Source organism: Mucilaginibacter sp. P5_A4 (assembly GCF_056400605.1).
In genome coordinates this window covers 1-57,671 of the sequence record NZ_JBFUKX010000039.1, presented here as the reverse complement: position 1 = coordinate 57,671, position 57,671 = coordinate 1, and the positions used below count along the sequence as shown (strand labels likewise).

Below are 57,671 nucleotides of genomic sequence, written 5' to 3'. Positions count from 1 at the left end.
AAGGATCTATTCGCAGACTTTACAGGGCGGAGAAGCATAGCGAATAATAGATCCTTCACTGCGTTCAGGATGACAAAGATTTTTTTTAAAAAAATGTTATTGATAAGTACATGTTAAAGAAGCCCTGGGGTGAGTCTATTTAACCTGCTCTAACAACTCCTCCACCAGCCCTGCCTGCGCGGCGTTAATCTTAACCTTAGCTTCCCCCACACTAAACCACTCGCCCCTATCAATTTCTGCAAATGCCTGGGTTTTACCCGACTTTGGCGGCCATTCCATTTCAAAAAGGTTGCTTTTGATGCTGTGCTGATCGATATCGCCCGCAACTGCCCATGCGTGTACTATTTTGCCGCTTCTTAGTTTGATGGAATTTAGGGCGATGAAATCACCATCTATGTGCTGGCCTGTTTCCTCAAAAAATTCGCGCCTGGCGGCTTCCAGCGGATCTTCTCCATCTTCATACTCTCCCTTGGGGATAGACCAGGCGCCATCATCCTTATTTTTCCAGAACGGGCCACCGGGATGTACCAGGAAAACCTGCAGCACATCGTTCAGTTTACGGTAAAGCAGCACCCCGGCACTTTGTTTGGGCATATTTTTTTTTATATTTTTCAATAATTAGCTTTCGGCTTTTTGCCTTAAGCTTTACGCTTTTTTATTATACAAGCGTAACGTAATATTGTTATTTTTATATCGAACCAAATCCTTTAAAATAATTCAAAACATGGCAGACGAGAGATGGAGTAAATTTATAGTTACTGCGGACTTTGATACAGATGTACGCAGTATTTACGAGGCCTGGGCCACTCCTGCCGGCCTGGAAAGCTGGTTTTTACGCAGGGCTGATTTTTACGCTATTGCCGGCCGCCAGCGCGATCCCGAAGAGTTTATAAAAAAGGAAGATACCTACTCCTGGTATTGGCATGGCTTTGATGATACAACGGTTGAGAATGGCCAGGTGCTGGAGAATAATGGTTCGGACCTGCTTAAATTTACCTTTACGGGTGGTAGTATAGTTACCGTTGATATTCAAAATAAATATGGGCTTACCATTGTTGAGTTAACCCAGGAAAACATCCCCGAAGAAAACGACCTGTCAAAAAGCCTGTACGTGCAGTGCCAGATAGGCTGGACATTTTACCTGGCCAACCTTAAATCGATAATCGAGAACGGCAAAGACCTCCGCAACAAACGCAAGGATGTGGCCAGCAATTTCAAATAAATTCATTTTAGGCTGACATATTAAACCCACAATATTTTTAGCTTTGAAGCCAATCAAAAAGTACCCCCTTTAGGGGGCGGAGGGGCTTATGTTTACAGGTATTATAGAAACATTAGGAAAAATAACCGATTTGCAACAGGACCAGGGTAATTTACATATCACGGTTGAATCGGTAATTGCGCACGAGCTGAAGATCGATCAGTCGGTTGCTCATAACGGGGTATGCTTAACGGTAATTGCTGTTTCTGATGGCCTGCACGTGGTTACAGCAATTGATGAAACTTTGACCAAAACCAACCTCGCCCACCTTAAAGTTGGCGAACCGGTGAACCTGGAACGCTGCATGCAAATGAATGCCCGGCTTGATGGTCATATTGTACAAGGCCATGTGGATCAAACCGCTGTATGCACCGCTTTTAAAGAGCACGATGGCAGCTGGGAATACACATTTGAATACGATGCAGCCAGCGGTAATGTCACTGTCGAAAAGGGATCTATTTGCGTAAACGGTATCAGTTTAACAGTGGTAAACTCCAGGGCCAACGGTTTTTCGGTGGCCATTATACCTTATACTTTTGAGCATACCAACCTGCACAATGTGCGTGAAGGATCGGTAGTTAATCTTGAATTTGATATTATTGGCAAATACGTTGCCCGGTTAATGAACCGCTAACGCGAAAGCTCAGTAGCCCTTGCCTGTGCATAAACTACGTACTTTTGCTGCTTTGCCGGTACCTTGCAGCCCATGAATTTTTTATAATACTTTACAGCAAGCTTCTTGTTTTTAAGCGACCCATCATACATGGTTGCCAGCAGGTAGTAAATAATAGGTTTTTCTTCAAACTGCAGGGCTTTCTGGTAAGCTGCTATCGCGGCTTTGTATTTTTTCTTTATATCATAACTATCGGCCATCTCGGCATAATAATCACTGATATTGGGTGAAATGCCCGCCTCAATGGCTTTACCCAGGTTTTCAATGGCCAATGGCTGGTCCTTCAACGCTTTGTAGGCCAGCGCGGCTATGTAATAGCTTGTTTCTGATTGGTTGGCCTCCGGAATCCCGGCAAAGGTTTCTACACTACAGGCATACTCCTTTAAATTATAATAGGCAGATTCCAGTTTGGTTAACACATAACCCGATTGCGCGCCTAACGCAATCAGTTTTAAACAGGTGGCCTTTTCTTCGGCGTATTTATTTTCTGCCGAAGTAAGTTTAAGCAGGCTTTGCAATAAAACAATATTATCAGGATCCTGGGCAATAGCAGCGTTCAGCACCTTATCGGCCAACTCTATCTTTTTTAGGCTTATGTACATATCGCTCAGGTCTGATGCCACATCCGCTTCCGCGGGGTTTATCCTGTTTGCCTTTTGCAGGTAAGTCACCATCGCTATAAAGTCGCCTTTATCCATGGCTATTTTGCCTAATTGCTTAAATACTAAAAAATTGGTGGTATCCTTTTCACTCAATATCTTATAATACATTTCGGCCTTTACATTATTCCCCCTGCGCAGGTTGATTGAGCCCAGGTTATATAAAACCGCATTGTTTGTTGAATCAATATTATACATCCGTTGGTAATAGCCTTCCGCATCGGGCAGCTTACCTGCCATTTGCGATGTATAGGCCAGCTTGCTCAATACCTTTATATTGGTTACCGGTTCGGGATATGTTTTTTTGAGCAGATCAGCAGCCTCGGCAAAGCGCTGGTTCTGGTAGTAATCAAGCAGCAAAGCATCGTTTGCGGGGCCTGCTTGCTGGGCAACAGCAGTTTTTACCAGGCATATCAAAAAGGAGACAATTAATATATTTCTCATACCAACTAATGTATTAGTTATTTAAAACTAAATTATTAGTTATAAATGAAATATCCAAACGCTAAACAATTTTTATTATTTGGAGTTAACTAAATATAATTAAAATTAAAAAACACAACACTATGGATAAGTTAAAGAAATTCGGACTGATGGAGAAAATTGTCCATGAATTAGAGGATTTGAAGAACAGTCAACAGGCCATTATCACCAAGCTTGCCAAGATTGAGGTTGACAATATAGAGTTAGGCGATAAGCGGCTGGAAAAAGACCTTCCCGACATGCACCAGCGCGTAGCCGATAACCTGGATACTATTGCCAGCATCCTGCAGGATTTTGCTACCCAGACAGACACCTTTAGCGACGCGAACAATATTGCCGCATTAAAGGAACAGGAAGCAATGGGTAAATTGTAAAACAACTTCTTTAAATTCAAAACCGTCATTGCGAGGTACGAAGCAATCCCCGACTTACAGAGCCGAACTGCATAGTTTGGGATTGCTTCGTACCTCGCAATGACGTGTTTGTAAGTCTCTGATTTTCAGTGCTATTTTTTTTAATACAATCTATGTCATTGCGAGGTACGAAGCAATCGCATGCTATACAGGGTGGACCTACACAGTTCGCGATTGCCGCGCTGCGCTCGCAATGATATGGGTGTTGTGAGGACCTAAACCCAACACGTCATCCCTATTTTTTCCAAGCTTACCCTGGTGGATACTCGCAATAACGCGGTTGTTGTTGGGTTCTAAAACCAAAACGTCATTACTGTTTTTCCAGAATTTTTCTGATGGTTACTCGACGATTGCAAGAGTTTTATCTTGTCTTGGATTCTTAACGCTAACTTCCTGACTCCCCCTACTGATACTGTATATAAATCGGGCTCGGCTTTAGGGCTAACACTTCCGTCGGAGTAAGCATCCTATGCGGTACATTTTTGATATCGTTTTTATAAAACAACTTAAATCCTGTAAACTGTACCGGTTCGCCCGCTACATAGTATTTGTAGGTACCTTTTTTTAACTCGGGGCCACCCCAACCGTCCATATCCATTACAAACTGTACATCGTTGCGTAATTTTATATCCTTGTAATTGGTAACCATGCGTTTGGTAAAGCGGTGTACCACAAATATTTTAGGAGGAAGGTTATATTTTTTAACAAGCGAACTTAAGTATCCCGATACATAATTGATATCATCAGCATCAAAAGTACCAATACGTTTGCCGGGAACGCTCCCCTCTTTCATCGAAAATTCAGGGTCGATGCCGAAATGGACATTGGGCATTTTAAGATATTTTTCTAACAGCGGCAACTCGGTTTGTACGGTGCTAAACCCAACCTGGATATCTAAAAACACTAAAGCATTCATGCTTTTTGCCATATCTATCACTTTGTCTATCTGGCTAAAAGGCATCCTTAGGTTATGCAGGCCATTCCTGCCGGCATCGGCCTGTGCGGTTACACAAATGTAGTGCAAGGCTGGTATTACAGGGGTAAGAGTATCGGCTTTTTCCCAGTTTTTACATTCGGCTTTTAATTTAGCCATCATCACCTTTGGCTCAAACTCGCCCAACACACCCATATTTTTAGAATACATATTGCCGTAAAATGCCACAATACGGTTGAAAGGCAAAATAGCACCCGGCAGCGGCACAGGCACCTTTTTTACCGGCCATTTACCGGTTTTATCGCCATTGGCCAAATACTTCATCAGCGAATCGTACCGCATGGTATCAATTGTAGCAACGGTTTTCACCGTAGTGTCCTTTTTGCCTTTGCCGGTAATATTTGCAGCGTAAACTTTATTGAATGATCCTGATAACGCAGCCGTAACTGCTAAAAATGTAAATACTGCTTTAATGCTTCTCATTTATAAAGTTAAGTGCTGTATATTATTCAATACTCTTGCCACGCATTGCAGTGCTGATAGCCTGGTCCATCAGTCGCTCGGCAAACGGGCGGGTGTATTCGTTTATTTCGTCTATATTTTTCAGGATGAGGTCCTTATCACCGGTGGCAATAGCAGCTTTTAATGCCGCTAAGTGCTTGTTGGTTTGTTCAGTCTCATCTGCCGATACATAGCTGCCGTTCTTTTGCAAAAACCGCTCCACAGTGTAAACCATTTGCTCGCCTTCGGTGCGGGCTTCTATCAGCATGCGCTCACTTACATCCTCTTTAGCGTGGGTAATGCTATCCATCAGCATTTGCTCAACCTGTTCATCGGTAATGCCGTAGGTTGGCTTTACTTCCACCTCCTGCTTTACGCCCGAGCGCAGTTCAATAGCTTGTATTGTCAAGATCCCATCAGCATTCAGCAAAAAGTTGATGTCCACCTTTGGGAAACCTGCCGGCATGCTGGGGATACCCTTCAGGTTAAACTCCGCCAGTTTACGATTTTCCCTGATCAGGTCGCGTTCACCCTGGTAAACGGCTATCTTCATGTTTACCTGCCCATCTATAGAGGTGGTATACTGCCTGCCGCCTTTGGTTGGCACTTTGCTGTTACGCGGGATAATTACATCCATCAAACCGCCCATGGTTTCTATACCAAGGGAAAGTGGGGTAACATCCAGCAATAAAATATCTTTACGGTTCCCGGCCAAAATATCGGCCTGGATGGCAGCACCTAATGCAACCACTTCATCGGGGTTCAGCTCATCATGTACCGGGCGACCAAAAAACTCCGCCACCATCTTTTTAACCAAAGCCGTGCGGGTTGATCCGCCAACCATTACCACTTCATCAATATCGCCGATAGTTAACTTAGCATCCTTCAGCGCGTTTTGGCAGCTGGTAATGGTTTGCTGCACCTTAGGCATAATCAGTTGCTCAAATGTGTTCCTGTCCAGCGTGCACCAGATCTCTCCTATTTTTTCGTTGAACAGGCTTTGATGAGCAAATGCTTTCTTGGCTTCTTCGGCTTTAAGGCGCAGTTGCTGGGCAAGTTCACTATTGGCTATTACCTCGGCTTTGTTGAGGTTATTTTTTTCTATCCAGTAATCAACAATGATCCTGTCGAAATCGTCGCCTCCTAAAAAGGTATCGCCATTGGTTGCCAATACTTCAAAAATACCGCTCTGGATCTGCAGGACAGATACATCAAAGGTACCTCCGCCCAGGTCATAAACAGCTATGGTTTTTGTTTCTTCGGGATCAAGACCTATCCCGTAGGCCAAACTTGCAGCTGTTGGCTCGTTTACAATGCGTAAAACGTCAAGTCCGGCCAGTTTGCCTGCATCGCGGGTTGCCTGGCGTTGCGAATCGTTAAAATAAGCCGGCACAGTGATTACCGCCCGGTTTACAGGCGTTTTAAGGGCGTGCTCGGCGCGGGTTTTCAGTTCTTTTAATATCAGGGCCGAAAGCTCTATCGGTGTATAAAACTTGTCGCCAACCTTTATCTTAACCAGGCTTTCGGTATCATCATCAATAACCTTGTACGAGAAAAAATCTTTATAATTCGCAATATCATGATAGCTACGACCCAGCAATCGCTTTACCGAAAAAACAGTATTCTGCGGATCGGTAATTAAGTATTCCTTAGCCTCGTTACCTACCAGCACATCACCGGTTGGGCCAAAATGCACAACCGAGGGCACCAAAACGCCTTTACCTGTATCGTTTATTACATGCGGTTGCTTATCCGGGTTGATGAACGCTACCAACGAATTGGTTGTGCCCAAATCAATCCCTACAATAATATCTTCCTTTTGTACAGAACCCGTTGCCAGGTTGATAGAAACTTTAGCCATTACTTTTACTTAACAAACCGCAAATGTACTTAGTTTTGGCCGATGCAGTGTCTTTTCAATCTCTAATTATTAAAATCAGGAAAACAGGCTTATTGTCTGAATCAGAATTTACAGAATTTTTAAATTAACAGAATCCTTTCTGTTGAAATAAATTCTGGAAATTCTCTAATTCTGACAATTACGCCAGCACCTCTGCGACTTTCGCTTTACGTTCAAAAATCCATAACATGACCAGTAAAATAAAACCGATAGCAAAGAAACCATCAAGCACCAGGGCCGAATCGCGCATTTCGCCTGTCCATCCTTCTACAAAACCAAAAGTGAATAAGCCCACTACTATAGACAGCTTTTCGGTAACATCATAAAAGCTAAAATACGAAGCCGTATCCGGAATGTTTTGTGGGATGTATTTAGAGAAGGTTGAACGTGACAATGACTGTACGCCCCCCATAACCAGGCCAACAAAAACGGCCGCAACATAAAACTGGTTTGCGTTGGCAACAAAGTAAACACATGCGCATATCACACACCACAGGGCAACTATAACCGATAAGGCTTTAACGTTTCCATATTTTTCTGATGCTTTGGCGGTTATGGCGGCTCCAATTATAGCAACTACCTGGATAACCAGGATTATACCTATCAATGCGTCATCGGGCATTTTAAGCTCTTTGGCAGCAAAGTTGGCTGCCACCAACAAAATGGTTTGCACACCTACCGAATAAAAGAAGAATGCCGGTAAAAAACGTTTTAATAAGGGAAGTTGTTTAACCTTTTTGAAAACCTTAGCCAGTTCTTTAAAGCCGCCGGTAAACACATTATACTCATGCGAGCCGGCGTTTGGCACACCTTTGGGCAGCAGGTAAAACGGGATAAGCGAAAAGCCTATCCACCATAATGCCACTATGAGGAATGATAACCGGGCCGAGAAATCTTCGGTAATACCTAACCATTTGTGCCCCAATACAAATACAAAACAAAGTATTTGCACTACAATACTCCCGACAAAACCATATATGAAACCCTTGGCGCTTACGGCATCCTGCTTATCAACCGTGGCTATCTGGGGCAGGTAGGAATTATAAAACACAAAACCACCGCAATACCCAACCGACGCCAGCCCGAAACAGATCATACCGAACTCAAAGGTTTCCATCTTAAAAAAAAACAAACCGAAACAGGCAAGCGTACCCAGCCAGGTAAAAAGCTGCATGTACAATTTTTTATGGCCCTTGTAGTCGGCAATGGAGGTTAATATAGGCAATAACACTACAATAATAAGGTAAGATAGGCCAAGTATGTAAGTTGACAGTACAGTATTTACATACCGGTGGCCAAAAAAAGTAACCATCCCTCCCGGATTTTTATCCTGCGTAATACCCACATAATAGGCCGGGAATATGGTAGATATAATCACCATGTTATACGATTGATTGGCCCAATCGAACATAGCCCATGCCCAGATAGTTTTTTTATCGTTTTTTTCTTTCATTGTTAAGGTGAGTGGTTGGATGAATGGCTGATAATTTTCCTGAACCGGAATTTTTGAAATTAAAGAATTAACAGAATTTAGAAAAGAGACGATAGCTTTTAATTAACATCTTCAAATTTTCAATTCAGCTAATTTTCAAATTAACACAACCATTCACCACAAAAATTACTTAATCCCGTAATGATCGTTCATTAGCTTCACGAATATAGGACCTGGTAAAATGGCTTTAAGCGTAGGCACTATAGTTTGCCCAATTGCACCAACCAAATAACTATGAGCGGGTTTTGATTTGGCCACTATCTTACAGATCTGCGCGGCCAGTTTAGCCGGACTTGCGCCTATGCTTTCGTCCTTTTCCATAGCAGCAACAGCGGCATCGAATTCTTTCTTAAGCTGATCGTTTTTCAGGGTGAAAGGCAGCTTTTCGCGGTTGCCGGTAAAATCGGTCTTGAAATCGCCGGGATTTACTACAGATACCTTAACACCTGTATTTTGCAATTCCATGCGCAAACTTTCAGAATATCCTTCAATAGCGAATTTAGATGCGCTGTATAAACCCTGGTATGGCAAACCAAACAGGCCGGCCAACGAACCGATGTTGATCACCAATCCTTGTTTCTTTTCTATCATTCCCGGTAACACGGCACTGCTTACCCGCACCACACCAAAAAAGTTAACCTCGAATTGTTTTTTTGCAGCATCAACAGGCATGGCATAAAGCGGACCCGTGATGCCATTACCTGCATTGTTTACCAGTACATCTATCTTGCCTTCGGCTTTAATAATAGTTGCAATAGCCGTGTTTACAGATGCATCATCGGTAACATCCATTTGCAGCGGGTTAAATGATACGCCGGATATGCGTTTAATATCGCGCGTTGTACCATAAACCCTGTGTCCTTCGGCTGCCAGCGCTGTGGCTGTGGCCAAACCTAAACCAGATGATGCCCCTGTTACAAGAATTACTTTTTTCATTTTTTAAATTGTGATTGAATACCTTAAGTTTTGAATTATTTATGCAGGGAATAATTTTTATAAAACTATAAAATAAAAATTATTACGGGCTAATGAATGTGATTATATAGGCGGCAAGCGCAAATTAACGCTTTTTTTTGACCTGGGATTGAAGATTGTTACAAGAGATTAGCGGCAGATACAGATTATGGGGTTATTGTGTATCCGTTATTGCCATACCGGCCAGAAAATAAACTCCTGGAAACAAAAAGAGGCAAATCTCCCGATCCGCCTCTTCAACATAAAAACTTTTTATCATTTACGGCCAGATACCCAGATTCTGGTACGATACTGCGATCTTGTTAATAGCGCCAATCATGGCCGCGCTACGTAAAGTATCTATTTTAGGATTACTTATATAGGTCTCCCTGATTTCATGGTACGAACGGATCATGGTATCTTCTAACCCGGAGTTTACCAGTTCCAGCTCGGATGCACCTTTGATAATGGTTGACCTTTGCATTGCGGTTAATGAAGTACCTGTAATGCCCTCAACCATGTTCACCAGGTTAAGGTTTGAATTTTCTTCAAACCTGCGGTTCATACGGCCAAATGCCACGTGACTAAGGTTTTTTAACCACTCAAAATAGGATACCGTTACCCCGCCTGCGTTGGCATACATATCCGGGATCACGATACCGCCATTGGCATAAAAAATAGATTCGGCCTCTGGCGAGGTTGGTCCGTTTGCACCTTCGGCAATTATTTTAGCCTGTATATTGCGGATGTTGTATTCGGTTATCTGGTTCTCTAAAGCTGCAGGCACCAGGATATCGCACGGCTGCTCCAGGCCTTCCATGGTGTTGGTAAATTCCTGTGCCGCACCCGCGTAACCTAAAATGGACCCGGTTGCTTTACGGTGCTGAAATACAGCCTCCACATCAAGCCCGTCTTCGTTGTAAATAGCACCTTCAAACTCGCACAGCCCAACTATAATTCCGCCAAACTCGGCCAAAAACTTAGCCGAATAGTAACCTACGTTACCCAAGCCCTGTACTATAATCCTTTTACCCGAGATACCCGGCAACAAACCTAACTTACGCATATCCTCGCCAAAACTCACACACTCGCGAATGGCAATGGCCACACCACGCCCGGTTGCTTCCCGCCTGCCCGCAATACCATGCAGCGCAATCGGTTTACCCGTAACGGCACCCATAGCATCCAGTTGACCGGGGTTCATGGTGGCGTAGGTATCGGCAATCCAGCTCATTTCGCGCTCGCCCGATCCATAATCAGGGGCAGGTACGTCAATACTGGGACCAATAAAGTTTTTCTTGATCAATTCTACTGTATAGCGGCGCGTAATGTTTTCCAGCTCGCTTACCGTATAATTTTTAGGGTTTATTTTGATACCGCCTTTGGCGCCGCCAAACGGCACGTTTACAATGGCGCATTTGTAGGTCATGAGCGCGGCAAGGGCCATTACCTCATCCTCGTTCACCATTTCGCTGTAACGAATACCGCCTTTTGTTGGCGATTGATGATGCGAGTGCTCCACACGCCATGCGTCAATTACCTCGAAACCATTGCCCCTGCGGATAGGGAAACGGAAACGGTAAACACTGTTACATGATTTTATCTGATCCAGCAAACCAGCATCATGTTTTGTAAATTGCGCCGCGTAATCAAAGTTTTTACATACGTCGCCAAAAAAGTGGGTTTCCTGGTTGGCAACTAAAATATTGGTATCCATAATTAATTGTATAATATTAAACTCTTAAAAAAGTGAGCAAATTTGGTACAATTTTTATCAATATTGCAAATATATTATAGTTAGTGTGTCAGATACACCTTAAAAAGTATTACAAAAACCATGTTTAAACCCAATAGACAAATTTTTTAGACTAATTGTCTTTTTCGATTTTTTTTAATCTTCTATCGATCGAGAACAAGTAAATCGCCAATCCAATAAAAACTATTACAATTGTAGCCACAACGACGTATATTTTCCCCGAACTGCGTAAAACATCGGCCATTTCAACCGGTTGGTTTTGTTGAGCAAATACACTTACAAAACTAAATACCAGCATTAACAATAGTGTTAACTTCTTCATTAATTTATTTGGTTCTTTTTATATTCAATTAAACGGATCCGGTAACGTATAGATGCTATCCATATCCCTATAAAACTCCAGGCAATAAAGGCCGGATATAATACAACGCGCATGCGGTTGTCCATATCCAGTTTACCAAAGGCTGGGTTACCGCCATTACCAGGGTGTAAAGAATCTGTCATTCGCGGCAGTACCATAATCAAAACAATCATGATAGGGAAAGCGAAGATGTTATAGATAGCCGAGATCTTAGCCCGTTTTTGCTCTTCATCAATAGAATTACGTAATACCGTGTAGGCACAATATAACAGGAAAGCTATGGCTGCGCTGTTTTGTTTAGGATCGTTGCTCCAAAAATCGCCCCAGGTGTATTTGGCCCAAAGCATACCGGTAAGCAAGCCTATGGCAAAAAAGAACAGGCCGGTATTGGCGCTTTCTACAGCTATCAGATCGTACTCTTCTTTACCCGTTTGCAGGTATTTAATACTGTAATAAACCGATATGGTAAACACCGAGAACATGGCCATCCACATAGGCACATGAAAATAAGTATTCCGGATAGTTTCGTGCAGGATAGGCATTGTTGGTACCCCAAGTAATAAGCCTGCAATGAGGGTATAAATAACCACAATTACGGCTGATACCTTCCACCATGTTTGATAAATAAACTTCATATTATTTAGATGGGCAAAGGTAATTAATTTTGGTCATTAGTCATTAGTCATTAGTCATTAGTCATTAGTCATTAGTCATTAGTCATTAGTCATTAGTCATTAGTCATTAGTGGAAATTGACAATCGAACGCTTTGTTTTAATTAGCTATAACTATTTTCCAGCCAGAAAGGCCCAATGACCAATGACAAGCGCAGCGTAATGACCAATGACTAATTAATCCCCCGGCTCATAGTCAACCGGCAGCAGGTCGGCCAGTTTGGCTTTTGACCATGTGCCTTCATACAGCGGGCTTGGGTTTGATATCACGATACCATTCATATCAAACAGCGCGTAGCTGGTGTACAGGGTAACGATGCTGGTTTCAAAGTTTTCCATATCCAGCGGGCGGTACACGTCCTTAAACTCGGTAAGCTCGTGCTTTTTGGTATATACTACGTATAAAAAATGCGGGAACGTAATGGCATAAATACCGGCCTGCGGTGTTTTGCGCAGGATCTCGATAGATTGATAGGGGATTTTTACCACGTTCTCATCGTTCCACTTGGTGTAGTTGCTTAGTTTGTACCAGTACATGAGCGAATCGCGGTTCAGCTCCCTGAATCTTTTTATTTTTTGCTGGATGAGCGCCTCTGGGGGGCGTTCCCTGTTAAGGGCCCGGGTAAAATCATGCGCCTCAAATCCTTCTTCCTTTAACCTGTCCTTATATAACGACCGGTAAAAATGCTGTGCCGAACCGTAATAAGCCGCCTCGCGCTTTAACTTCCACAGACGCTTTTGTTCGGCCGATCCGGGCAACTCTTCAAAAAGGGCTTTACCTGCGTACTGAATGGTGTGTTCAATGCCATCACTCACGAAGTTCTTCAGCAAAAATTTAGTACGATAGCCCAATGCGCGGTTCTCTACCACCAAAAACTCGTCTCCCTCGGCCTCCAACTGCTGCTTATTGCGATGGTATATCAGGTTTAAAATGTGGGGGTTAAGCACCTTACACAGTTTCGAGTTCTCGGTAGTACCTATAAATTCCCGTTTAAACTGCTCATAGTTTTTCTTCCAGTCGGCATTGCTGCTTATCACTACTTCGCGCAGCATCAATACCTTTTGGGTGAGCGAAATATCAAGCTTCATGGGCTCATGCCCTACCTGTATGGTTTGCGAATAATCTTCATAACCAACCACGGTAACCACCAGTTCGTACTGCCCCGGTTTAACACCAGAGAGCGTAAACGTGCCATCCTCGGCGCTGGAAGTGCCGTAAGTGGCATTGCTCAAAAACACGCTGGCATTTGCCACCGGTGCTTTACTTTCGCCATGCACCACCCTGCCGGTAATAGTTGCATTTTGCGCCAAACCCAAAAACGGGCTTAATAAAATAAAGACTATAAAGACTATCCGGATTGGCCGCATCAATTAAAAATACTGAAATTTAATTTTCAAGCTACTAAAAAACACATTTTTTATGAACGCAACATGAATTGCCGAAGTATTTATTTGTTGATATAAGATTTTTCGCTGCGCTCAAGAGATAGTTTCTCTTTCGCGATCTTCCTACCGCGAATCGAACTGACATTTTTCCTTTTTATTAATTAATAAAGATGTGTACACATGATACCCCGCCGCAGAACATATCACCACCATGCATGTTACCTACCGGGGATGTGGACTTTCGAAATAAATCATTTTTGTTTGAGTTAAAATAAAAAAAAATTAAAAAGCTACCTGCCTTACCTAAAAAAAGAATTTACCGTATTCTTCATGGTAAGCTTTCAGGATTATTTATATGCATATATTAAAATTCTTATTTCGGCCTTTGAATAATCGTTACTTATTTATTAATAGATTTTTATAATTAAAATACACTTATTTTTCTTCTTTTACCGTATTTTATTATAACTATCCAATTCCCCGTCAGCTTGACATATATACTCTTTTCAGCCTTTAACATTAAATTATTTGAAAAAAAATTAATTAAAAAAACTGCAAATAGAATATTTTTAATTAAATTTAAGCAGCCGATATAATATATTATTTCAAAAAGTTAATTGCATCGATTTAGCAATAACCTGAAATCGATTGCAGTAAATGTGTTGAGTGATGGCATAAAACATTAGTCTAAATTGTGTCGGCGACGAATTTTGCAGGGGTGCAACGCATAATAATACCTTTTATTGCTTCATGACACTAAAATGACAATTATATCCTACTAATTAAAAACAAATTAACCCTCAAGTAACGTATAAGAGATAACACTTTAAAACCTGCTATTATGGAAACCACAGAAAAAACTAAAACTGAAGCTACTAAAGAAATGCACGACCCTAAAACAACTAAAAAGGGCCAGAGTCCGAAAGTTATTAATAAATGGAAGAGGAAACCTCTTCTATAAGGAATAACTCGTCGCAAAAAGTTCGTTAATAAATTTCGCGGGCTTTTTGCTTTAGCTCCGCAAATGTTCTGCGGAGGGAAGGTTTCAATTGCAGGGGCTTTAAAGTTCGGCTGTAGGCTAACTTGTGCACACATCTTCTTTCTTTGAGAATAAAGATTGGTGCATAGGTTAGATTTATTGTGAAGTAGTATCCAACCTTACCCGCATCTCTACCATATGCTTCTGAAAGCCGGTTTTTTCATAAGCTTTTACGGCAGCCCCGTTATCACTATACACCTGTAACCTCAATTCGGTTAATCCCTGTTTACGCGCCCATTGCTTTAGTTCCCCAATAATCACTTGATTAATGCCCTTACCCCTGTGCTGTGGCGATACATACATAAAACCCAGGTAGGCATAATCCGAATAATTAAAATAAGGTTTCTCACTTTTTTTGATCCTGGCATAGCCGCTGCCAACCAATTCGCCATCCAGCTCGGCCACTAAAAGTTCAACATCAGGAGAGTTAATAAACATCTCCAGGTCGTAGTATTTAATTGCTCCCTCAACAAGGGTGCTGTCAAAGGGGCGTTCGGCGGTTATCACACCCTGTTCAAATTGCAGCAGCGTGGGTATATCGTTTAATGTGGCTTGTCGTATCAGCATAAGCAGTATTATATTAAATGCGAAAATGTTCGCAGCTTTTCAAAAATTCATTATCAGCATCAGCACCTATACCGGGAGTATCGTCAATGTTTAGCTTATACCCATCATAGGTAACGCCACCAATGCAGGGATCCTGCAGATGGCCCAGCATACAGGTATCCATATCATAAAACCGGATATTAGGACTTGCATATACAAAATGCAGCTTGGCACTCAAAGCAATACGGCTTTCCAGCATCCCTCCCATCATGCATGCAATCCCCTTTGAGGCCGCTTCGTCATGAATTTGCTTAGCCTCAAACAAACCACCCGATTTTGACATTTTGATATTGATGAAATGGCAACTTAAGCTATCGATCTGCCTGCGGGCATCATGATGATTGTATACACTTTCATCAGCCATAATTTTCACCGGCGATAACTGCATCAGTTCGGGCAGCAAATCGTCGTACCAGGTACGCATAGGCTGTTCGCAAAATTCAATATCATATTGCCCTAATGCCTGCAGGGCAAAAACAGCATCGCCAAAACTCCAGCCCTGGTTGGCATCAATGCGGATCGTCATCCCGGGACCAACTGCCTCACGGATCTGCCTGATGCGCTCCACATCCTCTACTGCATTTTTACCAAGTTTTACCTTCAGGATATTCGCCCCCGACGCCTTAAAATCCAAAGCCTTCAAAGCCATGGCCGCCGGTCCGGCAATACCTATGGTTATATCTGATTCAATTACCCGCCGCTCTCCACCTAATAACCGGTACAAGGGTAAACCTGCATTTTTGGCGGCTATATCAAATAAAGCCATATCAAAAGCGCTTTTAATGGTGGTATTACCAGCGGTAAAACTGTGCAGTTGCTGCAGGCGCGCAGGAATATCCAGTGCATCCTGCCCTATCCATAGCTTTGCGAATTCGCGGGCCATTACCAGGCAGGTATCCTGCGTTTCGCCCACTATCATCGGGAAAGCCGAGCATTCGCCAACGCCGTAAAAACCGGCACCGGTATGTACCCGGATAAACACATTTTGCGCATGATCCATTGTGCCGGTTGCAATAGTGAACGGCTCCATAGGAATACTGAAACGGTAGATATCTATATRGGTGATGGTTGTTTTGTTTTGCATGGCATAAATAGCCTCACCTAAATGGCGCAGCTTCATGAGTACAATAATATAAAATACATTGCGAATAATCCTCTCCAACAATGAGGACTTAACAAACAAGGCGGATTAAACTGAATATGCAATCTCCTTATTAAACTTTCTTTTAAAGCCCTCCTCAGTTAGAGAGGATTGGGTGAAGCCATAAATTTTATTTGCACTTTAATACTATTACGTTATATTTGCGTTACTACAATACAGTTACAATTCAATTTTAGCCTCCTGGGCCCTCAATTATGCAGGGAAAAGACGCATGGCTAATTTAAAACTTTCTTAATACAGCAATTACATGGCACAAGAAAACACGCCTGCAACATTTGATTATAACTCAACCAGGAATAAACTTATCCTGTCGGAATATGGCCGCAACGTACAAAATATGGTAAAATATATTGTAGCGCTGCCCACTAAAGAAGAACGCAACCGCTACGCCCAGGTTGTGATAGACCTGATGGGTTTTTTAAACCCTCACCTGCGCGATGTGGCCGATTTTAAGCACAAACTTTGGGATCACCTGCATATTATATCTGATTACCAGATAGATGTAGATGCGCCCTACCCAAAACCAACACCCGAGGCTATCCACCTTAAGCCACAGCCTTTAAGGTACCCGCACCAGCGTATTAAATATAAGCACTATGGCAAAACCATTGAGCTGATGATTGAAAAAGCAAAAAGCATTGAAGAGCCCGAGCGCAAACGCCACATGGTGCAGGCCGTAGCCAACTTCATGAAAATGGCCTACGTTCAATGGAATAAGGATTCTGTAAGCGACGAAAGCATTCTTGCCGATTTGTATGCCTTATCAGGCGGTACTTTAAAACTGGAAGAGAATATCAACCTTAACCGTGTTGAGTTTCGCCCCAACAACCATCCTCAAAACAACAACCAAAACAACCGCGGGCGTACCAACAACCAAAGCAACCAAAATAATCGCGGGCGTAGCAATAGCAACCAGAACAGCGGTCCGCGTAATAACCAAAACAATCGTAACCGTAACCCGGGAGCGAAGAAATATTAAGGTTCAGGAATCTTTATTTAATTGATCAGATAAAATCAAAATATAAAAAAGCCCGGTTTTTCACGACGAAAAACCGGGTTTTTTTTACAGGCTTTTTCAGCACTTTTTAAACAAAAATAATTCTTGATTTTTCTAAATTAATTGTACTTTTTTCTACAATAATTATACTTTTTTTATTGCTTTATAAGCATTTAAGAAGTGATTTCTACTCAAAACCGGCATTTTAAAAAGTTTTCGGCGGTAATTATCCAATCTTACAACTTCAACCAGCAACACCAATCAATAAGTAAACTAATGGACTGGTGAACAGTCAGGAAATTTTATAATCTTTGCCGGGAATCAACGCTCATTTAAAAATTGAGTATTAACGGCATTGAATTATTGATCTATCAATTATAACCACCTATGACTAACGCATTTGTGATAAACGGCGGGAAACCGCTAAAGGGCGAGATTACTCCACAGGGAGCAAAAAACGAAGCATTACAGGTAATTTCGGCGGTATTACTTACCGAAGAGAAAGTAACCATCAGCAATATACCCGATATTAAGGATGTTAATAAACTCATTGAGCTACTGGGCGATATGGGGGTTCTCACCGAGAAAACAGCTCCAGATACCTGTACCTTTATAGCCAAAGATATCGACCAGGACTTTTTCCAGTCAGAAGCCTTTAAATCCAAAGGTGGCGGTCTGCGTGGGTCTATCATGATCGTTGGCCCGCTGCTGGCCCGGTTCGGCAAGGCATCTATCCCTAAGCCCGGCGGCGATAAAATAGGCCGCAGGAGGCTGGATACCCACTTTTTAGGATTCGAGAAGCTGGGAGCCCGGTTCGATTATAACCCCGAGGATGGCTTTTTTAATGTAGATGCATCCAATCTGCAGGGAACTTACATCCTGTTAGACGAAGCTTCGGTAACCGGTACGGCCAACATTGTGATGACCGCTGTGCTATCAAAAGGCATAACTACTATTTACAATGCTGCCTGCGAACCCTACCTGCAACAGCTGTGCAAAATGCTTAACCGCATGGGAGCGAAAATTAGCGGTATAGGCTCAAACCTGTTAACCATTGAGGGTGTTAGCAAACTGGGCGGTACCGATCATCGCTTACTGCCCGATATGATCGAGATAGGATCATTCATCGGCCTGGCTGCCATGACAGGGTCTGAGATCACAATAAAAGATGTTCATTATAAAGAGCTGGGCATGATCCCCGACGTATTTAAACGACTGGGAATCAAGCTTGAACTACGTGGCGATGATATTTATATCCCAGCACAGGATCATTACGAAATAGAGACCTTTATTGATGGTTCTATCATGACCATTGCCGATGCCCCATGGCCTGGGTTCACCCCCGACCTGCTGAGCATCGTTCTGGTAGTAGCCATACAAGCTAAGGGCTCGGTACTCATCCACCAAAAAATGTTCGAGAGCCGTTTGTTCTTTGTGGATAAACTGCTGGATATGGGCGCCCAGATCATCCTTTGCGACCCGCACCGTGCAACTGTTATCGGGCTCGACAAACAGGTACAGCTTCGCGGTATCTCCATGACCTCGCCCGATATCCGCGCCGGGGTATCCTTGTTAATAGCTGCCCTATCGGCACAGGGCAAATCAACCATCTACAATATTGAACAAATTGAACGTGGTTATCAGCATATTGATACGCGTTTGAAAGCTTTGGGCGCAGATATAACACGAATTTGAGCTGAATTTGAGGTAAAAGGTTAAAGGCGAAAGGTTGCCATTGGCAGCGAAAAAACCTTCGCCTTTAACCTTTCTTTTCACCTCTTCTTAAAAACTTTGGTCTTTAACCAAAATCATTACCTTTAGCTTCTGTTAAACCACATTATAACCAATGACCTACAAAAACCGGAAGTCGACATACGTTTATTTCATATTGATTTTTGTATTTATTAAGGTTATTTTAAACCTGTTTGCCATAAGTCATTTCGGTTTTCACCGGGATGAGTTTTTGCACTTGGTGCTTGCCGATCACCTGGATTGGGGTTATAAGGAGGTACCACCATTGATAGCCCTGCTGGCCAGGCTGTCTATTACGTTGTTTGGTGATTCGGTTTTTGCAGCCAGGCTCTTCCCTACTATTTTTGGTGGTTTAATTATCTGGTTCACCGGACTTATCGTAGTTGAGTTTGGAGGGCGCAGGTTTGCCATTACTTTGGCCTGTTTAGCCATGATATTTTCGCCTGCATTTGCAGCCAGCGACTATCTTTTTCAGCCTGTTGTATTTGATCAGTTTTGGTGGGTTTTAACAGTTTGGCTGTTCATTAAATACCTCAACACAACCGATGTAAGATACCTGTACTGGCTGGGCGCAACCGTTGGCCTGGGGATGCTTACCAAGTATACCATGCTATTTTTTACCATAGCCCTTATTGTTGGGATACTTATCAGCAAACAGCGTAAACTACTGTTTAACCGGCACATATTGGGAGCGATGGCCATGGCAATACTGATATTTTTACCCAATTTTATCTGGCAGGTGACTCACCATTTCCCGGTGATCACCCACATGAATACACTGCGTAAAGAGCAACTGGATTACATTACCCCCGGCGAGTTCATTAAGCAACAACTTACTGTTCATGGCATTGCGTTATTTGTTTGGCTCACCGGTTTAGCATTTTTAATCTTCTCGTTCAGGCTGCGTAACTTCCAGTTCCTGGCTATTGCTTATGCGCTCATCTTCATTTTTCTGTTACAGATGGATGGCAAAAATTATTACCTGTTTGGGGCCTACCCAATGCTTTTTGCGGCCGGTGGCTTTGGTTTCGAACGCTGGTTAAAAACAAGCGGTTATGTTCTTCGTACATTAACTATAGCCCTTTTTACCATACCCAACATGATCTTATTCCCGTTGGTATTACCTGTTTTGCCGCTACAACAAACATTGGCATTTTTTAGGTTCACCAGCAAAAACATACCGGCATTAAAATTTGCCGTAACCTGGGAAGATCAAAAAGTACACGCTACCACACAGGATTATGCCGACATGTTCGGCTGGGATGAGATGGCCAAAAAAGTGAACGATGCCTACCATAGCCTTACACCCGAACAGCAAAAACAAACCCTTATTTATGCCGATAATTACGGCGAGGCGGGTGCATTGCACCATTATCGCAAGCAATATAATTACCCCGATGTGGTATCGTTAAACAGCAGTTTTACGCTGTGGGCACCCGACTCCCTTAATTGTAAATACATGATTTATGTGGACGACAGCAGCGGCGAAAACATCAGCGAATTTGTAGCCGGGGGCATGATAGGCAGCTATAAAAAACTCGATGAAATTGAGGCCCCCTACGCAGTGGAAAAAGGGACTGGCATTTACCTTATTACAGATCCTAAATCTGGATTGCAAGAAAGGTACCGGAAAGAGTTGGCCGTAAAAAGACTGGAGTAGTTGTTATTAGATGAAAGCAGAGGTGTTCCGCCCGAACAGGTGACTGCGTGCACAAAAAATCAGCGAACCTAAGAAATATCGCCACAAATAACTAACTATCAATTGCTTGCGCAATATATTTTATGTTTTGTCTACGACAAGCTTTGTCGTAGTAGTTTTTGATTTTTTGTTTAAGTGGAACAGTAACAACTTAAATTAGTAGCAAAAACCTGTGTAATATTTAAAGGTAAAAAGTGTCATACTTCCGCACAACACCTTTTACCTTTCGCCTTTAACCTTTAACCAAAAAACCTAAGCTGATATCGCGTTTATAATATCGTACTGCGTAATAATCTCAATTTTACCGTCTTCGCTCTCCACAAGTACGGCGATGTTATCCTTGTTTATCATGGTCGAAATCTTATCGATCGATGTATTCAGGTCAACAAAGGGGAATGGCGCTGTGGTAATATTTTTGATCGGCTGAGATTTGATGGATGGGTTTTCAATCAGCGACGCAAGGATATCACTCTCGGTGATCTTACCTATCACCATACCCTTTTGGGTAACCGGGATCTGCGAGATGTTGAGTGATTTGATGGTATTTATAGCTTCCAGTACCGATTTTTCGCAATCAATGGTAATAATCTCCTGTACCTCTTTTTTATTGATAATATCGAGGGCAGTCAGTTTTTCATCTTTCAGGAAACCGCGGTCACGCAACCAATCGTCGTTATACATTTTGCCAAGGTAACGTGTACCATGGTCCGGGAAGATGATCACCACCACATCGCCTTCTTTAAACCTGTCTTTCATCTGGATGGTACCAGCCACAGCCGAGCCTGTAGAGTTACCTGCAAAAATACCTTCCTTGCGGGCTATCTCGCGGGTCATGAGGGCAGCATCCTTATCGGTCACTTTTTCAAAGTGGTCAATCAGGCTAAAATCAACATTCTCGGGCAAAAAATCTTCACCAATACCCTCGGTAATGTAAGGGTAGATCTCGTTCTTATCCATAATGCCCGTCTCTTTGTATTTTTTAAATACCGAACCATAGGTATCAATCCCCAAAACCTGGATGTTTGGATTTTTCTCTTTTAAATATCGTGCCGTACCAGATATGGTACCGCCGGTGCCCACCCCTACTACCAGGTGCGTGATCTTGCCTTCGGTTTGCTCCCATATTTCGGGGCCGGTTTGCTCATAATGCGCCTCGGAGTTGCTCAGGTTATCGTACTGGTTAGGCTTCCATGAATTTGGCACCTCGCGTTCCAAACGCGATGAAACCGAGTAATAAGAGCGTGGATCTTCCGGCTCTACATTGGTTGGGCAAACAATTACCTCGGCGCCAAAGGCACGCAACGCATCAAACTTTTCTTTTGATTGTTTATCGGTACTGGTAAAGATACATTTGTAGCCTTTTATCACAGCCGCAATAGCCAGGCCCATACCGGTATTGCCCGATGTACCTTCAATAATGGTTCCGCCAGGTTTAAGCTTTCCGCTTTTTTCGGCATCCTCAATCATTTTAAGGGCCATACGGTCTTTTATGGAGTTGCCGGGATTGGTTGTTTCAATCTTGGCCAAAACTGTTGCAGGTATGTCTTTAGTTACCTTATTTAATTTCACCAGCGGCGTATTGCCAATGGTTTCTAATATGTTATTATACCACATAAATTTAAAATCTACTAACCCGGTGTACTAAGCGGGATTACAGCTCAAAAATAGTTTTTATAAAGCGATATTTCTTTATGGAAAAGTAAATAGATGTGCATCTTATAAAAGTACAGGCACAAACATTATATTTAAACCAGGAGCTGTGCTCTTAAGTCAACCTATAACATGTTATCATATTATAAAAACGTATCCACCCTTTTATTGTTGTTAACCTTTTGCTTAAGCACTGCTTTTGCTCAAAAACCCTTAACACCCAGCCGAAAAAGCAGTTGAAATGATGTATTTCCCGGTGTTTTATGGCAGAGAAGGAACGAAGAAGGCGATTGTTGGTCATTCGCTGAACAGATACCCTGTTGATTGGATTGGATTAGTAATGGTATTTGCACGGAGCTTTGGGAATGATAATGATCTGCGGAAATCTACCAACTGCGCCCATGGCATACAAGTCAAGTGCAATCGCGAATTTTGCAAGTCTATTCTGGATAGTTCATAAACGCTTAGTCGTTCCCCTGCTCCATAACAAGCTGCAGACTTACGAAGCTTTAAAAAAGCTATCCCCCAATGAGGCCCCAATATAATATCGGGTTAAAATAAGTCTTTCGCCGATTTTGCCATTTTTTCCTACAGAGTCTCCGGGTTTTCCTTATAATGACGCGTTTGAGGAAACTGATTTTCGATATGCATTTAAATGCACTTCCCATCGTGTGAGGTAGAATGATTGTTAAAAGGGCTGCCATGCTAAGCCTGTCGAAGCATAGTTGGTGAAGGCCTCTGCGCGCACCCGTTCGATAGGCTCAGAATAACAGGCTAACCACGCGCGTAAGTAAACACATCATACGCATTTTTTCCAGGATTACCTTGGTTGATACTCCCAACGAAGCGTTTTTTTCTTTACTTCTTACGGATTTTTGGTAAATTCCTTCTGGTACATCAGCGGGCTTTTGCCGGTTACCAGTTTAAAATGCTTGTGGAAGGTTGAAAAGTTATTAAACCCGCTATCGTAACATAACTGTTTAATGTTGAGTTTATTTTCTATCAGCAGTTTACAGGCATGGCCAACTTTTATTTCGATAATGAATTGCGAAAAGGTTTTGCGGGTTTTTGATTTAAAATACCGGCAAAAAGAGTTGGAGCTCACGCCGGCAATTTCGGCTATCTCATCCAGGTAGATCTTTTTCCTGAAATTCTGCATCGAATATTCATAAATATTATTCAGGCGGTCGTTTTCAGAATCATCATGATCATATTTAAAACCAATGGATGCCAGGTAGTGTGAGGGAACGCTGCTGGCAATAACATTTAACGCTTTTAGCAGCATAATAATGCGTTCGGCGCCATCTGTATTTAGCATTGCTGCCATTTGGTTTGTTACCTGCTCCTTAGTACCGCCCAATATTTGTAAGCCACGCTTTGATTTTTCGAGCAGTATTTTTATCAGCTTATTTTCTGGTAATTGTAAAAACTGGTCGCCCCAAAAGTTTTCGCAAAAATGTATTACAAAAACTTCAACCCCGGCAGTTTCATCCTGGCCAAAATACGTATCGTCAAAGCGCCAGTAGTGTGGTAAGTTTGGCCCTACCAAAACCATATCACGGGCTTTAAACTGTTTAATGCTATCGCCTATAAACTGGGTGCCACTGCCCTTTTTAAAATAAATAAGCTCCAGTTCGGGATGGCAATGCCAGCGATTATTGATATCGGGCAATACATCGTACCTAACACTAAAAGAATGTGCAGGACCCGAAGAAACTTTTAACAACAGCGGTTTCATTCAGCTTAATTTACAATTGACAAGGTAAATATAATCAATATTTGTAAAAAAAGCTGATTAACTTACAATTTTATACTGTTAACAAAGGGGTTGATGTAATTTTAGAATTAGATTATATAATTTTTATATATTGTTCCTCAATTAAACCTTATCTCTCAAAATGAAATATTCCTTCAAATTATTGCTGCTATCAGCACTGCTGCTGCCACTTTTTACTTTTGCACAAAGCAATTACAAACCCGCGTATGTTGTTACTATTAACGGCGATACTATTCGTGGTCAGATAAACCAGAAAGAATGGTTTGGCAACCCAAAAAGTGTAGAATTTAAAGGCACTACCGGAGTTAAAACTTACACGGCAGACGATATCAGCTATTTTGAACTACTTAATTCATCCATTTATCAGCGATATTCCGGCGAGATCAGCATGGATGAAACCAATATTTCAAAATTGCAAACCGGAGTTGATTCAACTAAAAAGCAGGGTGTTGTATTTTTAAGAGTGGAGCAAAATGGGCCTAACGTAACCTTATATTCCTATATCGATTCAAAAAAAACCAGGTTTTTTATCGCCGACAACAGAACCGGCCAGGTTAAGGAACTGGTTTACAGAATTTACTATTTACCGGATCGTGGCGTACAAACCCGGAGCGAAAATATTTATATACCACAACTATATGACCTGGCCATTAAATATAACCCGACATCGGAGAAATTAAAAACTGAGATAGAAAACGCTACTTATAGTTTCCCCGACCTGAAAAGCATTTCCCAAAAAATTAACAATATAACTGTTGACAAGAAAACCTATGGTGGCAAGCCGGCGTGGAAGTTTTTTGCCGGGATAGCTGCTAATTATACATTGTTTACAACCAATGCCGACGCTAAATTTTATAATGCTAAAAACACAACATCCATTTATCCGGCTTTGGTAGCAGGTGTAAATTTATATCCCAACCCCAGTGTTGGTAAACTTTTTGTCAGGGGCGAAATAATGATTACCGGAGCAGCGTATAAGAACTCCGTAGATCTTTACTTTAACCAGCCAGAGATACCAAAATCTGATTTTAATGTAAAGGAGTTTTTAGTTATTGTTAATCCGCAGGTGATATACAACATTTATAATACTGATGATTTTAAATTATTTATTGATGCGGGTATATCTTATACATTCGTAAAAACTACGGGCAATTCTATCTACAACAGTCACCTTCAAACAACTACGTACAACTATCTTTCCCTTAGTTCGGGACTATTCAGTTTCCCTATTAAGCTGGGTGTAACTTTAAGTAAAAAAGTGGATATATATGTTTCTTATTCCACCCCTGCAGCTATTACCAATAGCAAGAATTATACTATAAATGCAAACAGCATTAAAGCGGGCATTAACTACGAGTTTTAAAGTAAAATAAAAGCGTTCCGGTATCTCAACCCCGGAACGCTCGGTTATTGCCTTAAATCAATAACATCAACTAAATCAAGATCAACCTCATTTTTGATCTTTTCTTTCCATCTTTCTCAGGGATGGCAAGGTTTTAAATATCATTTACAAGTCCACATTATATTAAAACGGAGGAGGACCGCCAGGGCCCGGGCCGCCACCCGGAGGAGGGCCACTGCCCGGACCACCCATATTTGGCTTTTTGCCTGCGAATTTCTGCAGCTTAAGTGTAAAGCTTAGCAGGTAATACCTGCCCAGCCTGTTACTGCTGGTTTGTGTTACATAACTGCCGCTTTGGGTGCTGGTATAACCGGTATTTTGGTTAAATACATCCATTGCCGATAAGCGGATAGTACCCATATTCCCTTTTAAAAAACGGCGCTCAACGTATGTATTCAGTATATTAGGGTTGGTTGCCCCGGTATAGCCGTAGTATAATACTTTTGAATAATCGTAACTAAGTGTCCAGTCTTTCCAAACATAGTTTTTACCATTAATGCCTAAGGTTAACGAACTGAAGTTGCTGTTGATATTAGCCTGGGTAAGCGAGTTATTTGACTTATTTACGCTATACGTTGTACTGGCTTCGGCATCAATAACATTTTCAATACTTACCCGAAACTTTACTCCCTGGGAAAGCACCAGGTTTTTGGCTATATTTTTTTCTGTGGTCATTAAATAACTTGCCGAATCAACATTACTTATATAAGAGATGTTATTATTGTAGGCAACGTTGCCTATAAAGAATAAATTATATTTACGCTTTTCCCATGGCTTGGCAAAAACATAAAATCCCTGCGCCGAATAATATCCGTCTGCATTTAAATACCGGGTTAAAATACTTCCGGCAAGTTTACTGTTGGGGGCATAGTTTTTGGGATATGTAATGCTGTTGGCTACTATTTTATTATCGGTAGTGGTAAATGATAAATTACTGAAAAACACATTTCCGGTCTCGAAATTAAACTTATTGTACCTGACAGACAGGTTATTGTTAAACTCGGGCTTCAAATCGGGATTACCCTCAACCGGGTATGATGCATTACTAAAATCGGTAACGGGCTGCAGTTCGGTATAAGTTGGCTGGTTACTGGCCCCGTTATAGTTTAAGCTTAATGACTGGTTGCGCGAAAAGTTGTAAATAAACCTGGCATTAGGCGCAAAATTAAATGTATGGCTATCGGTTGGCTCACTTGCCGCGCTCATTAATGATCGACCGCGTAATATGGTTGGCTGGGCAACCACACCCAGGGTATAGTTATATTTTTTATCGATAAAACGATAGTTTAAGCCAAACCTGTTGGTAATAAAAGTAGAGGTATAATTATTACTCAGCAAATCGTATTGATTCCTGGTTACACCATCGGCGCTAAGCGTATCTGTCAGCTTATCGGCAGTGGTGTAGGCATAGTGGTAGGCATAAGTAAGTTCCAGGTAACCCTTTTTACTTACCGGTTCTAAAAACGATACGCTTGTGCCCACACTATCTGTACGGCTGTCGGTATTGATGAATTGGTTTAAAGGCGCGTTTGCAGCTCCTTCAATATATGTATATACCGGGTTTTGGTATTTATTGATGCTGTATGAACCTGCCCCAACATTGATACTCAAATTACGGCCACGCTTGCTAAAACGGTGGTTAAATAAAATGTTGGCCCCATAATTTGGTTCGCTTTGGTTGCTCAGGGTATTAAAGTTATAATTTGATACCGTCTCGGAATTATTTACAAGCAAACTATTACCTATTTGTGTAGTATTCACTTTTGCATAAGCAAACGATGGTGTAATTTTTATGTAGTTAACCGTATCCGGCTTATACTCAATATTGAAGTTAAAGCGATGGTTAAGTTTTTCGTCGGTTTGGGTATTGTTATTGGTATTGGTACTTGGGTTTGTTGCCGATATATTGTTTTGAATGGTATTGCTTATGGTAAATATGGAGTTATTGGCAAAGCTATAGCTACCGTAGGCGGTAATTTTTTTTCCCCAGCTATCGCGGTAATTAAGCCCGAAGGAGCGTGCGGTTGTTATGCCATTGGCGCTGCTGCTGTTATTACCCGGGCGGCCACCCGGACCACCACCCCTTGGCCCTCCGCCGTTAAAAGTAAACAGATTAGTATTGGTATTATTTAAGTTGCCTAAAAAAGCCAGCTGCCTGTCGCCGCTAAAACTAAAAACATTTGCAGAGGCTAAATAGCGGCTGCCTTCCTGGCTGTTTGATATGCCGGGGATGGCATCCCTGCCCCCACCTAAACTGGCCTGCCCAAAATAACCGTAGTTTTTACTTTCTTTAATGGTAATGTTCAAAACCTTTTCGGGCTCACCGCTTTTTACACCGGTAAGGTTGGCCTGGTCGCCGTAATCATCAATTATCTGTATATTTTGTACAATATCGGCAGGTAAATTTTTTGTTGCCGATTTTACATCGCCTCCAAAAAAGTCCTTGCCGTTTACCCTTACTTTGGTTACGCTTTTACCCTGGGCGGTAACATTACCGTCTTTATCTACATCAACCCCTGGCAGTTTTTTAATTACATCCTCTACCGGGGCATTATCGCGCACTTTATAAGCGTTGGCATTAAACTCAATCGTATCCTCCTTTAGCTTTACCGGGTTTACATCGGTAATGTTAACGGTGTTGAGCATATAGGTATCATTTTTTAATACGATGGAATTAAGTAAAACAGGTGTGGCGGCTTTATCCAAAATAAACCGGCGCTTTAATGGCTGGTAACCTATGGAGTTTAAAAGCAGGCTAAACTGGTTAACTTTTACATCGTTAAATGTAAACTCGCCATTATTATCAGTCATTACAGTACTGCTATCGGCTCCGGTTAAAAGTTTAACGGTGGTGCCCGGTAAAGTTACTCCTGTTGAATCTTTTACAAAACCTTTTATTTGCCTGCCGTTTTGGGCGTAGGTGCTAAGGCTAAACATCATAGCCAGTATTATTAAGTATGTAGGTTTAAATTTCATAGTTGCGGCTTCATTAACAGCCACAAAACAATAGCATAGGCATTACTATAAAAAACAGAATAGACAGGGATGCAGCAAACGTAGACGAAGGCATGCTTTTTACCTATAAACCTATGCATATGCCCATCGTAGTTGCAGAGAGCCTATTTAACGGTCAATTTTCACCATTTGTCGGCAAGTTCTGCCCGTTAGGCGATTATGGTTAACTGATAACGATATGGTTTAGTAATATTGGAAGATTATTAAACCGCAATTGAAAATCTCAGGTCAAGATTTTCTGTCGAAAAATAATAAACACAAATAGTCTTGATTCTCGTATCTTGACTCCTGATTATAACCAAAAATGAGTCTCAAATCAAAAAGCACTACTATCACTATTCTAATCCACGTACTAACGTGGGCTGTACTCATTTTTGCACTGCTTTTATACCAGCCCCTTACCTGGAATATTGTGTTACCCTACCAATTCTGGATAAAACAGGGCTTGGTTATCATTGTGCTGGTAGCGGCCTTTTATATCAATTCTATTATACTTGTGCCATTATATCTATTGAAAAACCGTACCGGAATGTACTTTCTGATTATAATTGGCCTGATAGTAGCGGTATATTTTTTAAACAATCTTTTTGACGGCGCACTAAATATGCACCAATTAATGGATGCAGCTACGCACAAACACATAAGGCCGCCAAAACCGGGAGGGAAAAACCATATTTTTGATTTTGTAATCGTATTCATCATGGCCCTGGTGTTGGGCATCAGCACCAGCATTACCGCCATACAAAAATGGCAGGCAGATATCAGGCTGCGCGAGGCTTTGGAGCAGGATAAGATAAGCTCCGAACTATCGTTCCTTAAAGCGCAGATCAACCCACATTTCTTTTTCAATACACTCAATAATATTTATGCCCTTACACATGTAAATGCCGATACATCGCGGAAGGCTATCCACCAGCTTTCGCGCATGATGCGCTATGTGTTGTATGATACACAGCATGGTACCGCTTTACTTAGCCAGGAAATAGCCTTTATAAAGGATTACATCAGTCTGATGGAATTACGGCTTACCGACAAGGTGACCGTAACATTTAATTCGCCGGCCAAAGTGAATGATATGAGCGTAGCTCCTATGATATTTTTACCTTTTGTAGAGAATGCTTTTAAACATGGCATAAGCGCCACCGAACCCAGCAGCATCCTCATAAGCGTTGAGCAGCATGCCGAAATGCTTGAATTATGTGTAGAAAACAGCATTTATAAAGACCAAAACGTTAATCTTGAAGAAAATAAAGGCATTGGTTTAACCAATACCCTGCGCCGGCTTGATTTGCTTTATGCCGGCAAATATACTTTAGATATTAAGGAAGATCCTGTTGCCAATACGTATAAAGTTCACCTAACGCTCAACCTGTCATGATATTAAATTGTATAGCCGTTGATGATGAACCACTGGCCCTTGGCCTGGTTTGCAGCTTTATTGAACAAACGCCATTTTTAAAACTAACAGGCCGGTACAGCAGCGCGGTTGAAGCACTGGTAGGTTTGCAGGATCAAAAGGTGGACCTGATATTCCTGGATATCCAAATGCCCAATTTAAACGGTATTGAACTGGCACGGGTACTGGATAGCCGCGGCGCCAATAAACCACGCATTATTTTTACCACCGCCTACAACCAGTTTGCACTGGAGGGATACAAAGTTGACGCTTTGGACTACCTGCTTAAACCTTTTAACTATGAAGAGTTTTTGCATGCGGCAAACAAAGCGCTAAGCTATGCCGAATTGCTGCAGCGCTCAACTACTGCCGCACCTGTATCCGTAGCTGCAGATGAACACCGCATTGAAGACGATTACTTGTTTTTAAAGATTGAGTATCAACTGGTGCGCATAGCGCTAAAAGATATATTGTACATTGAGGGCTTAAAAGATTATGTAAAAGTATACCTGCAGGGTATCGAGAAGCCCTTGCTTTCGCTCACCAGCTTAAAAGCGCTGGAAGAAAAACTGCCTGCAAAACGTTTTATGCGGGTACACCGCTCGTTCATCGTTTCGCTTGATAAAATCAATTCCATCACCCGCAATGCCCTCCAAATTGGCAAGGTGAACATCACAGTTGGCGATCAGTATAAAGAAGCCTTTGGGGTGTTTTTGAGTAAGTGGGTGTAAAGTCTCTGTCTGAATCTGACATTTTTCAGAATATCAATTATCAATTCTGTTTATTCATTATAATTCGTGAAAATTCTGATTCAGACAACATCGCTTTGCAATTTTTTCCCCTTCCATTCTACTATTAAATAATAATCCCTAATTTTATTTTATGCAAAAGGTAACCGTGTCCTGGCTTAAATCGCTTGAGGCTTTAATAAATGTTCCGGATGATCAGCTGCAATGGCTGATAGATGTTAGTGAAAACCAGGTATTTGAAAATGGCACATTATTGAATGAGCCGGGGAAACCCATGACGGGCCCTCATATAATTGTGGAGGGCAGTTTGCGTTTTTATATGCTGCAAAACCGGGGAGTCCGGGATTTTGTAAATGTGGGGCCGGGTAGTATTACGGGGTATCTCCCGTTTTCCCGTGGAATGATAGCTAAAGGTTATGCGGAGGCCATAGGCGAGCTGCATGTACTTAGCTTTCCAACCGAACGCATAAACGAAATGATAAAAAATCATTTTGAGCTTACCCAGGCGCTGGTACATATCATGACCACCCGCGTGCGCGATTTTACTGCCCTGCAGCAGCAAAACGAAAAAATGATGGCATTGGGTAAGCTGTCTGCCGGATTGGCACATGAGCTTAATAACCCGGCATCGGCCATCGTGCGCGATTCTATATCTTTAAGCAAGCACCTCCGCCTTGTGCCTCAAAATCTTAAAAGCATATTCACCGTAAAAATGGATGCTGACCAGATTGACGGGATCGCAAATGAATTATTTAAGGTATTATCAAACAAAGACCATTCCCGTTTAAGCCTTAAACAACGCACCCAGCTGGAAGATGAAATAAGTGAATGGCTTGATGAGAACGAGATTGAAAACAGTTATGATATTGCTGAAAGTTTTGTTGATTTTAAATTTAAAGCCGATAACCTGGAGACTTTTAAAAAGTATGCACCAAAAGAATTTTTATCGACCTTAATTAACTGGATAAGCAGCAAGCTGATAGCCGAAAAAATGATAGAGGATATCCAGGAATCATCAAAACGGATAGCCGAACTGGTAACTTCTGTTAAAACCTTTACCCATATGGACCGCGGGCAGGATAAGCAGTATGCCGATATCCACATTGGTATTACCAACACGCTTACTATGCTGGGGTACAAAATAAGAAAAGGAAATATAGCCGTTGTTGAAGATTTTGACCGAACTTTGCCCGAAGTTAAGGCGCTGATAGGCGAACTTAACCAGGTATGGACAAACCTGATAGATAATGCACTTGATGCCATGGAACCAGCAGGCAAAGGTACACTGACTATAAAAACCCGCCGTGACCGTGAATTTGTGGAGGTTTTTATAATTGACGATGGCCCGGGCATTCCCGAAGAGATCCAGGGCCAGGTATTTGATCCGTTTTTTACCACTAAAGAGATGGGCAAAGGTACCGGGATGGGCCTTGAGGTGGTACAACGGATAGTAAAACAGCACCGCGGATCGATCAAAGTAAAATCGAAGCCCGGGCATACCCAGTTTAGTGTTTGCTTCCTGATTGATGGGTAGTAAACGTTTTTTAGAATAAAGCATTAAAAATTTACCTGTAGCATTCCCTATGAGCCGACCTATTATATTTTCAATTGATGATGACCCGCAGGTACTCCGGTCAATCAGCCGCGATATGAGATCGCATTACGGTAAAGAGTACAAAATACTAAGCACAACATCTGCAAATGAAGCCCTTGAAAGCCTTACCGAATTAAAAAATGGTTCGGATGTGGTAGCGCTGTTCCTTTGCGACCAGCGCATGCCCGAAATGGAAGGCGTTAAGTTTTTAGAGAAAGCAAAAAAAATATTTCCTGATGCAAAGCGTGTACTGCTCACCGCTTATTCAGATACGGAAGCCGCCATTAAAGCTATTAATGATGTGCAGCTTGATTATTACCTCATGAAACCATGGGATCCGCCCGAAGAAAAACTTTACCCGGTTATAAACGATCTGCTGGAAGACTGGCAAAACAACTATATCCCCGAATTTGTGGGTATAAAAGTAATTGGTTATCAATTTTCGCCGCAATCGCATGTAATTAAGGATTATTTGGCCGGTAACCTGATACCCTACCGTTGGCTGGATATTGAAAGAAACGTTGATGCCGGTAGTTTATTAGCCCTTAACAGCCTTACAACAGATTGCCTCCCTACTGTTTTTTTTGAAGATGGCAGCTTTTTGCAAAAACCATCTATACAAGGGATAGCGGCAAAACTTGACAAAAATCCGCAAACCCTTACCGATGTTTACGATGTGGTAATTATTGGTGCAGGCCCGGCAGGGCTTGCAGCCGCCGTGTATGGCGCATCCGAAGGATTAAAAACCTTACTGATAGAACGCAAAGCACCCGGCGGACAGGCAGGAACCAGCTCGCGGATTGAAAACTATTTAGGATTCCCGGCAGGCCTGAGCGGGGCCGATCTTACCCGCCGTGCCATTAGCCAGGCCATGCGTTTGGGCGCCGAATTTTTGTCGCCGCAATCTGTTAGCGACATCAAACAGAAGGATGGCTATAAAACCATTATCCTGGATGACGGTCCCGAGATCATCAGCCGTACCGTGGTTATTACCACCGGCGTTGATTACCGAAGACTTGATGTTAAAGGAGTTGAAAACTTTACCGGGGCCGGCATTTACTATGGGGCGGCAACTACCGAAGCTTCGGCCTGTACAGGTAAAGATGTATATGTAATAGGTGGCGGAAACTCTGCCGGGCAGGCGGCTATGCACTTGTCGAAGTATGCCGATAAGGTGCATATCGTTATCCGGCGCGAAGACCTGGTATCAACCATGTCGGCCTACCTGATAACACAGATAAGCGAAACGCCAAATATTGAGGTTGTACCCGATACCGAAATTACTGAAGCTCATGGAGGTAACTGTCTTGAAAAACTTACTTTAAAAAACTGTAAAACGCAGGAAACGGTTACCAATAAAGCCGCTGCCTTGTACATATTTATAGGCGCCAAACCTTATACCGACTGGATAAAACTCGACATTATAAAAAACAATAAAGATTTTATTGAAACCGGCCGTGACCTGCGCACCTATGAACACTTTAACAAGATCTGGAAGCTTAAACGCGATCCGTTTTTATTGGAAACCAGCTGCTCGGGCATATTTGCAGCAGGCGATGTACGTGCAGGGGCTATGAACCGAGTGGCATCTGCCGTGGGCGAAGGCTCAATGGCAATAAGCTTTGTACACAAATATTTAGCAGAAGTTTAAAATTTACACTCATGCAGGACGATGAAATATGCCGGCACCTGGAAGCCGTTACTGATATAAAACAACCAAAGGAATATGTATGCGAAGAATGTATGAAAATACATTCAACGTGGATGCACCTTCGCACCTGCCAAACCTGTGGAGTAACACTTTGCTGCGATAGCTCGCCTAATACCCACATGACCAAGCATTTTAAAGCCACAAGCCACCCGGTAGTGATCTCGGCCGAACCTGGCGAACGCTGGCTATGGTGCTATGTGGATGACCTGGCGATAGGGTATTGATTAGATGTGCAGATTTCAAATGTGCAGATTTCAGATTATAGATGTGTAGATGGTTTCTCCGCCTGAAATTGTCTGAACCGGAATTAAACGAATTAAGGAATTTTCAGAATTTTCCGCTGCTTGTGCCCTCACAAGCAGCGATTGTTCTTGTATTGTCTGAACCCGAATTTTTCGAATTAAGGAAATCTCAGAATTTTGTCTAAACCCCGATTAAACAGATTAAAGGATTACTGCGATTTCTGACTAAATTGTGTGGCAATTTTAATCACCACTCACCACTCACCACTCACCACTCACCACTCACCACTCAATCAGCCAGATATTTATCTAAAGAAATAGGCCCCGAGCCCAGGATGGTAAATAGCAGAAGCAGGACAAGGGCTGTAATAGATGGCCAGGCTAAAGTATTTATTGGTTCTTTAAAAATACTGGTTAAAAATACCGCGCCTATAACAATCGGGATCTGGATGATGGATGCCATCCGGGTATATATACCAAGGGCTATCAGTATACCGCCAACCATGTGGGCAAACGTTACATAATAAACTAAAACCATCAGCACATCGGGCGAAAGATCTATTATATCCTGGCCTTCAATCAAATGCCTCAGATATGCTGTATTCTGCATAAAGGCGATACCTTTTAACAGCAGGAATATACCAAGCGCTATACGTACAATATCGAGGATTTTAGGGTGATGTGTATCGCCCCAGTTTTCAATTTTATGAACCACGTTCATCACAAGCCTCCTTTTAACAGTTAAATTGGTTTTAGGCAAACAGCGGTCTTATTGGGTTAAAATGGCTTTTTTGCGCTATATAAATATAGTAAAAAACTTGTTACAATTGCAAATTATTATGGAGGTATTTATCAAGTTTTCAGGAAGTTATAAAATCCTGGAGAAGATGAAACGATGTTTTGAAAGGTTTATCATCCTGAGAGCTAAAATCCTGGGACTCTGAAGGGGAAATGACGTTGCTAAAAGGGCTGTCCTGCCGAGCCTGTCGAAGCATACCGGGCAAAGGCCTATACGCGCGCCCATTCGACAGGCTGTCAATGACAAGTCTACAACTTTCTGATTATCAGCATTGAAAAAATATCATTTTCAATGCGATTATTTGCAAGCAAATAAAGGTTACTCAGGATGACGGCCCGTTTTTGAAGGAAATATACGGTTAAAACAAACACGTCATGGGTCCGGGGAAGTTTGTATTTGCCGGGACAACAGTGAACTTGTTTCGGTATGACGTGGTGGTTTTTTTTAAAGCAATTTTCCTGATCCGGAGGTGATTCACCCGCAAAACATTAATCAAACCCTACATATTCTTTTTGCTTCACCTCAACAAAGCCAGATGTATTATCACGACTTATGAGCATCACGATATGAAAAAAGTCGTTATCAAAAAGATAAATATTGTTTACCGAATCGGCTCCCTGGAATCGCATGGGCAAGCCGGCGCTTTTTGCCTGCGTAATTAAATTAAAAATATGTTTGGTGGTGGCTGTTTTATAAGCCACTGTACGCAGTATGGCGCCGCTGCTTAACTTGGTGGCAACGCCAATAGCAACCGATTCTTCTTTATGCTCAATACCAATTTTATTTAAATTCTCCACCGTGTTGCCATCAACATCCTGGGTATATTTTCTTTTAAACCCTTTAGTCAAAACCAAATAATTATGGGCATCGCCGTTTGATAGATTTGTTAAATTGGTGAGGTCATTAATAGTGATGCTTTGCCCAAACAGATCAATACAGCAAAACGATAGTAATGCTAAAAACAGGTATTTCTTCATTTTTATTATTCTATCCAAATATACTTTTTTAAACAATTAATCAATCACCCGGATGGTAGGTTCTTTGAGCGTGTTTAAGCACATCCTCTTTATAAAACAAAACATCTTTAAACCTGCCGTCAATAATGCCCCGGACCTGGTCGCTAAAGTTTTTTGATGCCGGGTCAAATGATTGCCCCCCGGTCATAATACTTTTGGCCTTTACCTTTGGCCCAAATTCAACAGCGGCTACAAAACTGTTACCTGAGTAGCCATAGCGCTTTAGCGTATTCATTGTGCGGCTCTGAAACGATGGCAACTGGCCAAATCCCGAGCCTGTTAAACCCACCGGGATACTGGGTAAATTATCGTCGAACGTTACGCCGTCTGCAGGGCGCTGGTAGCGGTTTATATCACCCCATTGTACCTGCCAGGTGCCAAAGCGGCTTTGCAGGTTTTTCAAAACAGCGGTTAAAAAATCCAGCTGCCGATCGCCGGGAGTTTGTTCGGCAAGCGTTTTTATCCGTTGCGTTATAAAGGTGCTCTGCTGGTCTGTTTTAGGCGGCGGAAGCAATTTTAACATCAAAGTACCCCATTCAATGGCCAGCGAACTGGCTACCGAATTTATGGCCGTACGTTTATCCCATTGCCGCAACAGCTTCACAGGTTCGGCAAGGGAGGTTTTTAACGAATCCGGGGCATTATCATAAGCTTTAAATAACCCGGGGAATAAATCATCAAAAGCGGCCAGGTAATGATCGTAGCCTTTGGCTATTAGGCCATCAAGTGTAAGATGATCTGCATTTTTTAATATATTAATGGCAGTTACGGCCCGGTAGTTTTCACCATCTGGCGCCATATAAACGGGATATTTACTTTTATCGGGGCTGCTTGCCCCGGCAGCAGTATACGGCGTTGAATTGCAATTCTGGATCCAGCCGGTAGCAGGGTTTGTAGTTGTAACAATATCTTTAAGCCGATGAACGCCTTGCCACTCTGTGGCACGTGTACTGCCATCAACGGGCAGGCTCCAATCATATTTAGAGTCTCTTTTGGGGATATAGTTGCCATACCAAAAAATAGTATTGCCTTTATCATCTGCATAAACAGTGTTGTTGGTGGCGTTTGATACCAGGTCCATAGCCTTTTTATATTCAGTAAGAGTATTAGCTTTGGTAATTTGCCACGACTCCAGCAGGGCGTTATATGAGCGATTATTGGCTTTTAAAGCTAACCATTTACCATCGCGGCTTCCCAATACCGGTCCGTGGTGTGTGTAATATGCTGTTATTGTTCGTTGCTCAACTTTATCGCCGTTTTTTATATTGATGATAAGCTTACGGGTGATTACCGGTTTAAGCGCCCCATCGTACTCATAAAACCACTTACCATCCTTTTTGGTCATCTTTTCGGCATAAAGGTCGGCTACATCCGCGTAGCTGCTGGTGTGCATCCAGCCGCAATGTTGGTTAAAACCCTGGTAAATAAAAAACTGCCCCCAGGTAACGGCACCATAAGCATGCAGCCCTTCCTGGCTTACCAGTTCCACCTCGCTGCGAAAGTAAAAAGGCACATGCGGGTTAATGTACAATAAAGCATGCCCCGATGCCGATTTAGATGGCGATATAGCAAAACCGTTTGATCCGGTTTCCCGTTCATTCGCAAATTCATAGTTATTTTGGGGATGGTTTATCAGGATGCCCATCTTCTCGCCGCCATCTGCATAAAATGCTTTTGTTTCTTCCAGCTTAATCCCGCCGGTTTCGGTTGCGGCCACGCTGCCATCGGTAAACATTAAGGCATACCAGGGTTTAAAATACTTAAATACCTTAGGTTTTATTTCGGGATGCTTATACAGGTAATAGTTTATGCCATCGGCAAAGGCATCCATCAATTTCCTGAAAGCAGGCGCACTTTTTTTATAATCCCTGATAGCGTCGGCAGTATCAGCTATCAATTGGAGTTGTATATCGGTGGCGAGGTTATTTTCGCCATCAACTTCGGTTTGTTTGCCAAGCTGGTAAAGGTAATTACGCTCAATACCTTTAAAATTATCCTCGCATTGCGAATACATTAACCCAAAAACCACGTCGGCATCTGTTTTACCATAAATATGCGGCACGCCATAATTATCGCGAATAATAGTTACAGCTTTAGCCTGACTTTCGGCCCTTTTTATTTCCTCCTGGTTAAATACCTGGGCAAATACAATACAAGGAGAAAATATTAAAATGTAAATTAAATTATGTTTCATGGTAACAATAATTTTACTGTTGCGTCTAACAAATTAGATTGAAAATCAGCAATGATATATTAATAATATGAAGTAGATTTGGTCTTTAAAACACAATATTTACATTGCACCTGCGTTTCTTTTCAATTATTCATAATTTTTGAAACGCAGTGCGAATTTTTGCCGCGTTTTTGGCACAATCACAAAGTAATAAATTTTTTGTTTACTGGTTATTACTGCAGTAAATATATAAGAGCTTGGATGTTCATTTTACATGAGATCTGAGGTTTAGTTGATACAATGTCATTTGAGAGATGATATTGCAGTGCGTTCCGGGGTGAGATACGGAACGCATTTTTTATTTTAGTTTATTGATTCATCAGTGGATAATGTATATCCTGGCAATTCCTTGTTTATTCGCCTGCAAAGATCAATGAACCAGTGAACAAATGAACTAATGAACCCATTGTTTTTTCTCCCACGCCATAACCAGTAGTACCATGCGGTTATAGGTTCCCAAACCTTGGGGTTGATTGTTGGCTTTCAGAAAATTATCATAAAAGATACTGCTGATAGCGCTTAATTTGTTTTCGTAGGCTAACCAGTAAGCTCGCTCGGTTACAAAATCCTGGTGTACATCTTTAGATATCATTGCCTTTAATTCTTTATGAGCTACGGTATCCCTGCGTCTTAGGGTATGCATAAACTCATCAACCGCTAAATGATAGGCCGAGTAGCGCAGCAAACGGTCATGTGATTTTATGCCAATGATAAATCCGGCAAAATCAGCTTCATCCTCGGCTCCGTAACCTACCTGGTGCGACATTTCATGACAGGCAACAAACGGCCGGTTAAATACAGGCATTTCATAATTGATCTGCGCCTCGGTTGTAAAAGGATTATAATAGCCCGATGTGCCCATATAATTCATTAAAAAGCTGATCATGGAAGGCTTTACTCCCGGATGAAAAGCCCGAAAATTAACAGAATCTGCAGAGAGTGAACTCACTGCATTAACAGCTGTTTGGTAAATGGCACTGTTGCTTTGAGCCAAATCTGCAGCAGTTATAAGCGCACGGCAGGTGTTGGCGCTATCTATCAGCAATTTAGTTACAGCCTTCAGGTCGGCAGTAGTGAAGGAGGTATCTCTCAGGTTAAGGCGCTCTGCTGCCGATGGCCTGAAATAATTCATCCCCCAAAACAAATAAAAAATAAGTACGCCTGCCTGCACACCTATAACCCATCCCAGCAAATGCATACCGGCAATTTTAAACTGCTTTTTAAACAACAGTTTAATCATCCTTGCGATCCCTAAAATTAAAGCAATTATAACAGCAATATATATCAGATCGCCAACACTAAAGGGAAACAGGTTTAATACCGGGTGAAAAATCCAGCAGATAAGTTTATAAAAACCATTTGAATAATAACGCTCAACCAATGCGGGATGGTTGGCAATCTGCATCAGTATAAAAGTAATTAGGGCCAGCAACAATATAACGATGATCCTTTTTAATAAGGGATTTTTGCTGATGTGGTTACGCATTAAGTAAATATAGTGCTTATTAATAAAGCCGGGATATAAGAATTAAGATAGAAGAGAACCTCCGGTCTTTTCCCGGCTTTTTATTCATACAGGTAACAGGATACAAAAAAAGCTCCGGGTGAAGGAGCTTTAATGTAAATTGGGTAATTTAAATACTTATTTTATTGAAACAGGCACCTCAAAAGTATCCCATTTAAGGCTGAAGCCTTTTGGCGTAATAGTATATTTAAGGCTTTCGCTTTTAGGGACGGTTTTACCTTTAACCGTTACACGTAACTGATCATTAGCTTCTTTGTAAGTATAAGCTCCCCATTGTTTCGGGTTTTTATCAAAAATAAGTGTCCAGGTGCCACTTGCAGACGGAATTACGAAGAATGCATACCTTCCGGCAGGAAGCGTTTTGCCTTCCACTTTGATATCTTTGCTGGTAGTAATACTGGTTGCCGAATCGGCCCCTGCGCGCCATACCTTATCAAAAGGCACCAGTTCGCCGCCCAGTACTTTACGCCCCTTTACGTAAGGACTGCCATATTTAATTTTAATTAATGAACCGGCTACTGTAGCACTTGTGCTGTCATGCGGACTTGCTGGTTTTTTGTCCTGTGCAAATGTAAGGCTGCTCACAAATAGCGCAAATGCCAATAGCAATGCTGCTTTTAATTTAATAGATGTTTTCATAATACTTCTCATGGATTTTGTTTGGTATAAATATAGGATGAAATTTGTTTGGGTAGCAATTCAAAGTTCAAATAAAACTTAAGCCTTGTTTAAAAAAATATTGTTTTAGCAATTAAAAACAGTTGATAAACAGCATTGTTATATTGTTAAGATAGCCATATTGCAGTTAGGAATTGACCTTAAGGTTAAGATGGCCAAAAGGTTAAACAATTGTTGTGGTTTTTTTTAACCCTTGCCGCAAGGCAGGGGTTTTTTGTTAATAAATTTTACTCTACTTTATAAGCGTAAACACTGCGTCCCATATTGCCATCTTCGTCCATGCCTTCAACCACCACCCGGTAATTGCCTTTACCGTCGGCATTGTAAAAATCAAAGGAGGCGTTGCCGTCTTTATCGGTAACAATATCAGGATTCCAGTAAATGGTACTGCGCTCATCGGCCTTATTGCTTTGCGTAGCCGATGTGCCGTAAGTGGGCGAATAAAATATGCGTGCCTTATAAAATCCCCTGGGGGCATAAGAAAGTAATCCCGGCGAAATCTTTTTATTTACAGCTACTGTTTTATTTTTAGCCGTGGTAATTAACAATACACCATTGGCCCCCTGGGAGCCAAAAATAGCTGCATCAACATTTTTTAGCATTTTAACACTTACTACATCAGATACGCTTAAGTTATCAACATTTGAACTTGATTGCACGCCATCTATTATCACCAGCATGGGGCCTGCTCCTGTTAAACCAACTCTTTCCCTTAAATACGGCACCCCTCCCATTAATGCAACGCCGGGTAAATGCCCCTCCAAGCCGCGCGATATCCCGGTTTGATCACTAAATTGATTAACTGTAGTATGCTCAGGATCTAAGAATTTATCTTTAACAATTACTTCTTTTAATAATTTCCCGTTTGCGTCGGCCATGTAGGTAGCTGCTGCAGCGGGTGTACTGCCAGTTTTATCTGCGTTGCCCTTATCCTGCGTTGGGCCATTACCTGTTGAAATATTTATTCTCCGGGGCTGATCCATTATAATCTGTGTATTGCTTTTCCCTGCTTCGGTTTTAGCCTGGATTACAAACGTGGTATTGGTGGTGTAAATCAAATTGGCAAAATTAAACCTGCCGTTGGCATCGGTTACCTGGTTTAACATGGTGCCTCCATTTTGGGTAAGCAAAGTAACGCTCCCGTTAGCAACAGGTACACCTGCAGTTGTTTTTACCGTGCCCGATATATCCAACCCTTTTTCCACAGGGTAAGTTGCAGCTGTTTGAGGATCATTACCAAGCAATTGTTTCCAGGTAAAGCGGCGGTATCCCTGTGTAAGCATCAGTATATCCAAATCTACGCGGGTATCGGCAGTAACACGGGCAAAATAGTAATTTGGCTGTTCAACAAATCCCTGTAAGGCCGATGTTAATAAAAGGTGTGTTAATATGGTAGTTTCGGCACTTTCATCAACAGGTATTTTAGTTGCATCAATAACCGATGCCGAAAAGTAACCTGTAACAGGTTTATCATTCTTTTTTGCACTTACAGTTACGTGTACTTTGCCCCTGGCGGTGTAAGCGGGTTTATCAGATCCGGTTTGTAAGTTTATATGATCATTATTTTGTATAAATGAAAGGCGTTCATTTAAAGGTTCGCCGGCTTGCGAAAACAAGGTTACCTGCACTATACCGGTTTGAAAATCCTTTTTATCCAGATTAATATCAAGTACCTGGTTATCAAGCGTTGTTTTAAGTGAACGTACCGATCCGTTTGAATAAATAACCACGCCAATTTCTTTGTTCTTATTTTCAAGATAATATGGCCGGTTTACATTTATTTCTATCATCAGCTTATCTGGTTTATCATTGTTTACCAGCAAGGCCATCCCTTTGCTATCAGCCTTAGGTAAATCAACAACGGCCTTTGTACCATCAGTATAAGTAAGCTTTGCTTTATAGCTTCGGCCTTCCACCGGGGTAATATAAATAATACCCATTCCCAGGTGTTTGGCTTCAAATTTAGTTACTTCGGTGTTCAGGTTATCAACAACCACGCCTTTTACATCCACCCCCAGGCCATTTTGGCCCATGGCCTTAAAAGCGAGTTTGGCAGGTATATCGTTTACAAAAGTTCCGCCTTCCGCAAAAAACTGAATATCAAATTTATTGTTGCTGATGGTAGCCGGCCGGTTAGCCAGTACCCGTGTTGCAGGCACAGCGCTGTTAATTACTATTGGCTGATCAAAAATCCCCGGGTCGGCATAATTGAGCATCCATTTGGTATATGCTTTTATATGATAAATACCTTTTGGCAATTTGTTTGGTAAGGCAAAATCGCCCCAGGCTATGCCATTGGCAGCTTGCAGGGATATATTTTGCACCAGCGAATCGCTCGTATTCATGAGGTCGACATGTAATACGCCGCTTAGTTTTGATAACTGGTGTTGTTCGCCAAGGGTAATGTAAGCCTTAAAAAAAACGGTATCGCCGGCATTATAAAGTGCCCTGTCAAAGTGCAGGTATACTTTTTCAATGGCTTTGGTGGTTGATAAGGTTTGTAAACGCGATACAACATCATCCAACGACAATGATTGCTTAGCCACCTGCGAAAAAGCCGGGGTACAAGAGCATGTTGTACACAAAAGTGCAAATAATAACTTTTTCATGCAGGAATCGACAAATAGAAATGGGTTTATAACTGGTAATTAAATGTAACACATTTCTGCGCACAAAAGCAAATTAAAATACTGGCGTAGAATTTATTATATTAAGCATCAGCATTTTCTTTTATCTCCTCCCAATAAACAGTTTCGCAGTAAATTCTATTTTGAATTGCCACACGGTTTTTTACTTCCTGCAATTGTTTTTTGATTTCTTCGATGCTGAGATCGCTGCTTAATGAGTGGTAATAAATTGCATAACCAGTTTGACTGTTTATAAATTTATAATGTTTATCAGCGGATTTCATGACTCTTGGCTTATATCAGTTATAATAAACATAACGGCGATATTGTTTTAATAACGGGCAAATGTTACATTATAATTTATTTACCCCGGTAAGTATATTGTAACTGATAACACAACCGTTATATAATTTAATAACATTTAATTAACACTGCGTTAACAATTGCGTTACTTTTCACACCAAATTAATGGCTACATTTAGCCGCATAAATATTTGTGCATAATGCATGCTAATTACTTAGCATACACGCTCTTAACTTAATTGCTGTTTAAAAAGTCATAAAAAGTTCAAGTCAATGTCGATATTCCCCAATTCAAACCAGGTTTTTTATGATTTATTTAACCGCGCTGTTGCCAATGCCACCGAAATGGCTACGCTGCTTAACACTGCGGTAAACTCAAGCGATACCTACGAACAAAAATTTCAGTTTAATCATATTGATAAGCTAAAAACAAGAAGTTACGAAATTACTCACCAGGTATTTACAGAATCGGGAAGGATGCTGATATCACCGTTTCAGCGCAAGGATATGTGCGATCTGGCCGCTGCTATTGATGATGTTGCCGATAGCATTGCCATGGCAGCCCGCAGGATAAACCTGTATGATGTACCTAAGATAACCCCTCCTATCATTAACCTGGCCGATATTATTCTGCAAACAACAACAGGCCTTGAAGATGCGGTTAAAGCCATGAACAACCTAAGCAATTCGGCACAAATATTTGAGCTTTGCAACAATGTTAAAAAACTGGAGTACCAGGCCGATACTGTTTATAACGAAGCCTTTGCCGATTTGCTGGCTAACGAAACCGATGCCATACAGCTTATAAAATATACTGATGTTTTTATGGCAATGGAAACAGCCACTGATAGCTGCGAAGATGCCACGCTGGTAATTGAAAGTATTTTGATTAAGAACGGGTAAGAAGGCTAAAGGCTAAAGGCTAAAGGCTAAAGGCTAAAGGCTAAAGGCTAAAGGCTAAAGGCTAAAGGCTAAAGGCTAAAGGCTAAAGGCTAAAAAAAGCGATGGTTTTACCATCGCTTTTTTTTGTCACTTGCTAAGCAAGCTTTCTGCTTTAAGCCTTCTGCTTTAAGCTTACTTCCCTTTATCAACAGACGTTTCATCCTGCCTGCCTTCGTTGTCTTCTTTCTCTTTGCTCTTGTCTTTCTTAAAATCGAGCTTGCCAAATTTATAGCTTAGGCTTATGCCAAATGACTGGATAGGTATTAATCTTACGTTAGTCTGATTGAAATTACTGCCAAAAGTAGTTGAGCGCTGGCCCACATATTTAGCAAACGGATTTGATGCGGTAAGGCCTATACTGGCCTTTTTATTCATGAACATTTTACGCATCGCGAAGTTGTAGAAAACAAATTTAGGCTGGGTTCCCTGGATTCCTTTTTGCGATGAGTTATAATTTCCAAAAAATTCGGCGCTCAGGTTATTACCAAAATCGTATTGAGCGTTCAGGTTTAATCGATAAGCAAAACCGCTCACACTTGGGCTGCCGGGATTATTACTCGTCCTGTCAGAAAATATCATATTGGTTCGCAGGTTGAACGCTTTGGTAACCGGCAATGATGCATAGATGTTGATACCTGTCCGAATCTCGGATCCAATATTATAGCGCTGGGTAAGCGATACATTGGTATAGGTTATACCATCTAAAACAAGGGTTTGGTAAAAGGTGGTAAAACGCTGTATATCATCCGTATTTCTCCGGTAAAAAGCGGCAATGTTGATATTTGCTCCCTTATCAAATGATTTATTGTAACCCAATTCAAAATTATCGCCACGCTCTGGTTTTAAATTTGGGTTACCTGTATTAATGTTATGTGTATCGCTGATATTAAGGAATGGGTTAAGATCGCCGTAATCGGGGCGTTCTATCCGGCGGGTAAAGCTTAGTTTAACCGACTGCGACTCATCAAATTTGTGCGAAAACACCAATGATGGTACTAAAATATTGTAATTCGGGATATTGGTATTCTTAAAATCGGCTGTGGTAACGGTATATTCGTCCCTCAACCCTGCCTTTATATCCAGGAAATTATTAAATACCGATGTACTTGCAGACAAGTAATAAGCATATATTTTACGATCGTAAGTAAAGCCATAGGTTTGGCCGGCGTTGGGCACAAAATTACCGGTGGTATCTAAAGTAGTGGTAACCACGTTGTTGTTGATATGGCTAAAATCGAGCTTAGCGCCGGTTTCAATGGTAAAGTTTTTGCTTACCGGTTGTGCATAGTCAACAGAAATATTCATTTCCCTGTCTTTACCAGGGTTGTTATTAGATACCCCTGTGGGTAAAATACCCGCATTTGTGTAGTCGGTACGTTGAAAGGAGCTGAAACTGTTATTACCAAAGCTCGACGAATACAATACATCAAGCTCCTGTCCCTCTTTTTCAAAGGTTTTTTTATAGCTTAAACTCACATCGGTTGAAGTTCCGTTAAATTTACTGCTGGAGTTACGGATGCTGACGGTATCAGAAAGCAGGCTGCCCAACGCGTCAGCAATACGCTGATCCTGGTTGGTGATCCCTTTGTTGTGATTACCAAAATGGTTAAAACCTACAGCTGCGGTAAGGTCATCATGCTTACTGATGTTCCAGGTAAAATTTAAGCCCGATTGATAGCCATTGCGCCTGAAGTTATTACTTCCCTGCTGAAAAAATGTTGTTGTATTGCCCAGGTCATTGGTGGATGTGCGGTTATTGGTGTTTGGCGAGTTACTGTTGATCTGCGCGTTGCCGCTAAAAAAGGCGTTAACACCAAAATTCCCCTTACGCACGTTGAGGTTAAAAGATCCGTTTTCGCGGCGGGTACCTGCCGATAGGTTAACACTGCCGTTAATACCCTCAACCCTGCTATCCTTTAAAATAATATTGATTATACCCCCTGTACCTGCCGCATCGTATTTAGCGCCCGGACTGGTAACCACTTCTATGCTTTTTATCTGGCTGGCCGGGATACTGGCCAGCGCATCGGCAAGGCTGGCGCCAAAAATACTTGATGGCTTACCATTTATCAAAAAGCGAATATTGGAGTTGCCCTGCAGCTCCACATTGCCATCAATATCAACTGTAACCTGGGGTACTTTTTTTAATATATCAATAGCAACCCCACCCTGCGCACTCAGGTCGTTTTGCGGGTTGTAAACCATTTTATCTATCTTGTTTTGAACGGTTGGCGCAGTAGCTGTTATGTTTACATCCTTTAGCTGGCGCGGCATGGGCGATAATAAAATTTCGCCCAAATTTACGGCAGTGCCATCTTTAATTATAACATGCTCTACTGTAGCCCGCTGGTAGCCTAAAAAATCGGCGGTAACTTTGTATTCGCCCGGGGGGATCTTATCTACTGTAAAATTCCCTTTAGGGTCGGTGCTGATACCGTTAAAAGGCGATTCGGTGCCTTGTTTATAAACAGATATGGTTGCATAATCAACCCCTTGTTTGGTAGCAGCATCGGTAATTTTTCCGCTGATTTTTCCCTTGCCCGCAGGAGCCTGGGCTTGTACATTTATTATGGTAAACAGAACAAAAAGAAATAATATAAAATACGCCTTCATTATCTTAGAACAGGTGATCTGGCGGCGAATTTGAAAAGAAAGTTTGGATATATTCTGAATGTTTGCGTGTTTGTTACAATAAGGTTAACTTATCAACACACTTGTTACAATAAGGGATGAAGGACTTTCAGACAAAGGACGAAGGACATTCAGACGAAGGACTTTCAGATGAAGGATTATCAGACAAAAGACTTTCAGATAAAAGATGAAGGATAAACTTTATGTAATCTAAGTCGTGATTCTATATTCTGTGAATCAAAAAATCAGTACTAAGGTGCCGGCAATTATCAGTAATGCGCCAATACCATTCTTTAATGTGAGTGGTTCGCCCAAAAATACAACAGCTAAAACAATGGCCAGTGCCACGCTCAGCTTATCAACCGGGGCTACCTGCGATACCTTACCCAGTTGCAGGGCTCTGAAATAACAGATCCACGAAAGACCGGTTGCACAACCCGACAGGATGAGGAATGTCCAGTTTACCCGGGTTAAACCTTCAATACCTTTATTGCTGCCTTTAAACAATACAATAGCCCAGGCCAGTATTAATATCACTACAGTACGTATGGCAGTTGCAAGGTCGGTATCAACTCCTTTTATGCCTATTTTGGCAAATATTGCGGTAAGCGCGGCAAACAATGCCGATAGTAAAGCGTAAATCCACCACATGGTTTTAGTTATAAGTTATGTGTAAGTTAAAAGTAGATTACCATTTTGGATGCATTCTGTTTCATTTAAAATAAATTCATCTGTTTGTAAATCCAAAATGTGTACAAAAAGAGTTTATAGCTTTGAGTTTTAACATTAATTTTAACTTCATCCAAATATTACGCACAGCTCATCACTTAAAATTTAATAATGAAATTACTGATCATTGAAGACGAAGAGGGTCTGCGCGAGAGTATTGAGGAATATTTTTCGGAAGCCGGAAATATATGCGAAACAGCCTCAACCTATGCTGCCGCCCTCACCAAGGTTGAACTATATCGCTATGATTGTATCCTGTTGGATATTACCTTACCAGGCGGTAATGGCATCAGCATACTCAAAAAATTAAAAGAAAGTAATTTTACCGATGGCGTGCTTATCATATCTGCCAAAAACTCGCTTGATGACCGGTTGCAGGGCCTTGATCTGGGAGCAGATGATTACCTTGTAAAACCATTCCACCTGTCGGAGCTTAAGGCCCGTGTGTCTGCTATCATCAGGCGTAAAATGTATAATGGCAGTAACCTGTTGGTGTTTAACGAAATCAGCATCGATCTGCAGGCCAAAACGGTGAGCGTACATGATAAGCCTTTAAAATTTACCCGTAAAGAATTTGCCCTGCTCATTTATTTTATCGCCAACAAAGGGAAGGTAGTTTCTAAAAACGCCATCGCCGAGCATCTTTGGGGTGATGGTATAGACCTGGCAGATAATTTCGACTTCATCTACTCCCACATCAAAAACATCCGCAAAAAACTGGTGGAAGCCGGCGCTAACGATTATATCCAGGCTGCTTATGGTATGGGGTATAAATTTGCCAGCCAGTGAAGCTGCTGACCTTATATAACCGCGTAAACATCATTACCACAGTAATTGTAATGGTAATAACCGGCATTATTTACTACCAGGCCATCAGCTGGATCCTGAACGACCAGAACGACAGGGCCTTAAAAGTAGAAGAAGAAGAGGTTTTTGATTATGTAAAACTTAATCACCAATTACCACAGGTATTTGAATCAAAAGATCAACAGATCACTTTTAGCGAGGCTAAGCCTAATTCGGTAAAGCGGGAATTTATCAACACCAATTACCGCAGGGATAAAAATGAATACGAATCAGGCCGCGGATTGATAAGTTCGGTTACTGTAAATGGCAAATATTATAAGATCCTCATTGTAGAATCAAAAGTAGAGACGGAAGATCTTATACAGATCATTTTTGGCATTACTATAGGTGTTATTTTGTTTTTACTGTTGGTATTACTGATAGCTAACCGGTTAATTTTAAACCGTTTATGGCAACCCTTTTATTCTATTTTACACGAGATAAAACTATTCAATATTACCGATAGCCGCGATATACCCCAAACAACCACCCGTATTAGTGAATTTGTAGAACTAAATCGGGCCGCAGCAACCATGACCGCCAAGGCAAAATATGATTACAAAGAACTCAAAACCTTTACAGAAAATGCATCCCATGAGTTGCTTACTCCTATCGCGGTCATCAACTCTAAACTGGATACATTAATACAGTCCGAAAACTTTAATGACAGGCAAAGCAAACTACTTAACGATCTGTACAGTGCGGTTGCACGGTTAAGCCGGCTTAATCAATCGTTGTTACTGCTGGTAAAAATTGAGAACCGCCTGCTAACCGATCAGCAATACATCAACCTGGAACAGTTGATTGATGAAATGCTGGTACAACTGGAAGATATTTTTGCTGATAAAAGGATAACCGTAACGGCCGACCTGGAGGATAAAGAGATCCTGGGAAGCAGGTATTTAATTGAAATATTGTTAAATAACCTTATCATTAACGCTGTAAGGCATAACCATGCAGGCGGCCAGATCATCATTAAATTAACTCCCGGCAGCCTTACCATCAAAAATACCGGGAATAATGCCCCACTGCCTGATGATAAAATATTTACCCGTTTCCATAAATCATCTACCTCGGATGGCAGCGGCCTCGGGCTTACCATCAGCAAACAGATCTGTGAGAATTTGGGGTTCGCGCTTAGCTATCAATACCAAAGCCCTCATCATACTTTTATTGTTAAATTTTAAATTGGCATTTAGCTATCCTTAGGCATGACTTGAAGTCTTTTAAAAGTGATTCCCCTATAGCGATCCTAAATTCTTACAGAATTATGCTATACTTTAGCTATGTTTAAATTGCATTTATACCTCCGTTTAATGAAGTGGTTTTTCGGCCTTATATTATTTACATTTATCTATACTGCTGCCCGGGCACAAACATATACGCTTGATGGTTACCTGGAACTTGCAAAAAATAATAGTCCGCTGCTTAAGGATCTCAGGAACCAGGTTGCTGCAAGCCAACTCGATAGCTTAAGATTAAGGGCTGGTTTAAAACCCCAGGTAAATGTAAACAGCACAGGCTATTTTGCACCTGTTGTTAATGGCTATGGCTATGCTGGGGCTATTACTAACGTACAAACCTTTAATGCCCTTTTGGGTGTAAACAAACAACTGATAGGTAAACAATATTTAAATACACAGTTGGCTGCAATAAACTTACAGCGCGATTCTATCATCAATAGCGGGGCAGTATCTGAACAGGATTTAAAGAAGACTGTAACCAGCCAGTATATAACCGCTTATGGCAGTTTGCAGCAGGTTAAATTTAACCGCGACGTGGTTAAATTACTTACCCAGGAGGAAGGACTGCTAAAAAAGCTTACCCGGAACAACGTTTACAAACAAAGCGAATACCTTGCCTTTTTGGTTACTTTAAAACAACAGCAGTTACAGCTTTTGCAGGCACAACTGCAATATAAAAATGACTATGCCACACTTAATTACATTGCCGGTGTTGTTGATACTGCAACTGTTGAGCTGGACGAGCCCGTTATTCAAAAAACAATAACGCCCGACGCTTCAGTGAGTATATTTTTCAGGCAATTTAAAGCTGATAGTTTGCGGCTTGTTAACAGCAGGAGCTTAATTGATTACAGCTACCGGCCAAAAGCCAATATTTTTGCCGATGGTGGCTATAATACCGATTTTACAGCCCAGGCCTATAAACACTTTGGTACCAGCTTTGGCTTTAGTATTTCTATGCCTGTTTATGATGGCGGCCAGCGTAAACTTCAATACAAAAAGCTAAAGCTGGAAGAGGAGACCCGTTTAAACTATAAAGCATTTTTTAATTCGCAATACCGTCAGCAAATCGCGCAGCTTAATCAGCAGATAAACGAGAATGATAACCTGGTTAACCAGGTAAAAGAACAGATAAAATATGCTGAAAGTTTAATAAAGGTTGATACGCAGCTGATGCAAACCGGCGATGTAAAAATTGCTGATCTGATACTGGCAGTTAATAGTTATTATACCATAACCAACCTGCTTACACAAGCTACCATAACAAAGCTGCAGCTCATCAATCAATTAAACTACTGGAATAAATAATTATGAAAATATATAAAACAGGCTGTTCCCGTTTAAGAAGCATTTTAATAATTTTAGCCATAGCTGCGGTATATTCTTCATGTAAAGGTAATACTGATGCCGATGCCGAAAGCGATACTGCTGCAGTTGTACCCGTAACACCTGTACAGGTAACTACAATTGATGAAAGCTCACTTACCGATTATATTGAGCTGAATGCCACATCATCATTCCTTCAAAAAAACTATGTAAAAGCTAACGCTATTGGTTACATCCAAAAGGTAAATACGCAAATTGGTCAATACGTAAATAAAGGACAAGTTTTATTTACCATAAAAACCAAAGAAGCGCAAAGCATTGGCAATAGCATAAATATACTTGATACTACCTTCAAATTTTCGGGCGTAAATAAAATCAAAGCTGCCGAGCATGGTTATATTACCCAATTAAATCACCAGCCAGGCGATTACGTACAGGACGGCGAACAATTGGCGGTGATAAGCGACAGGGGAAGCTTTGCCTTTATTATGCAGTTGCCTTATGAATTGCGCGCATCGGTATCCGGCAACCAGGATGTACTGCTAACCCTGCCCGATGGGGTAAAATTAAATGGGAAAGTAACATCATTTATGCCCGATGTTGATACGCTATCGCAAACACAGGGCATCGTAATCAAAGTAAATTCGGCCAGCCAGATCCCCGAAAACCTGGTGGCCAGGGCACGGATAGTAAAAACAGCTAAAACAAACACGGTATCCCTGCCGGCCTCGGCCATCCTGTCAAACGAAACACAAACAGAGTTTTGGGTAATGAAATTGATTGATGCTACCACAGCAGTTAAAACACCTGTTAAAAAAGGGATTGAAAGCGGCGGCAAGGTAGAGATACTATCACCAAAGTTTTCTCCACGGGATAAAATAGTTATAAGCGGCAACTATGGTTTGGCAGATACAGCTAAAGTTAAAATTGTACAGTAATGGCTAAAGTTGCAGAAACGAAATTAGACAGGGTAGAGAATTTTTTTATTTTTTATCGTAAGCCCTTGCTGCTGGTATTGTCGCTTATATTAATGGGGGGCATATTTGCCTACACAAAGCTTCAGACTTCGCTTTTTCCCGAGATCACTTTTCCTAAAATTAAGGTAATTGCCGATGCCGGTTTGCAGCCTGTAAACAAAATGATGATAACGGTAACCAAACCGTTGGAAAACGCGATAAAACAGGTGCCTGCCCTGCAATTAGTCAGAAGCACCACCAGCCGGGGAAGTGCCGAGATCTCGGCATATGTGGATTGGAATGCTGATATTGACCTCAGCAAGCAACAAATAGAATCGCAGATAGCAAAAATTCAAAATACCCTGCCGCCGGAAGTAAATATATCTGTGGAAAAAATGAACCCTTCCATTTTACCGGTAAGCGGGTACAACCTGGAGAGTCATGAACGATCGCCGATTGAGTTAAAGCAATTAGCCACATTTACCGTAAAACCATTTTTATCACAAATAAACGGCGTATCCGAAATAAGGGTTATCGGCGGCAAAACAAAAGAATACTGGCTTGTGCTTAATCGCGAAAAAATGACAGCCTTGTCATTAACGCCCGATATGATCAGCAGCGCATTAAGCCAAACCAACTTCATAAAATCCGAAGGTTACCTGTCTGATTATAAAATGCTGTATCTCACCGTAACCGATGCAACAGTAACTGCTAGAGATCAACTGGAAAATATGGTGATCAGCAATAACAGCAAAAGGGTTATCCAGGTGAAGGATATTGCATCGGTACAAATAAGCGAGGGAATTGAGTACACCAAAATAAACGCCAACGGACACGATGGGGTATTAATTGCGGTGATAAAACAACCCAATGCCAATTTGATATCATTATCTACAGATATGGCGGCAAAGGTTGTGGCCCTGCAAAAAATACTCCCCAAAGATGTTACTATAAAACCCTACTATATACAGGCCGATTTTGTAAACGATTCGGTTAAAAGTGTTACCGATAGTGTTTGGATAGGCTTATTGCTGGCAATAGTTGTAGCTATTATTTTCCTCAGGTCATTTAAAGCCAGCGCCGCTATTTTAATTACAATTCCTGTTACGCTTTGCCTCACGCTTATTGTACTTTATATAATAGGATACACCTTCAATATCATGACGTTGGGTGCAATAGCCGCGGCAATAGGGCTCATCATTGATGATGCCATTGTTGTGGTTGAGCAAATCCATCGCACGCATGAAGAGCACCCTGAAGAACCTACCAGCAGGCTGCTTAAAAAAGCTATCGATTACCTGTTCCCGGCAATGCTTGGTTCATCTATAAGCACCATAGTTATATTTGTGCCCTTTTTGCTGATGACGGGTGTTGCCGGAGCTTATTTTAAGGTAATGACCAATACCATGATCATTACCCTTATCTGCTCGTTTTTTGTAACCTGGATAGGTTTGCCGGTTATATACCTGTTTCTCACACGTAACCAACACGCGCATTCGGCAAATGTGAAAGAAGAAACACATGAAGTAAAAAGGCAGCGCTGGGTTTCCTTTTTTATTATGCAGCCAATAATCAGCATTGTTATCATGATGGCGTTGATTGCAGTGATCATTTTTATTCCTTCAAAATTAGAAACAGGTTTTTTACCCTCTATGGACGAGGGAAGTATTGTACTGGATTATAGTTCGCCGCCGGGAACTTCGCTGCAGGAAACCGACCGCATGTTAAGAGAGGTAGAGAAGATCATCACCAAACATCCCGATGTGGCGACTTACTCCCGCCGTACAGGAACACAAATGGGTTTCTTTATCACCGAACCAAATACCGGCGACTACCTTATTCAACTGAAAAAAAGCCGTGAAAAAACAACCGATGAGGTAACCAGTGATATAAGAAGTGAAATTGAAAAAACACAGCCTGCCTTACGGGTAGATTTTGGACAAGTGATAACCGATATGTTAGGAGACCTTATGAGTTCCACCCAGCCTATCGAAATTAAGGTTTTTGGCAATGATCAGCGCATCCTTCAAAACCTTTCAAAACAAATTGCTGCCGAAGTTACCGCGGTTAAAGGTACTGCCGATGTGTTTGATGGCATTGTGATTGCGGGCCCCTCGGTAAGTATTATACCCGATTATAAAAAGCTGGCGCAGTATAATATTACACCGGCCGCCCTGCAATTCCAGGCCCAAACTGCCCTGGATGGCAATGTAGTTGGCAATTTGTACGAAACTCAGCAGCTATCCCCTATCCGTATGGTTTATCCGGGCAACAGGTCATTAAATATAGCCGGTATTAAAAACCTGAATATATTTTTAGGTAACGGCAATTTAATTCCGATAAGTCAGCTGGCTACCGTTGCAATAAGTGCCGGCGATGCCGAAATTGAACGGCAGGACCTGCAATCAATGGGCGTTATCACCGCCAGGTTAGAGAACAGTGACTTAGGTACAGTAATACCGGCCATACAAAAAAACATAGCCGAAAAGGTAAACTTACCCAGGGGCTACCATGTAGAATACGGCGGCGCGTATGCCGAGCAGCAGCAATCATTTAAAGAGTTGCTCATCATCCTCATCACTTCGAGCCTGTTGGTTTTTGGGGTGATACTATTTTTGTTTAAGCAGTTCAGAATTGCAATATTAATTTTGGCAATGGCAGTTTTGGGGATTTCTGGAAGCTTCCTGGCGCTGTATATCACCAATACGCCGTTAAATGTAGGCAGCTATACAGGATTGATCATGATAGTTGGCATCATAGGCGAAAATGCCATATTTACCTTTTTACAATTCAGGGAAAGCGCCAGAGAAAAAAGCGTGAATGAAGCCATAGTTTATTCGATATCAACGCGCTTAAGACCCAAATTAATGACGGCATTAGGCGCTATAATTGCATTAACCCCACTGGCTTTAGGTATTGGCGCCGGGGCCCAGTTACATCAGCCATTGGCCATTGCGGTTATTGGCGGCTTTTTAGTTGCGCTGCCATTGCTTTTAATTGTTTTACCAAGTATGATGCGCATTTTATACCGCAATGGCTTTACTTCAACAGTTGTTGAACAACATACAGATCATCCCGGATAACACAATATTTCTACAGATTTTTGATATAATTTCATTGCAAAAAGCAAACCTGAAAATGAAAAAGCAAATTTTAATGCTCGCATTAATGGCAATTGGTTTAGTGCCTTTTGCGCTAAAAGCCCAAACCTATGTTGCCGATAAAACCATATCCCTGCCCGGCGATGGCGGTTATGATTACCTGGCTATCGACAAGGTAAACCACCGTTTATATGTATCACATGGTACCCAGGTAAATGTTATCGACCTGACTACCCAGCAGCCGGTGGGTTCAATTGATAATATGAAAGGCGTACATGGTATTGCCATAGTAAATAAACTCAACCGTGGCTTTATTACTGATGGCAAATCAAACGCGGTTGTAGCATTTGATTTAAAAACACTGAAAACCATTGCTACTATTGCGCTTACAGATGCAAACGGCCCGGATGCTATTATGTACGATCCATATACCGATCGTATTTTCAGCTTTAATGGCGAAAGCAATAATTCATCTGTTATAGATCCCAAAACCTTGAAACAGGTAGGTACCGTTGCCTTAGGCGGCGCACCCGAATTTGCAGTATCGGATGGCAAGGGTAAGATATATAACAACCTGGAAGATAAAAGCAGCCTGAACGTTATCGATAGTAAATCTCTTAAAGTGATAAAAAACTATCCGCTTGCACCGTGTGGCGGCCCTACAGGTTTAGCACTTGATGCCGGCAACCAGCGCCTGTTTACCGTTTGCCGGGAAAATAAGGGTATCAGTGTGGTTGATATCAATACAGGTAAAGTAACCGCCACTCTACCCATTGGCGCAGGTGTTGATGCCGTAGCCTTCGACCCCGAAACCAAACTGATATTTTGCTCATGCGGCGATGGTACAACTACCATTATCAAACAAAAATCGGCTGATGAATATAGTATTGTGCAAGTGCTAAAAACTCCGGTACGTGCCCGAACCCTTGTTTTGGATGCCCAAACCCATAAAATATATTTAAGCGTTGCCGAATTTGAACCTGGTACGCGCAAAGCCCTGCCTAATACATTTAAAGTGCTGGTTTACAAGCAACAATAAAATAAATTTTATATAAAATTTTCATGAAAACAACATGAAGATTTTATATAAAATTTTTATTTTGACCACAAAATGATATTTTTAAAACGTTATTGATATCTTTAACGTTTATATATCATATGATTAAAAGAACTGATTTTGTTTATTCCCAGGAGTCTGAACCACATCGTATCCGTACAAAAAAAATTTTAAAGCAGTTTCCGCAATTACGCCAGCTGATAGGTAAAAACCCCAATACCGTTTTTGCTATTATTGGTTTAGTGGCATTCCAGGTGGTTTTAGCATGGTTTCTGCGCGATCAATCGTGGTGGTGGGTTTTTGGCGCGGCCTATTTATTAGGTGCCTTTGCCGATCATGCCTTATTTGTAATGATCCACGAATGTACTCATCAGCTGCTGTTTAAAAACCGCAATGCCAACCGCTGGGCATCTATGTTTGCCAATTTACCGCAAATATTGCCAAGCGCTATATCTTTCGAGAAATACCACATCAAGCACCACTCTTTCCAGGGTGTTCATGAACTGGATGCCGATTTGCCCAATAAATGGGAGGCAAAACTAATCAGCAATTCGTTTTTGGGCAAAGCGCTTTGGTTGTTATTTTTCCCTGTATTCCAGTTGTTCCGTTTATCAAGGCTCAGGGAGATCCATCCTATTGATGGCTGGATAGTTACCAATTTTGTTTTACAAGTGATTTTCACCACAGCCATAGCCTACTTTATGGGCTGGCATTCAGTTGCCTTTTTATTGTTAAGTTTTTCGTTTTCTGTAGGCTTGCACCCGCTTGGCGCACGCTGGGTACAGGAGCACTACCTTACTCACAGTGTTGAGCAGGAAACTTATAGCTACTATGGTAACCTTAACGTGGTAGCCTTCAACGTAGGCTTTCATAACGAACATCATGATTTTCCCTCTATCCCATGGAACAAACTTCCCCTGATACGGAAAACCGCTCCTGAATATTATGATACACTGTTTTACCATACTTCGTGGACAAAATTATTTTTCCAGTTTCTTTTCGACCGGGAAATCTCCCTGTTCAACCGCATCCTGCGCAAAGACCGCGGCAGGGTTGCACTAACAGACGTATCGAAACCCGATGCAGAACTGGAAATGGTTAAATAACAGCTTAAAGCCAACAATTGATTTTATAAAATCAGCAAAAATATAATACAAAAARGGCCTTCTCCAGGAGGGCACTGAAAAAGTAACTCTTAATGAGCATTACTAAAAAGCGATTTAATAAAGGAGCATCTTTTATTAAATCGCTTTTTTATTTCCTATATATTTCCTGATGCGCTCGAAGATGAACGGGTGTCCAATGATGGCAAAGCAAGAGCGTTTCAGCCTAAGATTTCTTGCTTTTGCGTCTTTAGCTGGTCAGTTTGATGATTCTTTTCAGGTTGACTGTGAATATTGCCAATGCTCCCTGCATCTGCAT

General features: G+C 41.6%; 44 protein-coding genes. 20 read left to right on the top strand and 24 right to left on the bottom strand.

All coding sequences use genetic code 11. The features are described 5' to 3' along the window. Positions 1–135: 135 nt before the first annotated feature. Positions 136–594, bottom strand: coding sequence for an NUDIX hydrolase (locus AC1DQW_RS20245; RefSeq protein ID WP_477455730.1), 459 nt, complete (start codon positions 592–594; stop codon positions 136–138). 130 nt (positions 595–724) lie between these two features. Here AC1DQW_RS20245 and AC1DQW_RS20240 point away from each other — a divergent pair, with 130 nt between their 5' ends. After that, positions 725–1,222, top strand: a complete 498-nt coding sequence (locus AC1DQW_RS20240; protein ID WP_477455729.1) for an SRPBCC family protein — start codon at positions 725–727, stop codon at positions 1,220–1,222. Positions 1,223–1,310: 88 nt separating this feature from the next. Continuing rightward, on the top strand, positions 1,311–1,895 hold the full coding sequence (locus tag AC1DQW_RS20235) for a riboflavin synthase (RefSeq protein ID WP_477455728.1): 585 nt from the start codon (positions 1,311–1,313) through the stop codon (positions 1,893–1,895). On the opposite strand, the gene AC1DQW_RS20230 is transcribed toward AC1DQW_RS20235, so the two are convergent. Continuing rightward, positions 1,892–3,037, bottom strand: a complete 1,146-nt coding sequence (locus tag AC1DQW_RS20230; protein WP_477455727.1) for a tetratricopeptide repeat protein — start codon at positions 3,035–3,037, stop codon at positions 1,892–1,894. The genes AC1DQW_RS20235 and AC1DQW_RS20230 overlap by 4 nt on opposite strands. 122 nt (positions 3,038–3,159) lie before the next feature. On the opposite strand from AC1DQW_RS20230, the gene AC1DQW_RS20225 reads away from it, so the two are divergent. Next, a complete protein-coding gene (locus AC1DQW_RS20225; RefSeq protein ID WP_477404211.1) occupies positions 3,160–3,450 on the top strand; it encodes a hypothetical protein in 291 nt (96 codons plus the stop codon). 442 nt (positions 3,451–3,892) lie between these two features. Here the strand turns inward: AC1DQW_RS20225 and AC1DQW_RS20220 are convergent, their stop codons facing one another. From AC1DQW_RS20220 to AC1DQW_RS20175, 10 genes are all read right to left on the bottom strand, one after another. Then, positions 3,893–4,906 carry a hypothetical protein gene (locus AC1DQW_RS20220; protein WP_477455726.1) on the bottom strand — a complete coding sequence of 338 codons (1,014 nt, stop codon included), beginning with the start codon at positions 4,904–4,906 and terminating at the stop codon, positions 3,893–3,895. A 22-nt stretch (positions 4,907–4,928) separates the two neighbouring features. After that, positions 4,929–6,785 (bottom strand): Fe-S protein assembly chaperone HscA, encoded by a 1,857-nt coding sequence (hscA, locus tag AC1DQW_RS20215; RefSeq protein ID WP_477455725.1) that lies wholly within the window; start codon positions 6,783–6,785, stop codon positions 4,929–4,931. Positions 6,786–6,963: 178 nt separating this feature from the next. Next, complete coding sequence (locus AC1DQW_RS20210) at positions 6,964–8,277, bottom strand: MFS transporter (RefSeq protein ID WP_477455724.1); 1,314 nt, start codon at positions 8,275–8,277, stop codon at positions 6,964–6,966. Positions 8,278–8,442: 165 nt separating this feature from the next. Then, the gene (locus AC1DQW_RS20205; protein ID WP_477455723.1) at positions 8,443–9,252 is read right to left on the bottom strand and encodes an SDR family oxidoreductase; all 810 of its coding nucleotides are present in this window, start codon (positions 9,250–9,252) and stop codon (positions 8,443–8,445) included. A 298-nt stretch (positions 9,253–9,550) separates the two neighbouring features. Beyond that, positions 9,551–10,987: a Glu/Leu/Phe/Val family dehydrogenase gene (locus AC1DQW_RS20200; protein ID WP_477455722.1), complete on the bottom strand. Its 1,437-nt coding sequence runs from the start codon at positions 10,985–10,987 to the stop codon at positions 9,551–9,553. Positions 10,988–11,138: 151 nt separating this feature from the next. Beyond that, on the bottom strand, positions 11,139–11,348 hold the full coding sequence (locus tag AC1DQW_RS20195; protein ID WP_477455721.1) for a CcmD family protein: 210 nt from the start codon (positions 11,346–11,348) through the stop codon (positions 11,139–11,141). Continuing rightward, positions 11,348–12,022, bottom strand: coding sequence for a cytochrome c biogenesis protein CcsA (gene ccsA, locus AC1DQW_RS20190; RefSeq protein ID WP_477455720.1), 675 nt, complete (start codon positions 12,020–12,022; stop codon positions 11,348–11,350). The genes AC1DQW_RS20195 and ccsA overlap by 1 nt, the downstream gene beginning before the upstream one ends. Positions 12,023–12,236: 214 nt before the next feature. Continuing rightward, on the bottom strand, positions 12,237–13,427 hold the full coding sequence (locus tag AC1DQW_RS20185) for a carboxypeptidase-like regulatory domain-containing protein (RefSeq protein WP_477455719.1): 1,191 nt from the start codon (positions 13,425–13,427) through the stop codon (positions 12,237–12,239). A gap of 1,153 nt (positions 13,428–14,580) precedes the next feature. Further along, positions 14,581–15,051, bottom strand: coding sequence for an N-acetyltransferase family protein (locus AC1DQW_RS20180; RefSeq protein WP_477455718.1), 471 nt, complete (start codon positions 15,049–15,051; stop codon positions 14,581–14,583). Positions 15,052–15,064: 13 nt separating this feature from the next. Next, positions 15,065–16,210, bottom strand: coding sequence for a mandelate racemase/muconate lactonizing enzyme family protein (locus AC1DQW_RS20175; protein WP_477455717.1), 1,146 nt, complete (start codon positions 16,208–16,210; stop codon positions 15,065–15,067). Positions 16,211–16,499: 289 nt separating this feature from the next. Here AC1DQW_RS20175 and AC1DQW_RS20170 point away from each other — a divergent pair, with 289 nt between their 5' ends. The 3 genes from AC1DQW_RS20170 to AC1DQW_RS20160 all read left to right on the top strand — a co-directional run bounded on the left by AC1DQW_RS20170 (position 16,500) and on the right by AC1DQW_RS20160 (position 20,661). Continuing rightward, positions 16,500–17,231, top strand: coding sequence for a DUF4290 domain-containing protein (locus AC1DQW_RS20170; protein ID WP_477404905.1), 732 nt, complete (start codon positions 16,500–16,502; stop codon positions 17,229–17,231). A 405-nt stretch (positions 17,232–17,636) separates the two neighbouring features. Beyond that, complete coding sequence (murA, locus tag AC1DQW_RS20165; RefSeq protein ID WP_477455716.1) at positions 17,637–18,944, top strand: UDP-N-acetylglucosamine 1-carboxyvinyltransferase; 1,308 nt, start codon at positions 17,637–17,639, stop codon at positions 18,942–18,944. Between the two features lie 151 nt (positions 18,945–19,095). Further along, positions 19,096–20,661: an ArnT family glycosyltransferase gene (locus AC1DQW_RS20160; protein WP_477455715.1), complete on the top strand. Its 1,566-nt coding sequence runs from the start codon at positions 19,096–19,098 to the stop codon at positions 20,659–20,661. Positions 20,662–20,952: 291 nt separating this feature from the next. Here the strand turns inward: AC1DQW_RS20160 and AC1DQW_RS20155 are convergent, their stop codons facing one another. Then, positions 20,953–22,314: a pyridoxal-phosphate dependent enzyme gene (locus AC1DQW_RS20155; protein ID WP_477408034.1), complete on the bottom strand. Its 1,362-nt coding sequence runs from the start codon at positions 22,312–22,314 to the stop codon at positions 20,953–20,955. Between the two features lie 901 nt (positions 22,315–23,215). Beyond that, positions 23,216–24,088, bottom strand: coding sequence for an AraC family transcriptional regulator (locus AC1DQW_RS20150; RefSeq protein ID WP_477455714.1), 873 nt, complete (start codon positions 24,086–24,088; stop codon positions 23,216–23,218). Between the two features lie 160 nt (positions 24,089–24,248). Between AC1DQW_RS20150 and AC1DQW_RS20145 the strand changes: the two genes are divergently transcribed. Beyond that, positions 24,249–25,490: a hypothetical protein gene (locus AC1DQW_RS20145; protein WP_477455713.1), complete on the top strand. Its 1,242-nt coding sequence runs from the start codon at positions 24,249–24,251 to the stop codon at positions 25,488–25,490. A 162-nt stretch (positions 25,491–25,652) separates the two neighbouring features. Here AC1DQW_RS20145 and AC1DQW_RS20140 read toward each other — a convergent pair whose 3' ends face one another. After that, positions 25,653–28,505 carry a TonB-dependent receptor gene (locus AC1DQW_RS20140; protein ID WP_477455712.1) on the bottom strand — a complete coding sequence of 951 codons (2,853 nt, stop codon included), beginning with the start codon at positions 28,503–28,505 and terminating at the stop codon, positions 25,653–25,655. 343 nt (positions 28,506–28,848) lie between these two features. Between AC1DQW_RS20140 and AC1DQW_RS20135 the strand changes: the two genes are divergently transcribed. The 5 genes from AC1DQW_RS20135 to AC1DQW_RS20115 all read left to right on the top strand — a co-directional run bounded on the left by AC1DQW_RS20135 (position 28,849) and on the right by AC1DQW_RS20115 (position 34,218). Continuing rightward, positions 28,849–29,922: a sensor histidine kinase gene (locus tag AC1DQW_RS20135; protein WP_477455711.1), complete on the top strand. Its 1,074-nt coding sequence runs from the start codon at positions 28,849–28,851 to the stop codon at positions 29,920–29,922. Further along, positions 29,919–30,671: a LytR/AlgR family response regulator transcription factor gene (locus AC1DQW_RS20130; RefSeq protein WP_477455710.1), complete on the top strand. Its 753-nt coding sequence runs from the start codon at positions 29,919–29,921 to the stop codon at positions 30,669–30,671. Before AC1DQW_RS20135 ends, AC1DQW_RS20130 begins: the two co-directional genes overlap by 4 nt. Before the next feature lie 151 nt (positions 30,672–30,822). Then, entirely contained in the window at positions 30,823–32,223 is a 1,401-nt protein-coding gene (locus AC1DQW_RS20125; protein WP_477455709.1) for an ATP-binding protein, read from the top strand. A 49-nt stretch (positions 32,224–32,272) separates the two neighbouring features. Beyond that, positions 32,273–33,934: an FAD-dependent oxidoreductase gene (locus AC1DQW_RS20120; protein WP_477455708.1), complete on the top strand. Its 1,662-nt coding sequence runs from the start codon at positions 32,273–32,275 to the stop codon at positions 33,932–33,934. Positions 33,935–33,945: 11 nt separating this feature from the next. Continuing rightward, a complete protein-coding gene (locus AC1DQW_RS20115; RefSeq protein ID WP_477455707.1) occupies positions 33,946–34,218 on the top strand; it encodes a UBP-type zinc finger domain-containing protein in 273 nt (90 codons plus the stop codon). 307 nt (positions 34,219–34,525) lie between these two features. On the opposite strand, the gene AC1DQW_RS20110 is transcribed toward AC1DQW_RS20115, so the two are convergent. From AC1DQW_RS20110 to AC1DQW_RS20080, 7 genes are all read right to left on the bottom strand, one after another. Next, positions 34,526–34,957, bottom strand: coding sequence for a DoxX family protein (locus AC1DQW_RS20110; protein ID WP_477402612.1), 432 nt, complete (start codon positions 34,955–34,957; stop codon positions 34,526–34,528). A gap of 566 nt (positions 34,958–35,523) precedes the next feature. Then, the gene (locus AC1DQW_RS20105; protein ID WP_477455706.1) at positions 35,524–36,012 is read right to left on the bottom strand and encodes a hypothetical protein; all 489 of its coding nucleotides are present in this window, start codon (positions 36,010–36,012) and stop codon (positions 35,524–35,526) included. 40 nt (positions 36,013–36,052) lie between these two features. After that, positions 36,053–38,245 (bottom strand): penicillin acylase family protein, encoded by a 2,193-nt coding sequence (locus AC1DQW_RS20100; protein ID WP_477455705.1) that lies wholly within the window; start codon positions 38,243–38,245, stop codon positions 36,053–36,055. Positions 38,246–38,678: 433 nt separating this feature from the next. Beyond that, positions 38,679–39,770 (bottom strand): DUF3810 domain-containing protein, encoded by a 1,092-nt coding sequence (locus AC1DQW_RS20095; RefSeq protein ID WP_477455704.1) that lies wholly within the window; start codon positions 39,768–39,770, stop codon positions 38,679–38,681. A 156-nt stretch (positions 39,771–39,926) separates the two neighbouring features. After that, the gene (locus AC1DQW_RS20090; RefSeq protein WP_477455703.1) at positions 39,927–40,448 is read right to left on the bottom strand and encodes a DUF2911 domain-containing protein; all 522 of its coding nucleotides are present in this window, start codon (positions 40,446–40,448) and stop codon (positions 39,927–39,929) included. A 266-nt stretch (positions 40,449–40,714) separates the two neighbouring features. Then, a complete protein-coding gene (locus tag AC1DQW_RS20085; protein ID WP_477455702.1) occupies positions 40,715–43,096 on the bottom strand; it encodes an MG2 domain-containing protein in 2,382 nt (793 codons plus the stop codon). A gap of 101 nt (positions 43,097–43,197) precedes the next feature. After that, positions 43,198–43,398 carry a hypothetical protein gene (locus tag AC1DQW_RS20080; RefSeq protein WP_477455701.1) on the bottom strand — a complete coding sequence of 67 codons (201 nt, stop codon included), beginning with the start codon at positions 43,396–43,398 and terminating at the stop codon, positions 43,198–43,200. 292 nt (positions 43,399–43,690) lie between these two features. On the opposite strand from AC1DQW_RS20080, the gene AC1DQW_RS20075 reads away from it, so the two are divergent. Further along, a complete protein-coding gene (locus AC1DQW_RS20075) occupies positions 43,691–44,320 on the top strand; it encodes a DUF47 domain-containing protein (protein ID WP_477455700.1) in 630 nt (209 codons plus the stop codon). A gap of 171 nt (positions 44,321–44,491) precedes the next feature. Here AC1DQW_RS20075 and AC1DQW_RS20070 read toward each other — a convergent pair whose 3' ends face one another. Continuing rightward, positions 44,492–46,972 carry a TonB-dependent receptor gene (locus AC1DQW_RS20070; protein ID WP_477455699.1) on the bottom strand — a complete coding sequence of 827 codons (2,481 nt, stop codon included), beginning with the start codon at positions 46,970–46,972 and terminating at the stop codon, positions 44,492–44,494. Positions 46,973–47,227: 255 nt separating this feature from the next. Next, positions 47,228–47,641, bottom strand: a complete 414-nt coding sequence (locus AC1DQW_RS20065) for an EamA family transporter (protein WP_477416437.1) — start codon at positions 47,639–47,641, stop codon at positions 47,228–47,230. 189 nt (positions 47,642–47,830) lie between these two features. Here AC1DQW_RS20065 and AC1DQW_RS20060 point away from each other — a divergent pair, with 189 nt between their 5' ends. The 7 genes from AC1DQW_RS20060 to AC1DQW_RS20030 all read left to right on the top strand — a co-directional run bounded on the left by AC1DQW_RS20060 (position 47,831) and on the right by AC1DQW_RS20030 (position 57,355). Further along, the gene (locus AC1DQW_RS20060; protein WP_477455698.1) at positions 47,831–48,508 is read left to right on the top strand and encodes a response regulator transcription factor; all 678 of its coding nucleotides are present in this window, start codon (positions 47,831–47,833) and stop codon (positions 48,506–48,508) included. Further along, complete coding sequence (locus tag AC1DQW_RS20055) at positions 48,505–49,752, top strand: sensor histidine kinase (protein ID WP_477455697.1); 1,248 nt, start codon at positions 48,505–48,507, stop codon at positions 49,750–49,752. The genes AC1DQW_RS20060 and AC1DQW_RS20055 overlap by 4 nt, the downstream gene beginning before the upstream one ends. 129 nt (positions 49,753–49,881) lie before the next feature. After that, entirely contained in the window at positions 49,882–51,117 is a 1,236-nt protein-coding gene (locus AC1DQW_RS20050; protein WP_477455696.1) for a TolC family protein, read from the top strand. A 2-nt stretch (positions 51,118–51,119) separates the two neighbouring features. Then, positions 51,120–52,073: an efflux RND transporter periplasmic adaptor subunit gene (locus AC1DQW_RS20045; protein ID WP_477455695.1), complete on the top strand. Its 954-nt coding sequence runs from the start codon at positions 51,120–51,122 to the stop codon at positions 52,071–52,073. Beyond that, positions 52,073–55,174 (top strand): efflux RND transporter permease subunit, encoded by a 3,102-nt coding sequence (locus AC1DQW_RS20040; protein ID WP_477455694.1) that lies wholly within the window; start codon positions 52,073–52,075, stop codon positions 55,172–55,174. The genes AC1DQW_RS20045 and AC1DQW_RS20040 overlap by 1 nt, the downstream gene beginning before the upstream one ends. Positions 55,175–55,229: 55 nt before the next feature. Further along, complete coding sequence (locus tag AC1DQW_RS20035) at positions 55,230–56,231, top strand: YncE family protein (protein ID WP_477455693.1); 1,002 nt, start codon at positions 55,230–55,232, stop codon at positions 56,229–56,231. 119 nt (positions 56,232–56,350) lie between these two features. Further along, entirely contained in the window at positions 56,351–57,355 is a 1,005-nt protein-coding gene (locus tag AC1DQW_RS20030; protein ID WP_477455692.1) for a fatty acid desaturase, read from the top strand. Positions 57,356–57,671 lie beyond the last annotated feature (316 nt).

Bases quoted from the DNA above. Each gene is read 5' to 3' on its own strand.
- AC1DQW_RS20245 (WP_477455730.1), bottom strand. From the start codon at position 594: ATGCCCAAACAAAGTGCCGGGGTGCTGCTTTACCGTAAACTGAACGAT.
- AC1DQW_RS20240 (WP_477455729.1), top strand. From the start codon at position 725: ATGGCAGACGAGAGATGGAGTAAATTTATAGTTACTGCGGACTTTGAT.
- AC1DQW_RS20235 (WP_477455728.1), top strand. From the start codon at position 1,311: ATGTTTACAGGTATTATAGAAACATTAGGAAAAATAACCGATTTGCAA.
- AC1DQW_RS20230 (WP_477455727.1), bottom strand. From the start codon at position 3,037: ATGAGAAATATATTAATTGTCTCCTTTTTGATATGCCTGGTAAAAACT.
- AC1DQW_RS20225 (WP_477404211.1), top strand. From the start codon at position 3,160: ATGGATAAGTTAAAGAAATTCGGACTGATGGAGAAAATTGTCCATGAA.
- AC1DQW_RS20220 (WP_477455726.1), bottom strand. From the start codon at position 4,906: ATGAGAAGCATTAAAGCAGTATTTACATTTTTAGCAGTTACGGCTGCG.
- hscA (WP_477455725.1), bottom strand. From the start codon at position 6,785: ATGGCTAAAGTTTCTATCAACCTGGCAACGGGTTCTGTACAAAAGGAA.
- AC1DQW_RS20210 (WP_477455724.1), bottom strand. From the start codon at position 8,277: ATGAAAGAAAAAAACGATAAAAAAACTATCTGGGCATGGGCTATGTTC.
- AC1DQW_RS20205 (WP_477455723.1), bottom strand. From the start codon at position 9,252: ATGAAAAAAGTAATTCTTGTAACAGGGGCATCATCTGGTTTAGGTTTG.
- AC1DQW_RS20200 (WP_477455722.1), bottom strand. From the start codon at position 10,987: ATGGATACCAATATTTTAGTTGCCAACCAGGAAACCCACTTTTTTGGC.
- AC1DQW_RS20195 (WP_477455721.1), bottom strand. From the start codon at position 11,348: ATGAAGAAGTTAACACTATTGTTAATGCTGGTATTTAGTTTTGTAAGT.
- ccsA (WP_477455720.1), bottom strand. From the start codon at position 12,022: ATGAAGTTTATTTATCAAACATGGTGGAAGGTATCAGCCGTAATTGTG.
- AC1DQW_RS20185 (WP_477455719.1), bottom strand. From the start codon at position 13,427: ATGCGGCCAATCCGGATAGTCTTTATAGTCTTTATTTTATTAAGCCCG.
- AC1DQW_RS20180 (WP_477455718.1), bottom strand. From the start codon at position 15,051: ATGCTGATACGACAAGCCACATTAAACGATATACCCACGCTGCTGCAA.
- AC1DQW_RS20170 (WP_477404905.1), top strand. From the start codon at position 16,500: ATGGCACAAGAAAACACGCCTGCAACATTTGATTATAACTCAACCAGG.
- murA (WP_477455716.1), top strand. From the start codon at position 17,637: ATGACTAACGCATTTGTGATAAACGGCGGGAAACCGCTAAAGGGCGAG.
- AC1DQW_RS20160 (WP_477455715.1), top strand. From the start codon at position 19,096: ATGACCTACAAAAACCGGAAGTCGACATACGTTTATTTCATATTGATT.
- AC1DQW_RS20155 (WP_477408034.1), bottom strand. From the start codon at position 22,314: ATGTGGTATAATAACATATTAGAAACCATTGGCAATACGCCGCTGGTG.
- AC1DQW_RS20150 (WP_477455714.1), bottom strand. From the start codon at position 24,088: ATGAAACCGCTGTTGTTAAAAGTTTCTTCGGGTCCTGCACATTCTTTT.
- AC1DQW_RS20145 (WP_477455713.1), top strand. From the start codon at position 24,249: ATGAAATATTCCTTCAAATTATTGCTGCTATCAGCACTGCTGCTGCCA.
- AC1DQW_RS20140 (WP_477455712.1), bottom strand. From the start codon at position 28,505: ATGAAATTTAAACCTACATACTTAATAATACTGGCTATGATGTTTAGC.
- AC1DQW_RS20135 (WP_477455711.1), top strand. From the start codon at position 28,849: ATGAGTCTCAAATCAAAAAGCACTACTATCACTATTCTAATCCACGTA.
- AC1DQW_RS20130 (WP_477455710.1), top strand. From the start codon at position 29,919: ATGATATTAAATTGTATAGCCGTTGATGATGAACCACTGGCCCTTGGC.
- AC1DQW_RS20125 (WP_477455709.1), top strand. From the start codon at position 30,823: ATGCAAAAGGTAACCGTGTCCTGGCTTAAATCGCTTGAGGCTTTAATA.
- AC1DQW_RS20120 (WP_477455708.1), top strand. From the start codon at position 32,273: ATGAGCCGACCTATTATATTTTCAATTGATGATGACCCGCAGGTACTC.
- AC1DQW_RS20115 (WP_477455707.1), top strand. From the start codon at position 33,946: ATGCAGGACGATGAAATATGCCGGCACCTGGAAGCCGTTACTGATATA.
- AC1DQW_RS20110 (WP_477402612.1), bottom strand. From the start codon at position 34,957: ATGAACGTGGTTCATAAAATTGAAAACTGGGGCGATACACATCACCCT.
- AC1DQW_RS20105 (WP_477455706.1), bottom strand. From the start codon at position 36,012: ATGAAGAAATACCTGTTTTTAGCATTACTATCGTTTTGCTGTATTGAT.
- AC1DQW_RS20100 (WP_477455705.1), bottom strand. From the start codon at position 38,245: ATGAAACATAATTTAATTTACATTTTAATATTTTCTCCTTGTATTGTA.
- AC1DQW_RS20095 (WP_477455704.1), bottom strand. From the start codon at position 39,770: ATGCGTAACCACATCAGCAAAAATCCCTTATTAAAAAGGATCATCGTT.
- AC1DQW_RS20090 (WP_477455703.1), bottom strand. From the start codon at position 40,448: ATGAAAACATCTATTAAATTAAAAGCAGCATTGCTATTGGCATTTGCG.
- AC1DQW_RS20085 (WP_477455702.1), bottom strand. From the start codon at position 43,096: ATGAAAAAGTTATTATTTGCACTTTTGTGTACAACATGCTCTTGTACC.
- AC1DQW_RS20080 (WP_477455701.1), bottom strand. From the start codon at position 43,398: ATGAAATCCGCTGATAAACATTATAAATTTATAAACAGTCAAACTGGT.
- AC1DQW_RS20075 (WP_477455700.1), top strand. From the start codon at position 43,691: ATGTCGATATTCCCCAATTCAAACCAGGTTTTTTATGATTTATTTAAC.
- AC1DQW_RS20070 (WP_477455699.1), bottom strand. From the start codon at position 46,972: ATGAAGGCGTATTTTATATTATTTCTTTTTGTTCTGTTTACCATAATA.
- AC1DQW_RS20065 (WP_477416437.1), bottom strand. From the start codon at position 47,641: ATGTGGTGGATTTACGCTTTACTATCGGCATTGTTTGCCGCGCTTACC.
- AC1DQW_RS20060 (WP_477455698.1), top strand. From the start codon at position 47,831: ATGAAATTACTGATCATTGAAGACGAAGAGGGTCTGCGCGAGAGTATT.
- AC1DQW_RS20050 (WP_477455696.1), top strand. From the start codon at position 49,882: ATGAAGTGGTTTTTCGGCCTTATATTATTTACATTTATCTATACTGCT.
- AC1DQW_RS20045 (WP_477455695.1), top strand. From the start codon at position 51,120: ATGAAAATATATAAAACAGGCTGTTCCCGTTTAAGAAGCATTTTAATA.
- AC1DQW_RS20040 (WP_477455694.1), top strand. From the start codon at position 52,073: ATGGCTAAAGTTGCAGAAACGAAATTAGACAGGGTAGAGAATTTTTTT.
- AC1DQW_RS20035 (WP_477455693.1), top strand. From the start codon at position 55,230: ATGAAAAAGCAAATTTTAATGCTCGCATTAATGGCAATTGGTTTAGTG.
- AC1DQW_RS20030 (WP_477455692.1), top strand. From the start codon at position 56,351: ATGATTAAAAGAACTGATTTTGTTTATTCCCAGGAGTCTGAACCACAT.